General features: G+C 68.2%; 42 protein-coding genes and 1 pseudogene (1 of these 43 only partly in view). 28 read left to right on the top strand and 15 right to left on the bottom strand.

Features of this window, described 5'->3' with window-relative positions; genetic code table 11:
- Positions 1 to 137: 137 nt before the first annotated feature.
- The 5 genes and pseudogenes from ACZYZE_RS14250 to ACZYZE_RS14230 all read left to right on the top strand — a co-directional run.
- A pseudogene (locus tag ACZYZE_RS14250) lies at positions 138 to 266 on the top strand (DUF1905 domain-containing protein); the annotation flags it as partial.
- A gap of 347 nt (positions 267 to 613) precedes the next feature.
- Positions 614 to 1,252 (top strand): hypothetical protein, encoded by a 639-nt coding sequence (locus tag ACZYZE_RS14245; protein WP_459320397.1) that lies wholly within the window; start codon positions 614 to 616, stop codon positions 1,250 to 1,252.
- Between the two features lie 136 nt (positions 1,253 to 1,388).
- Positions 1,389 to 2,066, top strand: a complete 678-nt coding sequence (locus ACZYZE_RS14240) for a Maf family protein (RefSeq protein ID WP_463908330.1) — start codon at positions 1,389 to 1,391, stop codon at positions 2,064 to 2,066.
- A 157-nt stretch (positions 2,067 to 2,223) separates the two neighbouring features.
- On the top strand, positions 2,224 to 4,056 hold the full coding sequence (locus tag ACZYZE_RS14235; RefSeq protein ID WP_463908346.1) for an acetyl/propionyl/methylcrotonyl-CoA carboxylase subunit alpha: 1,833 nt from the start codon (positions 2,224 to 2,226) through the stop codon (positions 4,054 to 4,056).
- Positions 4,057 to 4,140: 84 nt separating this feature from the next.
- Positions 4,141 to 4,872 (top strand): glutamine amidotransferase, encoded by a 732-nt coding sequence (locus ACZYZE_RS14230; protein WP_463908328.1) that lies wholly within the window; start codon positions 4,141 to 4,143, stop codon positions 4,870 to 4,872.
- Between the two features lie 167 nt (positions 4,873 to 5,039).
- Here ACZYZE_RS14230 and ACZYZE_RS14225 read toward each other — a convergent pair whose 3' ends face one another.
- Positions 5,040 to 6,452: an MFS transporter gene (locus ACZYZE_RS14225; protein ID WP_459319775.1), complete on the bottom strand. Its 1,413-nt coding sequence runs from the start codon at positions 6,450 to 6,452 to the stop codon at positions 5,040 to 5,042.
- 291 nt (positions 6,453 to 6,743) lie between these two features.
- Between ACZYZE_RS14225 and ACZYZE_RS14220 the strand changes: the two genes are divergently transcribed.
- The 5 genes from ACZYZE_RS14220 to ACZYZE_RS14200 all read left to right on the top strand — a co-directional run bounded on the left by ACZYZE_RS14220 (position 6,744) and on the right by ACZYZE_RS14200 (position 13,971).
- Complete coding sequence (locus ACZYZE_RS14220) at positions 6,744 to 8,150, top strand: MFS transporter (protein WP_463908326.1); 1,407 nt, start codon at positions 6,744 to 6,746, stop codon at positions 8,148 to 8,150.
- A 1-nt stretch (position 8,151) separates the two neighbouring features.
- Positions 8,152 to 10,401, top strand: a complete 2,250-nt coding sequence (locus tag ACZYZE_RS14215; RefSeq protein ID WP_463908324.1) for a molybdopterin oxidoreductase family protein — start codon at positions 8,152 to 8,154, stop codon at positions 10,399 to 10,401.
- Positions 10,398 to 11,960 (top strand): FAD-dependent oxidoreductase, encoded by a 1,563-nt coding sequence (locus tag ACZYZE_RS14210; RefSeq protein ID WP_463908322.1) that lies wholly within the window; start codon positions 10,398 to 10,400, stop codon positions 11,958 to 11,960. The genes ACZYZE_RS14215 and ACZYZE_RS14210 overlap by 4 nt, the downstream gene beginning before the upstream one ends.
- A 292-nt stretch (positions 11,961 to 12,252) precedes the next feature.
- Positions 12,253 to 12,810 carry a hypothetical protein gene (locus ACZYZE_RS14205; RefSeq protein ID WP_463908320.1) on the top strand — a complete coding sequence of 186 codons (558 nt, stop codon included), beginning with the start codon at positions 12,253 to 12,255 and terminating at the stop codon, positions 12,808 to 12,810.
- Between the two features lie 468 nt (positions 12,811 to 13,278).
- Positions 13,279 to 13,971 carry a hypothetical protein gene (locus ACZYZE_RS14200; RefSeq protein WP_459319770.1) on the top strand — a complete coding sequence of 231 codons (693 nt, stop codon included), beginning with the start codon at positions 13,279 to 13,281 and terminating at the stop codon, positions 13,969 to 13,971.
- Here ACZYZE_RS14200 and ACZYZE_RS14195 read toward each other — a convergent pair.
- Positions 13,962 to 14,507: a flavodoxin domain-containing protein gene (locus tag ACZYZE_RS14195; protein ID WP_459319769.1), complete on the bottom strand. Its 546-nt coding sequence runs from the start codon at positions 14,505 to 14,507 to the stop codon at positions 13,962 to 13,964. The two genes, ACZYZE_RS14200 and ACZYZE_RS14195, sit on opposite strands and share 10 nt — an antisense overlap.
- A 192-nt stretch (positions 14,508 to 14,699) precedes the next feature.
- Positions 14,700 to 16,115 carry an NAD(P)H-quinone dehydrogenase gene (locus tag ACZYZE_RS14190; protein WP_459319768.1) on the bottom strand — a complete coding sequence of 472 codons (1,416 nt, stop codon included), beginning with the start codon at positions 16,113 to 16,115 and terminating at the stop codon, positions 14,700 to 14,702.
- A gap of 106 nt (positions 16,116 to 16,221) precedes the next feature.
- Here ACZYZE_RS14190 and ACZYZE_RS14185 point away from each other — a divergent pair, with 106 nt between their 5' ends.
- Positions 16,222 to 17,040 (top strand): purine-nucleoside phosphorylase, encoded by an 819-nt coding sequence (locus tag ACZYZE_RS14185; protein WP_459319767.1) that lies wholly within the window; start codon positions 16,222 to 16,224, stop codon positions 17,038 to 17,040.
- 30 nt (positions 17,041 to 17,070) lie between these two features.
- On the opposite strand, the gene ACZYZE_RS14180 is transcribed toward ACZYZE_RS14185, so the two are convergent.
- Positions 17,071 to 17,547: an RrF2 family transcriptional regulator gene (locus tag ACZYZE_RS14180; protein ID WP_463908344.1), complete on the bottom strand. Its 477-nt coding sequence runs from the start codon at positions 17,545 to 17,547 to the stop codon at positions 17,071 to 17,073.
- Positions 17,548 to 17,761: 214 nt separating this feature from the next.
- Between ACZYZE_RS14180 and ACZYZE_RS14175 the strand changes: the two genes are divergently transcribed.
- On the top strand, positions 17,762 to 19,501 hold the full coding sequence (locus ACZYZE_RS14175; protein WP_463908317.1) for a phospho-sugar mutase: 1,740 nt from the start codon (positions 17,762 to 17,764) through the stop codon (positions 19,499 to 19,501).
- On the opposite strand, the gene nirD is transcribed toward ACZYZE_RS14175, so the two are convergent.
- Complete coding sequence (gene nirD, locus ACZYZE_RS14170) at positions 19,498 to 19,875, bottom strand: nitrite reductase small subunit NirD (RefSeq protein ID WP_459319764.1); 378 nt, start codon at positions 19,873 to 19,875, stop codon at positions 19,498 to 19,500. The genes ACZYZE_RS14175 and nirD overlap by 4 nt on opposite strands.
- Before the next feature lie 269 nt (positions 19,876 to 20,144).
- Between nirD and nirB the strand changes: the two genes are divergently transcribed.
- The 6 genes from nirB to ACZYZE_RS14140 all read left to right on the top strand — a co-directional run bounded on the left by nirB (position 20,145) and on the right by ACZYZE_RS14140 (position 27,324).
- Positions 20,145 to 22,844 (top strand): nitrite reductase large subunit NirB, encoded by a 2,700-nt coding sequence (nirB, locus tag ACZYZE_RS14165; RefSeq protein ID WP_463908315.1) that lies wholly within the window; start codon positions 20,145 to 20,147, stop codon positions 22,842 to 22,844.
- Between the two features lies 1 nt (position 22,845).
- Entirely contained in the window at positions 22,846 to 23,880 is a 1,035-nt protein-coding gene (gene cobA, locus ACZYZE_RS14160; RefSeq protein ID WP_459319762.1) for a uroporphyrinogen-III C-methyltransferase, read from the top strand.
- 47 nt (positions 23,881 to 23,927) lie between these two features.
- Entirely contained in the window at positions 23,928 to 25,061 is a 1,134-nt protein-coding gene (locus ACZYZE_RS14155; protein ID WP_459319777.1) for a uroporphyrinogen-III synthase, read from the top strand.
- Positions 25,062 to 25,273: 212 nt separating this feature from the next.
- Entirely contained in the window at positions 25,274 to 26,143 is an 870-nt protein-coding gene (locus ACZYZE_RS14150; protein WP_463908313.1) for an FAD-dependent oxidoreductase, read from the top strand.
- Between the two features lie 165 nt (positions 26,144 to 26,308).
- Positions 26,309 to 27,046: a deoxyribose-phosphate aldolase gene (gene deoC, locus ACZYZE_RS14145; RefSeq protein ID WP_463908311.1), complete on the top strand. Its 738-nt coding sequence runs from the start codon at positions 26,309 to 26,311 to the stop codon at positions 27,044 to 27,046.
- A 53-nt stretch (positions 27,047 to 27,099) separates the two neighbouring features.
- Positions 27,100 to 27,324, top strand: a complete 225-nt coding sequence (locus ACZYZE_RS14140) for a hypothetical protein (RefSeq protein ID WP_459319759.1) — start codon at positions 27,100 to 27,102, stop codon at positions 27,322 to 27,324.
- Positions 27,325 to 27,433: 109 nt separating this feature from the next.
- Here the strand turns inward: ACZYZE_RS14140 and ACZYZE_RS14135 are convergent, their stop codons facing one another.
- Entirely contained in the window at positions 27,434 to 28,264 is an 831-nt protein-coding gene (locus ACZYZE_RS14135; RefSeq protein ID WP_459319776.1) for a metal-dependent hydrolase, read from the bottom strand.
- A 6-nt stretch (positions 28,265 to 28,270) separates the two neighbouring features.
- Positions 28,271 to 31,954, bottom strand: a complete 3,684-nt coding sequence (gene mfd / locus ACZYZE_RS14130; protein ID WP_463908309.1) for a transcription-repair coupling factor — start codon at positions 31,952 to 31,954, stop codon at positions 28,271 to 28,273.
- Positions 31,955 to 32,163: 209 nt separating this feature from the next.
- Between mfd and ACZYZE_RS14125 the strand changes: the two genes are divergently transcribed.
- The 6 genes from ACZYZE_RS14125 (at position 32,164) to ACZYZE_RS14100 (ending at position 37,506) form a co-directional block, all read left to right on the top strand.
- Entirely contained in the window at positions 32,164 to 33,675 is a 1,512-nt protein-coding gene (locus ACZYZE_RS14125) for an SDR family oxidoreductase (protein WP_463908307.1), read from the top strand.
- A gap of 47 nt (positions 33,676 to 33,722) precedes the next feature.
- Complete coding sequence (locus ACZYZE_RS14120) at positions 33,723 to 34,220, top strand: DUF2505 domain-containing protein (RefSeq protein ID WP_459319756.1); 498 nt, start codon at positions 33,723 to 33,725, stop codon at positions 34,218 to 34,220.
- A 3-nt stretch (positions 34,221 to 34,223) separates the two neighbouring features.
- Entirely contained in the window at positions 34,224 to 34,445 is a 222-nt protein-coding gene (locus ACZYZE_RS14115; RefSeq protein WP_463908305.1) for an SCO4848 family membrane protein, read from the top strand.
- A gap of 170 nt (positions 34,446 to 34,615) precedes the next feature.
- The gene (locus ACZYZE_RS14110) at positions 34,616 to 35,638 is read left to right on the top strand and encodes an acyltransferase family protein (RefSeq protein WP_459319754.1); all 1,023 of its coding nucleotides are present in this window, start codon (positions 34,616 to 34,618) and stop codon (positions 35,636 to 35,638) included.
- Between the two features lie 50 nt (positions 35,639 to 35,688).
- Entirely contained in the window at positions 35,689 to 36,144 is a 456-nt protein-coding gene (locus ACZYZE_RS14105) for a VanZ family protein (protein ID WP_459319753.1), read from the top strand.
- Positions 36,145 to 36,192: 48 nt separating this feature from the next.
- Positions 36,193 to 37,506 (top strand): UDP-glucose dehydrogenase family protein, encoded by a 1,314-nt coding sequence (locus ACZYZE_RS14100; protein WP_463908303.1) that lies wholly within the window; start codon positions 36,193 to 36,195, stop codon positions 37,504 to 37,506.
- Between the two features lie 37 nt (positions 37,507 to 37,543).
- Here ACZYZE_RS14100 and sufU read toward each other — a convergent pair whose 3' ends face one another.
- The 5 genes from sufU to ACZYZE_RS14075 all read right to left on the bottom strand — a co-directional run bounded on the left by sufU (position 37,544) and on the right by ACZYZE_RS14075 (position 43,778).
- Complete coding sequence (sufU, locus tag ACZYZE_RS14095; protein ID WP_459319751.1) at positions 37,544 to 37,999, bottom strand: Fe-S cluster assembly sulfur transfer protein SufU; 456 nt, start codon at positions 37,997 to 37,999, stop codon at positions 37,544 to 37,546.
- 12 nt (positions 38,000 to 38,011) lie between these two features.
- Complete coding sequence (locus tag ACZYZE_RS14090; RefSeq protein WP_463908300.1) at positions 38,012 to 39,319, bottom strand: SufS family cysteine desulfurase; 1,308 nt, start codon at positions 39,317 to 39,319, stop codon at positions 38,012 to 38,014.
- 86 nt (positions 39,320 to 39,405) lie between these two features.
- The gene (locus tag ACZYZE_RS14085; RefSeq protein WP_463908298.1) at positions 39,406 to 40,884 is read right to left on the bottom strand and encodes a glycerophosphodiester phosphodiesterase; all 1,479 of its coding nucleotides are present in this window, start codon (positions 40,882 to 40,884) and stop codon (positions 39,406 to 39,408) included.
- A 71-nt stretch (positions 40,885 to 40,955) separates the two neighbouring features.
- Positions 40,956 to 42,290 (bottom strand): hypothetical protein, encoded by a 1,335-nt coding sequence (locus ACZYZE_RS14080; RefSeq protein WP_463908296.1) that lies wholly within the window; start codon positions 42,288 to 42,290, stop codon positions 40,956 to 40,958.
- 60 nt (positions 42,291 to 42,350) lie between these two features.
- Positions 42,351 to 43,778: a tyrosine-protein kinase domain-containing protein gene (locus ACZYZE_RS14075; protein ID WP_463908294.1), complete on the bottom strand. Its 1,428-nt coding sequence runs from the start codon at positions 43,776 to 43,778 to the stop codon at positions 42,351 to 42,353.
- Between the two features lie 310 nt (positions 43,779 to 44,088).
- Between ACZYZE_RS14075 and ACZYZE_RS14070 the strand changes: the two genes are divergently transcribed.
- The 4 genes from ACZYZE_RS14070 (at position 44,089) to ACZYZE_RS14055 (ending at position 49,675) form a co-directional block, all read left to right on the top strand.
- Entirely contained in the window at positions 44,089 to 45,252 is a 1,164-nt protein-coding gene (locus ACZYZE_RS14070; RefSeq protein WP_463908292.1) for a glycosyltransferase, read from the top strand.
- Positions 45,249 to 46,904 (top strand): lipopolysaccharide biosynthesis protein, encoded by a 1,656-nt coding sequence (locus ACZYZE_RS14065; RefSeq protein ID WP_463908290.1) that lies wholly within the window; start codon positions 45,249 to 45,251, stop codon positions 46,902 to 46,904. The genes ACZYZE_RS14070 and ACZYZE_RS14065 overlap by 4 nt, the downstream gene beginning before the upstream one ends.
- Positions 46,897 to 47,982, top strand: coding sequence for a glycosyltransferase family 2 protein (locus ACZYZE_RS14060; RefSeq protein ID WP_463908288.1), 1,086 nt, complete (start codon positions 46,897 to 46,899; stop codon positions 47,980 to 47,982). The genes ACZYZE_RS14065 and ACZYZE_RS14060 overlap by 8 nt, the downstream gene beginning before the upstream one ends.
- Before the next feature lie 397 nt (positions 47,983 to 48,379).
- Positions 48,380 to 49,675, top strand: a complete 1,296-nt coding sequence (locus tag ACZYZE_RS14055) for a right-handed parallel beta-helix repeat-containing protein (protein ID WP_463908286.1) — start codon at positions 48,380 to 48,382, stop codon at positions 49,673 to 49,675.
- Positions 49,676 to 49,829: 154 nt separating this feature from the next.
- Here the strand turns inward: ACZYZE_RS14055 and ACZYZE_RS14050 are convergent, their stop codons facing one another.
- The 3 genes from ACZYZE_RS14050 to ACZYZE_RS14040 all read right to left on the bottom strand — a co-directional run.
- Positions 49,830 to 51,521, bottom strand: coding sequence for a hypothetical protein (locus ACZYZE_RS14050; RefSeq protein WP_463908284.1), 1,692 nt, complete (start codon positions 51,519 to 51,521; stop codon positions 49,830 to 49,832).
- A 267-nt stretch (positions 51,522 to 51,788) separates the two neighbouring features.
- Positions 51,789 to 54,770 (bottom strand): beta strand repeat-containing protein, encoded by a 2,982-nt coding sequence (locus tag ACZYZE_RS14045; RefSeq protein WP_463908282.1) that lies wholly within the window; start codon positions 54,768 to 54,770, stop codon positions 51,789 to 51,791.
- Positions 54,771 to 54,984: 214 nt separating this feature from the next.
- Positions 54,985 to 56,285, bottom strand: the 3' portion of a protein-coding gene (locus ACZYZE_RS14040; RefSeq protein ID WP_463908280.1) for a PKD domain-containing protein. The gene runs 3,169 nt beyond the window's last position; the window shows 1,301 of its 4,470 coding nt (coding positions 3,170-4,470); its start codon lies off the right edge, out of view — the gene reads right to left on this strand; the stop codon is at positions 54,985 to 54,987.

The following is a 56,285-nucleotide window of genomic DNA, read 5'->3' as shown; positions in this document are numbered from 1 at the left end:
GACTGGCAAAGGCAGGGCACGATGGGCGACGAGGTGGAAGCCGGCCCTGAACGCGTTCGCCATCACCTTCGAAGGAAGAATCAATTAAATGCCAGCCACGGATCCACCGTTAAACGGACACTCCCGACGGCCACGACTACGAGGCAACCATGCTGCCTGTGGGTGGCGGCACGCACATGATGCCACTCCGGGCCGCGTTCCGGAAAGTCCTGGAGAAGGACGTCGGCGACGAGGTGACTGTGCATCTAACGCGCCGCTTCGCGTGAGCGGCCGTGGCCGCGTGGGGCCCAGGGCATGTCTCCCAATAGGGTGCTCCAGATGGCGGCGGCGTGTAGGACGGTCGCTGAGCGGTAGGTGGGGGTCGGTTGGTCATAGCAGGTGGCCAGGGAGCGCCATTGTTTGAGGGTGTTGAAGCTGCGCTCGACGACGTGGCGCCGTTAGTAGGCGTCCTTGTCGTAGGCGACGGGCCGTCCGCCGGCGGGGCCTTTGCGTTTCCGGTTGGCCTTCTGGTCGTCCTTTTCGGGGATGACGCATTCGATGCCACGCCGGCAAAGGTTGCCTGCGAGCAGGCGGTCGTCGACGGTTTCGGGTCCACCCGCACTAGAATGACGACATGAGCAGCTTGCATGTATCCGTGCGGGTGTCAGCGGTCTCGCTGGCGGTGAGCGGGTTCGTCGTCGCGTCCGCATTGCCGTGGCATCCCAGTCTTTTCAACCAGCCCGTCGACGAAGTTGTGCGGGGCTTCGAGGCCTGGACCGCACTGCACGCAATCGGTGTATTCGTTTTCATCCTGGCTCTCATCGGCGCTGCCGGCCTCGTCGCCATCCACAAGAATAGGCTGGGCCGACTGGGTCAGGCCGGGCTGATCGTCACGCTCGTCGGTGTGGTCGGGGCGGCCGGGCTTGCAGCGGCCGAGGCCATCGTGTTCCCTGTGCTGGCGATCCGAGCTCCGGAGCTCTTGGCGCTGGACGGGCCGCTGCTGAGTTCCCCCCTGTTCATCGGCTCAGGCATCCTCGCGCTCGGCTGGCCTCTGGGGCTGGCGATGCTGGGCGCCGCTGCAGCACGGGCGGGTGACTTCCACCGCGCTCCCGGTCTACTGCTCGCGATCAGCGGACCGGCTTTCCTGGCCCTGGGCGGACCCTTCGTGCCTGTCGCAGGTCCGCTGTCCGCGGTGGTCTTCGGAGGAGCCCAGGTGTGGTGGGGGTGGCTGATGTGGCGCACGGCTGCCGTCCACGCACCGATCCCCGACTGACCAGCGCCGCTAGGTGGGCGGCCTGGCTGCGGCAAATGACTCAGGCAACGCGGGGTCACTTAGCGCCCATCCCGGCCCTCCGGATGGGCCGTAGGTGACCCCGCGTTGCCCTGCCGCGGTGAACTAGGCTTGAGCGGTGACCCGCCTCATTCTTGCCTCCCAGTCCCCCGCCCGCACCAAGCTGCTGACCGACGCCGGCATCCGGCACGAGATCCTCGTCTCCGACGTGGACGAGCACGCCGTCCAGGCCCGCTACGGCGTGACCGACCCGCACGACACCGCACTGCTGCTGGCCCGCGCCAAGGCCGAGGCAGTGGCCTCGCTGCCGGAGGCGGAGGGCGCCCTGGTGATCGGCTGCGATTCGGTCTTCGAGTTCGACGGCGAGGCACACGGCAAGCCGTACACGGCCGACGTCGCCAAAGAGCGGATGCTGCGGATGAGCGGCAGCAAAGGAGTGCTGCACACGGGCCACTGGCTCGTCGACTGCAGGGACACCGAGGGCACCGATGAGTCCCAGGCCGCCGGCTCCGGCGCCACCCTCGGGCACGTCACCTCCGCCGAGGTCCACTTCATGGAGATGACCCCCGAGGAAATCGACGCCTACATCGCCACCGGCGAGCCGCTGCAGTGCGCCGGTTCGTTCACCATCGACGGCTACGGCGGGGCCTTCATCCGCAAGGTCGACGGCGACCCGCACGCCGTCGTCGGGCTGTCCATTTCCACCCTCCGCGGGCTGCTGGGCCAGGCGCAGGTGGCCATCACCGAGCTGTGGACCGGCGGCGCCGCCGATCCCGCGGTACTGCGCGCTGAGTAAGCTAATTCGCAGGCCTTTGTAGCAACCCTACAAAGGTAGGGCGCTTTACGCGCGGAATCCGCCAGTAATATCGGCCGAACCCACAAAACCGCGCTAGGCTCCCTGAAGGAAAGAAGGAGACGCCTTGTCAGCAAATTCGGAGCAATCCGCAAATCCCGTGCAGCGATCAGCCCAAGAAGGCACTGCCGCAGTCACCCCGCAGGGCACACGTCCTCTGAGCAAGGTGCTGATCGCCAACCGCGGCGAAATCGCCGTGCGCATCATCCGCGCCGCACGCGATGAAGGGATCGCCTCCGTGGCGGTCTACGCGGACCCGGACAGGGACGCCCTGCACGTCAGGCTTGCCGACGAGGCGTACGCGCTCGGCGGGAACACCGCCGCCGAGTCCTACCTTGTGATGGACAAGCTGATCGAGGTCGCGCAGCGCTCCGGCGCCGACGCGATCCACCCCGGCTACGGCTTCCTCGCCGAAAACGCCGAGTTCGCCGCCAGGGTAATCGACGCCGGCATCACCTGGATCGGCCCCTCCCCGGCCGCGATCTCCGCCCTGGGCGACAAGGTCCAGGCCCGCCACATCGCCGAAAAGGTGGGTGCACCGCAGGTTCCCGGCACCGCCGACCCGGTGGAATCCGCCGAGGAAATCCTCGAGTTCGTCGACAAGTTCGGCCTGCCCGTTGCCATCAAGGCAGCCTTCGGCGGCGGCGGCCGCGGCATCAAGGTGGCCCGCACCCGCGAGGAAATCCCCGAACTCTTCGAATCCGCCGTGCGTGAAGCCGTCGCAGCCTTTGGCCGCGGCGAGTGCTTCATCGAACGCTTCCTCGACGCCCCGCGCCACGTCGAGACACAGTGCCTCGCGGACGCCTACGGCAACGTGGTGGTAGTCTCCACCCGCGACTGCTCGCTGCAGCGCCGCAACCAGAAACTCGTCGAAGAGGCCCCGGCCCCCTTCCTCACCGAAGAGCAGAACCGGCGGCTCTACGAATCCTCCAAGGCCATCCTCAAGGAAGCCGGCTACCTCGGCGCCGGCACCTGCGAATTCCTCGTGGGCCAGGACGGCACCATTTCCTTCCTGGAGGTCAATACCCGCCTCCAGGTCGAACACTGCGTTTCCGAGGAAGTCACCGGAATCGACCTCGTCCGCGAGCAGTTCCGGCTGGCCCGCGGCGAGGAACTCGGCTACGGGGACCCCGAAATCCGCGGCCACTCGATCGAATTCCGCATCACGGGCGAGGACCCGGGCCGGAACTTCATGCCCGCCCCCGGCACCATCACGCGGCTGAAGAACCCCACCGGCCCCGGCGTCCGGATCGACTCCGGCGTGGAGCAGGGCGACGTCATCAGCGGCAACTTCGACTCGATGCTCTCCAAGCTGGTCGTCACGGGCGCCACCCGGCAGCAGGCCCTGCAGCGCGCCCGCCGCGCCCTCGAGGAGATGGTGGTGGAAGGCATCCCCACCGTCATCCCGTTCGACCTGGCCGTCGTCACCAACCCCGACTTCGCCCCCGCCGAGGGCCCGTTCAAGATCCACACCCGCTGGATCGAGACCGCGTTCGTCAATGACATCCCCGCCTGGACACCCACCGGCACCGAGGCTGAAGCAGCCGACGCCGGCGAGCGCCAGCGCGTCGTCGTCGAGGTCGGCGGCAAGCGCCTGGAGGTCGTGCTCCCGGCGTCGCTGGGCACCGGTGGCGGCGCGGGCGCCGTCAAGCCAGCCAAGGCCAAGAAGCGCCCCCGCACCGGCGGCGCCGCGGCTGCGGCCAGCGGCAACGCCCTCACGTCCCCCATGCAGGGCACCATCGTCAAGGTGGCCGTCGCCGAGGGTGACCTCGTTGCCGAAGGCGACCTGGTGGTTGTGCTCGAGGCCATGAAGATGGAACAGCCGCTCACCGCACACCGGGCCGGCATCGTGATCGGGCTGTCCGCATCCGCCGGCGAGACCGTCTCCGCGGGCGCCATCATCGCCCTGATAGAGGACGCCGCGGCCGAGTAGCCGCGGAGGGGCCCCGGGCCCGCCCGCCGCGGGAGACGGGCGCGCCTCTGGCGCCCCCGGGTCCCGCCCGTGCAGACTTGGTCTGTGAAGCCATTTCTACTCCTCGCCTCCCGTGCCGAGGACGACGCCGCCGAGGACGAATACCGGGCCTACCTGCGCTATGCCGGGCTGACCGCGGAGCAGCTGCACCGGATCCGGATGGAAGCCGCTCCCCTGCCCTGGCTGGAGCTCTCCGAGTACTCGGGCGTGATCGTCGGCGGTAGCCCGTTCACATCCAGCGACCCCGCCGGGCAAAAGACCGCCGTCCAGCACAGGGTGGAGCGCGAGCTCGCCGCGCTGCTGGACCGGATCGTGGCCGAGGATTTCCCCTTCCTCGGCGCCTGCTACGGGGTGGGGACGCTGGGCCTGCACCAGGGCGCCGTGATCGACCGGACCTACGGCGAAGGGCTCGGCGGCGTGACCGTGAGCGTGACGGAAGAGGGCCTGGTGGACCCCCTGCTCAAGGGCCTGCCTCAGTCATTCACCGCCTTCGTGGGCCACAAAGAGGCCTGCACCGTACTGCCGGGCCATGCCGTGCTGCTCGCCACCTCGGCCGACTGCCCGGTGCAGATGTTCCGGATCCGGACCAACCTCTACGCCACCCAGTTCCATCCAGAGCTCGACGTCGACGGGCTTACCACCCGGATCGAGATCTACCGCCACGCCGGCTACTTCCCGCCCGACTCCGCCGAGGAGCTCATGGACCTCGCCCGGCAGCACAGCGTGACCGAGCCGATGACCATCCTGCGGAATTTCGTGGAGCGGTACGCCAGCTAAACCGGCGCTTCCCCGTGGCCGCGCCATCTGAGCCCGTTCTGCGCTCCTGCCCGGTTGCTTCCCGGCCTACCCCGCCCGACACGGAAATGCCCGGCGTGTTCACTGAACACGTCGGGCATTTCCGTTGGCAACTGGGAAGGAGCGTCAGGCGCGCCGCATCAGGAGCGTCAGGCTACGTTGTTCTCGTAGTCCAGGTCGCGGGTTTCCTTGCTCAGGAACAGTGCCACCAGTGTCAGTACCGACATGGAGGTGAGGTAGACGCCGACCAGCACGGGGCTGCCCTTCGCCATTTCCCAGAGCCAGACGGCAATGAACGGAGCCACGGCCGCGCCCAGGATGCTGGAGACGTTGTAGCTGATTGCGGAGCCGGTGTACCGGACGTTGGTCGGGAACAGTTCCGGCAACAGCGCACCCATGGGCCCGAAGGTCAGGCCCATCAGGGAGAAACCGATGATCAGCAGGGCCATGGTGCCCACGAAGCCGCCGCTGAAGAGCGGGACGAACAGCAGGCCGAAGACGAAGATACCTCCGGTGACGACGAGGAGCATCTTGCGGCGGCCGTACTTCTCAGCCAGCGGCCCGGAGACCAGGGTGAAGATACCGAAGAACACGACGCCGGCGATCAGCATCCACAGGAAGTCGTTGCGGGTGAAGCCCAACCCCGGGACGAACGCTGCTGCGGCGGACTCTGTCATCGGCTTGCCCGCCTTCTCCGCGGCGGCCTTGGCGGCATCCAGGCTGGAGGCCCGGGTGCCGTAGGTCAGTGTGAACGTGGTCATCAGGTAGAAGAGTACGTAGGTGGCGAGCATGATGAACGTGCCCAGGATGACCTGGCGCCAGCTGGTCTTGAAGACCCGGGCGAGGGGAAGCTTCGCGACCTCCTTGGACTCGAGCACCTTGGTAAAGGCGGGAGTTTCGATCAGCTTCAGGCGGACGTAGAGGCCGATGATGACCATAACCGCGCTGAGCAGGAACGGCACACGCCAGCCCCATTCCATGAAGGCCACCGGCGACAGGGCGTAGCTGAAGACCAGGAAGATCACGTTGGCGATGATAAAACCGATGGGCGCACCCAGCTGCGGGAACGTACCGTAAATGGCACGTTTGTTTGCCGGGGCGTTCTCGGTGGCCAGCAGGGCCGCGCCGCTCCATTCGCCGCCGAGGGCCAGACCCTGGGCGAACCGCATAACGACCAGCAGCGCCGGGGCCCAGAATTCCCAGCCCGGGACGAGGGCGGTGGGCAGGCAGCCGATGAGGAAGGTGGCAATACCCATGGTCAGCAGCGAGGCGACCAGGGTGCCCTTTCGGCCGAACTTGTCACCGAAGTGGCCGAAGACAATGGACCCGAGCGGGCGGGCCACGAACGCGACACCGAAGACCGCGAAAGAGCTCAGCAGCTGGGTGGTTTCGTTTTGACCGGGGAAGAAGAGCCGGGGAAATACCAGCACGGCAGCGGTGGCGTACACGTAGAAGTCGTAGAACTCAACGGTGGTGCCGATCAGGCTGGCCACAATGACGCGGCCGCGCGAGTTCACCGGTTGGGCGGACCCCTGCTTCGAAAGGTTAACGGTGGAGGACATGTAGTAGCACTTTCATAAAGACCGGAGTGGTGGTGCTTGAGACCGTCCGGCTAGAGGATTCGTATATGTCTGATAATAGTTCCAGCTGTCCAGTCAATGGACAAATGGTCCACTATTTGGACATCTGGGATTGTCTCACGTGGTGGTCATCACACTACGCCTAACTTCGCTCCTCACGCCGTCACAAACGCGCCGATAGGCAAACGTCACAGCACGTTAACAAACCGCGACGGTCCCGGAAACGCGGCTTCCCTACCTTGGAAGGACAACATCCCTCAAAGGAGGTCACCCGTGACTGCTGAACAAACCGCAGATATCCGCATCGCCGCGGCCCCCGCCCTTAACCAGCCCGTCCTTGAGCACCGCCCCGGCCGCTGGATCGCCAACTGGGATGCCGAGAACAAGGAACAGTGGGAGTCCGCCGGACGCACCATCGCCCGCCGCAACCTGAACTGGTCCATCTTCGCCGAGTTCCTGGGCTTCGTGGTCTGGCAGCTCTGGTCGATCGTGGTGGTCCAGCTCCCCGCGGCGGGCTTCACCTTCACCACCTCGGAGATCTTCTGGCTGATTTCGATGCCCAGCCTCGTGGGCGCCACCCTCCGGATCCCCTACACCTTTATGGTCCCTCGCTTCGGCGGCCGCAACTGGACCATCGTCTCGGCCCTGCTGCTGCTGATCCCGTCGATCGGACTGGCCATGTGCGTCTCCAACCCGGAGACCCCGTTCGGCACCATGCTCTTCGTGGCGGCCCTCGCCGGCTTCGGCGGCGGCAACTTCGCCAGCTCCATGGCCAACATCACGTTCTTCTACCCGGCCCGCGAAAAGGGCTGGGCGCTGGGACTGAACGCCGCGGGCGGAAACCTCGGTGCCGCCGTCGCACAGCTCGCCGTCCCGATTGCCATCACCCTGCTGGCCGCCGGCACCGTGAACCTGCCCATGGCCGGCTGGATGTGGGTCCCCTTCATCCTTCTCGCCGCGTTCGGCGCCTGGAAGTACATGGACAACCTGACCAGCGCCAAGGGCGACGTCGCCGGCTCGCTGGCCGCGCTCAAGGAACCGCACCTGTGGATCATGGCACTGCTGTACATCGGCACCTTCGGCTCGTTCATCGGCTTTGCCGGCGTGTTCCCCAAGCTCATCAAGGACTACTTCCCGGCCTTCTCCTCGATCGGCGTCGGCACCGTGGCCCTGTCCCTCGCGTTCCTGGGCCCGCTGGTGGGCTCGCTGGCCCGCCCCTACGGCGGACGGATGGCGGACCGCATGGGCGGCGCCCGGATGACCGTCGCCGCGTTCGCCGCGATGGCCGTCATCACCCTCACCATGATCTGGACCCTGCCGCTGAAGAACTTCTGGCTCTTCCTGGGCCTGTTCCTGCTGCTCTTCACCGCCAGCGGCTTCGGCAACGGTGCAACATACCGGATGATCCCCATCATCTTCGCCACCTCCAGCCGGGCAGCCAAGGCGGGCGCCAGCACCGTAGCCACCCAGCGCCTCGCCTCCTCGGCGCTTGGCCTGATTTCGGCCATCGGCGCTTACGGCGGCTTCGTTATCCCGCAGGTGCTCAACGCCTCCAACAGCGCCAGCGGCTCGTATACCCCCGCGTTCTACGGCTTCGTCGGGGCCTACGTCCTGATGCTGATCGTCTGCTGGGCCTGCTACATCCGCAACGCCCACCGCAACGGAAAAGGACTCGTCTAACATGACCGCCGGCGCCGCCACCCACTGCCCCTACTGCGCTCTTCAGTGCGCCATGACGCTGACGGTCCCCGCCGGCGGGCGTCCGGCCGCCGGCGCTTCGGCGGACGACGGCGGACACAGCGCAGCGGGGGCGGCAGTGGCAGCAGGGGCGGCGCCGTCGTCCGCCGTGGTCCTGGAGGCACCTCCCCTGGCCGTGACCGGCCGGGACTTTCCCACCAACCGCGGCGGCCTCTGCCGCAAGGGCTGGACCTCGGCCTCGCTGCTGAACCACCCCGGCCGCGTCACCGAACCGCTGCTCAAGGGCGCCGACGGCGTCCACCGGCCGGTCGGCTGGGACGAGGCTCTGGAGCTCATCGCCACCGCGGTCAAGGACACCCGCGCCCGGTACGGGGCGGACGCCGTCGGAGTCTTCGGCGGCGGCGGGCTCACCAATGAGAAGGCCTACCAGCTGGGCAAGTTCGCCCGGCTGGCGCTGGGCACCTCGCGGATCGACTACAACGGCCGGTTCTGCATGTCCTCCGCCGCCGCCGCCGGGATGCGCGCGTTCGGCCTGGACCGCGGCCTGCCGTTCCCGCTGGAAGACCTCGATTCCGCCAGCACCATCCTGATGCTCGGCTCCAACGTCGCCGAGACCATGCCGCCGTTCGTGCAGCACCTGCAGGGCGCCCGCGACGCCGGCGGGCTGATCGTGGTGGACCCCCGCCGCTCGGCCACCGCCGGGTTCACGTCCGACGGCGGCGGCCTGCACCTTCAGCCGCTGCCCGGCACCGACCTCGCCCTGCTGCTGGGCCTCTCCCACGTGGTGATCCACGAGGGCCTCGCCGACTCCGGCTACATCGCGGAGCGCACTTCGGGCTACGGGGCCCTGGCCCGCAGCGTCGCCTCCTATTGGCCCGAACGTGTGCAGACCCTCACCGGCGTACCCGCCGGCCTGATCCGGGACACCGCGCGCCGGCTGGCCGACGGCGTGCGGCGGGGCGGCAGCTACATCCTCACCGGCCGCGGCGTGGAACAACATGTGGACGGCACGGACACTGCCACCGCCGCCATCAACCTCTCTCTGCTGCTGGGCCTGCCCGGCTCGGCCCGCAGCGGCTACGGCACCCTCACAGGCCAGGGCAACGGCCAGGGCGGCCGCGAACACGGCCAGAAAGCGGACCAGCTCCCCGGCTACCGCAAAATCACCGACCCCGCCGCCCGCGCCCACATGGCTGCCGTGTGGGGCGTCCCGGAGGCGCTCATCCCCGGCCCCGGCGTCCCCGCCGTCGAACTGCTCAAGTCCCTGGGCCAGCCCGACGGCGTCCGCTGCCTCTTCGTGCACGGCGCCAATGTGGCGGTTTCCGCGCCGGACGCCAACGCCGTGATCGCCGGCCTGCGGAGCCTGGACTTCCTGGTGGTCTGCGACTTCTTCATCTCCGAGACGGCCGCCGAGGCTGACCTGATCCTGCCGGTCACCCAGTGGGCCGAGGAGGAAGGCACGCTGACAAACCTCGAGGGCAGGGTGCTCCGCCGCCGCCGCGCACTGGCTCCTCCACCCGGGGTGCGCAGCGAACTGTGGATCATGGCCCGGCTGGCGGATTTGTTGGACGCACCCTCGATGTTCAGCGAGGACCCGGAGACCGTGTTCGAGGAGCTCCGGCTCGCGTCCGCCGGCGGCCTGGCCGACTACTCCGGGATCGATTACGCCATGCTGGACCGTGGCGACGCGGCGTACTGGCCCTACCCCGCGGGCAGCAGCGGGACGCCGCGGCTGTTCCTGGAGTCCTTTGCCCACGCCGACGGGCGGGCCGTGTTTACCGCGGTGACGCCCCGCCGTCGTACATCTTCTGCCTCGGACGCCGCGGACCGCGCCGGCACGCCGATGACTCTGATCACCGGCAGGCTGATGGAGCACTACCAGTCCGGTGCGCAGACGCGGCGGGTGGCCGCGTTGGCCGCCGCCCAGCCCGAGGCCCGGCTGCAGATCCATCCTGCGGCCGCCGCCGCGCAGGGCATCGCGGACGGCGACTTCGTCTCCGTCTACAACGCGCGCGGCGAGGTCTCCTGCCGCGCCGAGCTGAGCACCGGCATCCGGCCCGAGACTGTGTTCCTGCCGTTCCATTTCCCGGAGCTGGAGAGCGCCAACCGTCTCACCGAGGCCGTCACGGATCCGATCTCCGGTATGCCCGAGTTCAAGTTCAGCCAAGTCTGGGTGCGGCCCGGCGCTGGTGTGTTTAAAACTGCCGAACTTCAAAAAGAGGGGGCCTCATGACTGAGCGCATTGTTGTGGTGGGCTTCGGGCCGGTGGCCGCACGGCTGGTCGATGAGCTGCTGCCGGCGGTCCGCAGCGGGCTGACGCGCCTGACGGTGATCGGCGAGGAGGCGGAGGCGGCCTACAACCGTGTGCTGGTGGCTGACCTGGGCGTCGGGCGCACCACCGCGTCGGCCCTGGCGTTGTCCGACGCCGCCGCGCTGATTGCCGACGGCGTCGACGTCCGGCTGGGCGCCCGGGTCCGCCGCGTGGACCGCGCCCGCCAGCAGCTGATCCTAAGCGACGGCACCTCCCCGGGCTACGACCGGCTGGTGTTCGCCACCGGCTCCCGTCCGGTGATCCCCAACCTCACCGGACTGAACCCGGATCCGGCCGCGCCGGTGCTGCCTGCCGGCGTGACCGCGCTGCGGGACCTGCGCGACGCCTCGGTGCTGCAGGCCGCGGTGGCCGGCGGGAAGCGCGTGGTGGTCCTGGGCGGCGGGGTGCTGGGCCTGGAGACGGCCCTCGCCGCGGCCGAGGAAGGCGCCACGGTCACCGTCGTACACAACGGCCCGCACCCGCTGGGACGGAACATCGACCGCGGCGGCGGCGCGGTGCTCGCCGCTTCGTTGCGGAATTGCGGCGTGCGGGTGGCCGGCAATGCGCGCTCCGTCGGGGTGGAACACAACGCGCCCGACGGCGGCTTCTCGGCCCTGCTGCTGGACGACGGGTCCGCGATCGACGGCGACCTGCTGCTGCTCTCCTGCGGCGTCCGGCCGCGGACGGAACTCGCGGAAGGCTGCGGGCTCCCGACAGCGGCCGGGATCCTGGTGGACCACAAGCTTCGGGCGCACCACGAGCCGCACATCTTTGCGATCGGCGACTGCGCCGAGGTCCGCTGCCCCGATCCGGAATGTATCGAGTGCCGGACCGCGCGGGGGCCGTCCGGGCTGGTGGGTCCGGGGTGGCGGCAGGCGGAGTGGCTGGCCGAGTACCTGGTATCGCTGGCCTCGGGGTCCCCTTCGGAGGCTGAGTTGCTGCCGGCGCTGCCGCCGGAACTGCCGGGGGTGGTTGTCCTCAAGGCCCGCGGCATGAACATGGCAGTGGCCGGGGACGTTTCCGCCGAGCCGTGGGACGAGGAAACCCTTTGTGCGGGGGCCGCGGACGCCCGGCCCCGGCTGCAGATCGCCCAGTGGGCCGATCCCGAGCACGGCCGCTACATCAAGATGACCACCCGGGCGGGGGTACTCGAAGGCCTCGTGGCCGTCGGCATGCCCCGCACCGCGGCGGAACTGGTGCAGCTGTTCGAACGCGGCGCCGAGCTGCCGGCGGACAGGTCGCTGCTGCTGCGGCTGGACGGTCCGGACCAAGCGGCCGCCGCTTCCCGCGCCGCGGATCCCGAACGCACCGTGTGCCGGTGCGCCGGGGTGAGCGGGACGAAGATCGCGGCTGCTGTTGCGTCCGGGTGCGGGACGGTGGCCGAGGTTTCCGGGGCCACCCGCGCCGGGACGGGCTGCGGCGGCTGCCACGAGGACATCAAGGGGATTATCGAGAAGCACTTCCAGGTGGCGGTGGCTTAGGGCGGCCGGGATCTCTGGATTTTGAATGCAAAGAGAGGGGCCACGTGTGGGTGGCCCCTTACGTCTCGTGGGACGCCACGGGCTTGGATCCGTTAAGCCGAAGCGGGCCGACCGTTGTCCCTCCGAACAGGAATCCGGCTTCACCCGACGCTAGCGGAAACTTCTTCCAAGGTTTTCACAAGGTCATGTGGCCAATCTGTAGATCTTGAGAGTTAAGCTCTCGGCCGCCTTTCGTCCGCCAATCAATGGCGATTGAACCCGATAAGAAATTCTTCTTACATTGGATGCAGACATGAAAAGCATTTCAGTCCTCCGCTGCGCCATTCCCATTCTGTTGGGAGCTGCACTATTTGCCGCACCGCAGGCAGCAACCGCCTCGCCGTCTACCAACAAACACACTGACAAGCTCTCCGTCACAGTTACCGGCCCGCCGGCCGACCAGCACTTCAACCTTCCGGCAGGTCTGGCGTGTCCGGGCTTCGACCTGCTCGTCGATCTCACTAACTCGCGGACCAGCACAAAGACCTTCACTACCAAGGATGGAGTAAAAGTTCGCAGCATCGAGGCAGGCAAAGGCTACATCCGGACCTACACAAATATGGCCACCGGGAAAAAGATCATCTTCCCGTCAAAGTTCTTCTCTGCTGACACCACCTTCGACCAGAATGGACTGGGCACTGTCACCAGCACCGGACACTTCGGCCTCATCATGTTCCCTACGGATGTACCGGCCGGGCCGTCAACTACGGAGTACGTGGGCCGCGTCGTGTACACGGCCACCCCGAACAACGACTTCACCATACTCAGCGTCCGGGCAAAGGCCATAGACGTCTGCGCGAAGCTGGCTTAGTCAGATATGACCGGCAGCGCCCTCCATGCGCCTGAGATGCACGGCGAATGGAGGGCGCCCCAGCTTCAGCCGGCGCCGTGCCGCGGCCGACCCACTCAGCATGCATGCCTTTTTGGAACGCGTTCCCCCGAGCGCCGAGTCCGCGTGGCCGTGTGGCCGTGTGCAACCCCGGCAGTCCGGAAATGAGGACGACCAACGATTCGGAAGCCCGGTATTGTCTCCTTACCCCGGTCAGAACCCTGCGCTGCGATGACCGTGACTGCCAAGGCCGGGGGGGGGCAGCAGTTGACCGTGCTGTTCGGCCTGACGCTCGGCGCGACCGTTCAGGACGCCGTCGTCAAGGGAGTTGTGTTGGCGCGCCAGAATGCCCCACAGGGGCGGGCCATCCGGCGGCTGCGGCCTAGAACGGCCGAACCCTCCGCGTCACAGGAATCGGTCAGGGAACAGCAGCCGGGTAGCATCGGGGCCATGAGCGCCGACGACGACGACATCACTGACGAACTGCTAACTGACGCCGACAAGCTGACCGGGCTGAGCCTCGAGCTGCTGGGACTCGACCCCCACCCGGATGACATGACTCCGGATCAGCGGCTCCAGTTCGATCCGGACGACCTGGACGAGATGGTTGCCGTCGCCCCGGAGGACCGTCAAGAATCCGTCCGCCAAACGCGCCTGCTGGCAGGCCTCCTATGGAACTCCTCGGGCGTCCTCATCGACCAGCTTTTCCGTGATCTGGGAACGCTGAGCAAGCTGGAGGCCGTCACGCCGTCCGACATCGCCGGGTCCTCGGTGCTGTCGTCGCTGCCGCCGCAGTTCGCCGCCAGCTACGACGCGAAGTTCACCCAGAAGTTCATCGTGGTCGCGGCGGACGTCACTGCATCCTTGGTCCGCGGCTGGACCGCGCCCGGGTGCCTCGCAGCCGAACTCGCCGTCCGTTGCCTGCTCGACCAGGCGGAAATCACCGAGGACATCTACGAACTGGATCTTCCGGATGACTGGCGGGCCGACGTCGAGGAAGTCCTTCTGGAGGACGCGGACAGTGAGGCGCTGTTCTCGGACAGGCTCGATGATCTCGAAGACGACGCCAGGGAACTGGACGTCGAGCACTGGTTCCAGCCCTTCGCCGCCGGCGACACGGTTCCGCCGTACGCCTATTCCTGAGCCGACGGAGCAGCCAAGCCTGCCAGGAAGTCCTCGGTGAAGCGCTTGACGCCGTCCCATTCGGTGTAGACGTAGTCGCGGGAGGTATCCGTGTCCGTGGAACCCTTGTCGCTGACAATCTTCTTCATCAGGTGCTTCTTGAGGAAGCCGTACTGGGTGTAGAGCAGGGCGCCGCCGAACAGGCCGACGTGGGCGGGCCGCCAGCCCGTCTCCGCCTCGAACCTCTCCACGTAGCTCTCGGCGTTCGTCTCGTCGCCGTGGGCCGCCATGCTGACCGAGACCAGCGCGGACGGCAGTCTCTCGAGCACGGCACGGTTCTTCCGGACGAAGTCCGCGACGTACCCCTCGTGTTTGCCCACATGCACAGATGCCGCCACAATCACGCCGTCGAAGCCCTCCGGAATAGTATCCGCGGCCTTCTTGAGGTCCGCGGCCTGCGCCTCGTGGCCTTGGGCCTGGATCACCCCGGACATGTACTCCGCGATCTGGGCTGTCTGTCCTTCAACGGTCCCGTACGGGATATAGATCTTGGCCATGTCCCACTGTGTCAGCGTGACGCCCTGAAGAAGTAGGGCCGAACGTCCCCGGGCCCGCCGGGCAGATGCGCCCCGTGGGCAGATCAGGGCGAATACACCACGATCATTCGCCCTGATCTGCCCACGGGATGACGGCACAGCGATCCGACGCCGGTACTGTCCCGCCCAGGGAAACCAGGCACGCCGGGGAAGTTACATATGCACGTGCAGGCGCCGGGCCGCTTCGGAGATGGAACCGCTCAGGGACGGGTACACCGTGAAGGTGCTGGCGACGTCGTCGACGTGCAGTTTCTGGGTCACCGCGAGGGAGATCGCGAAGATCAGCTCGGAGGCGTTCGGCCCCACCACAACGCCGCCGATCACGGTGCCGGAACCCTTGCGGGCGAAGATCTTCACGAAGCCGTCCCGGTGGTTGCGCATCTTGGCACGGGCGTTGCTGCGCAGCGAGAGCTTCACGACGTCGGCCTGGTACTTGCCGGACTCGATCTCGGCCTCGGAGACGCCCACGTTCGCGATCTCCGGCGAGGTGAAGATATTGGACGCGACCTGGTGCAGCTTCAGCGGCATCACGCTGTCGCCCAGGAAATGGGCAATCGCGATCCGCCCCTGCATGGCCGCCACCGAGGCCAGGGCCAGCACACCGGTGCAGTCGCCCGCGGCGTAGATGTTGGGCGCGGTGGTGCGGGAGACGCCGTCGACCTTGATGTGGCCGTCTTCGGTGAGCGCGACGCCGGCCTCCTCGAGGCCGATGCCGTCGGTGTTCGGGATGGAACCGACGCAGACGAGGCAATGGCTGCCGGTCACGGTGGAGCCGTCCCCGAGGGTGACCACGACGCCGTCCTCGGTGCGTTCCACGGTCTCGGCGCGCGAGCGGGACAGGACCTTGAGTCCGCGGCGTTCGAAGACGCCCTCGAGGACCTCGGCGGCGTCCGTGTCCGAGCCGGGAAGCACCCGGTCGCGGCTCGAAATCAGGGTCACCTTGGCGCCCAGGCCGTTGTAGGCGGAGGCGAATTCGGCGCCGGTGACGCCGGAACCGACCACGATCAGGTCCTCGGGGAGCTCTTCCAGGTTGTAGATCTGCGCCCAGTTCAGGATGCGGATACCGTCCGGCCTGGCGGTGGGCAGCTCGCGCGGATGGGCGCCGACGGCCAGCAGGATGGCGTCCGCTTCGATGGTCTCGGTGCCGTCGGAGGTCAGGACCTCGATGGTGTGGTTGTCCAGCATCTTGCCGGAGCCGATGATGATCCGGACGTCCTGGTTCTCCAGGCCCTTCCGGATGTCGGTGGACTGCTGCCTGGCCAGGCCGAGCAGGCGGTCGTTGATGTGTTTGAGGTCCGCGCGCATCGTCGGGGTGCAGTCGCCGCCGTCGACGTCGAACTTGACGCCCAGCTCGCCGGCCTCGCCGACGCGGGTCATCAGGTCCGCCGTCGCAATGAGCGTTTTCGAGGGGACGACGTCGGTCAGCACCGCGGAGCCGCCGAGCCCCGCGCGTTCAACAATGGTGACTTTTGCCCCCAGAGAGGCGGCGACCATGGCGGCTTCGTAGCCGCCGGGCCCTCCGCCGAGGATTGCGATGCGGGGTGAGCTGAAATCGGGATGCGTAGTCACAATCAGCCATTGTCCACCATCCGGACCGGCGCCACCAAGAAAGCGGACCCACACCGTGCCGCCCGCAGTGCTGGGCAGCACGCCGCCGGCACGATAACTTGTACCGGTGAGTACAACAGAATTCCTGACCACGGACCCCTTCGACGCCGCCCGCGCCGCCGCCGACTACATCGCCCAAGAGACGGGCGTGGACACCCACGACGTCGCGCTGGTGCTCGGATCGGGCTGGGGTGACGCCGCCGAACTGATCGGCGAGACCACCGCCACCCTCTCCGCGGACGAGGTCCCCGGCTTCTCCTCCCCCTCGGTGGTGGGCCACGTGGGCACCATCCGCTCGGTGCTGACCAAGGAAGGCAAGCGGGCCCTCATCCTGGGCGCCCGCACCCACTACTACGAGGGCAAGGGAGTCCGCGCCGTGGTCCACGGTGTGCGCACAGCCGCGGCGGCCGGCTGCAAGACCCTCGTGCTGACCAACGGCTGCGGCGGGCTGAACGAGGCCTGGACGCCCGGCACGCCCGTGCTGATCAGCGACCACATCAACCTCACCGCGACGTCCCCGCTTGAGGGTGCCACCTTCGTGGACCTCACCGATCTGTATTCCTCCCGGATCCGCGGCCTGGCCCGGGAAGTGGATCCTTCGCTGGACGAAGGCATCTATGCCCAGTTCACGGGCCCGCACTACGAGACCCCCGCCGAGGTGCAGTACGCCCGGCGGATCGGTGCCGATCTGGTGGGCATGTCCACCGCGCTGGAGGCCATCGCCGGCCGGCACGCCGGCATGGAGGTCTTCGGTATTTCGCTCGTGACCAACCTCGCCGCCGGCATCAGCCCGGTGCCGCTAAGCCACGGGGAAGTCCTCGAAGCCGGACAGGCCGCGGGGCCGCGCATCTCCAAACTGCTCGCCGAGATCATCGCCAAGCTCTGAGGCTGAGTCCCGCGGGCTGAGTCCCGCGGGCTACGCCCCGGCGGCGAGGTAGCCCACAGCCTTCACCCTGTCCTGCGGGAACCGCCGCTCCATCGAGTCGGCGATCCCGGCGATGGTCTGACGCGCCAGCGCCTGTCGCCAGGCAAGTTCTGCCTGGCGCATGGCCTGCGAGATAAGGCAGGTCCGGACGTAATTCAGTTCCGGGTCCGCCGCCGGGACGTTGCCCAGGATCCCTTCACAACGGAACGCCGGCTCGGGGCTTTCGAGGGCCAGGACAATATCCAGGACCGTGATGTGCTCCGGCCGGCGGGCCAGGTGGAAGCCGCCGCGGGGCCCCGAGACCGAGTCCAGGATCCCTGCCCGGACCAGCGCCTGCAACTGTTTGTTCAGGTAGGCGCTGGGAAGTTTGTAGTACTCGGCCAGCCGGGCCGAGTTGACCGCTTCTCCGGCCGGTGTCCATGCCATATTGACGCAACTGTGCACGGCCCATTCCACGCCACGGCCCATCTTCATATTCCAGACGTTACGTGTCCGGAAAATTGGGTGTCAAGGGCGGGGGTGCCCGCGGGTCCGCATTTCGCGGCCATGCCGGGCGCCACCATTGCCGCGAAGTTCACTCTCGCGGGGCACACCGTCTGCACGATGGCTGTGACGGAACTGTGAGGCGGGCTCCCGCTTGTCGGGGGAGGAATCCGCGGCGAATGGCGCTAGTTTGGTTGTTATGACGTCTTCTGATGCCGAACTGACCCGCCTCCTGAGCGATGCCCGCAACTGGGCCGCGCAGGACCCGGATCCCGCCACCGCCGCCACCCTGACCGGGCTGATCCAGCTTTCGGACGACGGCGTTGCCGCCGCCCGCCAGGAGCTCGCGGACAGCTTCAGCGGCACTCTGCAGTTCGGCACGGCTGGCCTGCGGGCGGCCCTCGGCCCGGGCCCGAACCGGATGAACCGGGTCGTGGTGCGCCGCGCCGCCGCCGGCTTCACCGCTTTCCTGACCGACGCCGTCGCCCAGGCCTCCCCCGGCACCCGGCCGCGCGCCGTCGTCGGCTACGACGCCCGCTACAACTCCGCTGTCTTTGCCGAGGAAACCGCGGCAATCCTCACCGCCGCCGGCGTCGAGACCTTCCTGCTGCCCTCTGCCCTGCCCACCCCGCTGCTCGCCTACGCGGTGCGGGCGCTGGACTGCGACGGCGGCGTGATGGTCACGGCCAGCCACAACCCGCCGCAGGACAACGGCTACAAGGTCTACCTGGGCCGGCACGCCGTCGAGGACAGCGGACGCGGGGCCCAGATCGTGGCGCCCTACGACGCCCTGATCGCGGCGAAGATCGACGCCGTCGGGGAACTCGCTGACATTGCCCTCGCCACGGCGGGCTGGACCGTGCTGGACCGCTCCATCGCCACCGGCTACGAGACCGCCGTCGCGGCCCTGGCCGTTTCCGCGCACTTCCCGGCCCGCGAGCTGAAGATCGTCCTGACCCCCATGCACGGCGTGGGTGGTGAGACGGCCGTGGCGGTGCTGCACGCCGCAGGCTTTGCCGACGTCACGCTGGTCACGGAGCAGGCCGAGCCGGACCCGGACTTCCCCACCGTGAACTTCCCGAACCCCGAAGAGCCCGGCGCCCTGGACCTGGCCCTCGAGACCGCTGCCCGGGTGGACGCGGACATCGTAATTGCCAACGACCCCGACGCCGACCGGGCCGCGGTGGCCGCGAAGGATCCGGACACCGGCGCCTGGCGGATGCTGCGCGGCGACGAGGTGGGTGCCCTGCTGGGCGCGCACGTCGTGGCCCGGCTGGCGGCCGGCGGCGAGGCACACGAGGGGGTCTTCGCCAATTCGATCGTGTCCTCGCGGCTGCTGGCCCGCATCGCGGCTGCCGCGGGCTACGCCCACGAGGAAACGCTCACCGGTTTCAAGTGGATCGCCCGTGTTCCCTGGCTGCTGTACGGCTACGAGGAGGCGCTGGGCTACTGCGTCGCGCCTTCCCTGGTCCGGGACAAGGACGGGATCTCCGCGGCGGTGCTGATCGCAGAATTCGCTGCCGCGGCGAAGGCCGAAGGAAAGACGATCTTCGACACCCTCGACGAGCTGTACCTGGTGCACGGGCTGCACGCGAGCGACCAGCTCAGCATCAGGGTGGCGGACCTGGGCCTGCTGGACGCCATGATGAACCGGCTGCGCGTGAGCCCGCCGGAATCCTTCGGCGGCTCCGCCGTCGAAACGGTCACGGACTTTGCCGACGGCAGCGGCCACCTGCCGCCGACCGACGGCCTGCTGTACCTGACGAAGGACCTCAGCCGCATCATCATCCGCCCCAGCGGCACGGAACCGAAGCTCAAGTGCTACCTGGAGGTCATCCGCAGCGTCGGCTCGGCCGCCGAACTGCCCGCGGCGCGGCACGAGGCCCGCGCCGCGCTGGACGGCGTCCTCGCGGACGTCCGCGAAGCGCTGGGGCTCTAGAGCTCGACCTCAATGTACCCGCCCACAATCCGGGTACGGAAGGTCGGGAGCCGGAGTTCCGGCGTGCCCAGGCATTCCCCTGTTCCGAGGTCGTAGACCTCCTTGTGCAGCGGCGAGGCGAGTGTCGGGCGCGAGCCGCGGGAACCGGTGATGCCGCGGGCCATCACCTGCGCTCCGGTGGCCGGATCCTCCTGGGCGACGGCGAAAACCTCACCGGACACCGTGCGGAACAACGCCACCTGGCGGCCCTCGATCAGCGCGGCCTCACCCCAGGCCGGCTCCAGGTCCTCCACTGCGCACACCCGGTGCCAGCCGGTGCCGTGGCTGGGGTGTTCAACAAAGCTCCGTGCTGCGCTCTCAAGTACGGCAGTCATTTCGGCCCCTCTCTGATACATCCGTAACGGGCTCAGCCGCTCCTGCGGCCACATACCCACGCTAGGTCCGCGGTGTTTCGCCGGCGTGCAGCAAATGTGTCCGGCGCGTAAAAGAGACCTCACGGGATCGGAAATGCGTTCGTGATGCAGAAGTTAAGATCACGAAACATAAGGGAAACTGAAGCGAAACTGCGCGTACCTAGTCTGGATGGACACTTCGATTCAGAAGGTCGCAGAGCACCGACTGCGGCCCATGCGAAAGGCCCACAGTGACCGGACAGACGTCAAGCCCCCAGAACCGGGGCGCAGAGCGCACCTCTTCACCGCGCCGCATCGTGGTTGCCGGCGGCGGTCCTGCCGCCCACCGCTTCGCCGATGCCATGCATGCACGGGGCCTCGACGGCTGGCACGTGACTGTCCTCACCGAGGAAGCGCACCTCCCCTACGACCGTGTCGCGCTGAGCAAGGCCCTCACGGACAGCAGCGTCGACCTCACCCTCGGAACCGCCGCGATGTGGGACCACGAGGCGCTCAGCCTGAAGACCGGCGAGCGCGTCACCGGCATCGACACCGCGGACAAGACCGTGACCACCGCGGCCGGCACCGTGTACCCCTATGACGAACTCGTCGTCGCCACCGGCTCCGACGCCGCCCGGCTGCCCATCGCCGGCTCTGAACTCACCCACGTCTACCGCACCCTTGAGGACGTCCGGGCCATCAGCACGGCGATCGCGGAACTGAAGCAGAAGCTGGGCCGCCAGGTCAATGCGGTCACCATCGGCGGCGGGCTGCTGGGGCTGGAATCCGCGGCCGGCACCGAACAGCTCGGCGCCGCCCCGATCGTCATCAACGGCTCCCCGTGGCTCATGAACACCCAGCTGGACGAGGGCGCCGGGCAGGCCCTCGGCCGCCTGATCGAGGCCAAGGGCTTCACCGTCCACGGCGGGGTTTTCCCCTCCGAGGTCCTCTCCGACGACGACGGCCAGGTCACCGGCGTGCTGATGGCGGACGGGCGCACCATCGATGCCGACATCGTGATCGTGGCGATCGGCGTCAAGCCGCGCGATGAGCTGTTCCGCGCGGCCAACGGCCCGGCGACGGCGGACCCGGCGTCGGAGGGCACAGCGCCGCTCTTCGACCTCGGCCCGCGCGGCGGCGTCGTGATCTCGGACGGCTGCGAAACCCAGGTCCCCGGCATCTGGGCGATCGGCGAGGTGGCCAACTTCGGCGGCATGTGCCTGGGCCTGGTGGCGCCGGCGAACACGATGGCCGAGATCGTCGCGGACCGGCTGCACGGCGGCGAAGCGACCTTCCCGGGCTTCGACACCGCCACCAAGCTCAAGCTCTCCGGCGTCGACGTCGCCAGCTTCGGTGACGCTTTCGCCAAAACCGAGCATGCCCTCGAAATCGTCTACGCGGACCCGGCCCGCGGCGTCTACCAGAAGATCGTCACCACCGACGATGCCAAGACCCTGCTGGGCGGCATCTTCGTCGGCGACGCGACCCCGTACACGTCCCTGCGGCCCATGCTGGGCCGCGAACTGGCCGCCGAACCCGGCGCCTACCTCACCGCGGCCGGCGGCGACGCCCCGGACACGGAACTCCCCGACGACGCCATCCTGTGTTCCTGCAACAACGTGGCCGCCGGCAGCATCCGCGACGCCATCAACGGCTGCGGCGCCTGCGAGGGCAACACCCCGGTCCAGGAACTCGGCGAGCTCAAGGGCTGCACCCGGGCCGGCACGCAGTGCGGCTCCTGCGTCCCGATGCTCAAGAAGCTGCTGGAAACCGAACTGACCAAGTCCGGCGTCGAGGTCTCCAAGGCACTCTGCGAGCACATCGAGCTCTCCCGGCAGGAACTCTTCGACGCCATCCGGGTCCTGGAACTGGCCTCCTTCGAGGAGATCATGGCCAGGTACGGCACCGGCACCGGCTGCGACATCTGCAAGCCCACCATCGCCAACATCTTGGCCAGCCAGAACAGCGCCTATGTCCTCGACGCCGGCCGCGGCACCCTGCAGGACACCAACGACCGCGCCCTGGCCAACATGCAGAAGGACGGCACCTACTCGGTGGTCCCCCGGATCGCGGGCGGCGAGATCACCCCGAAGAAGCTGGGCGTGATCGCCGCCGTCGCCGGGAAGTACGGCCTGTACACCAAGATCACCGGCGGCCAGCGGATCGACATGTTCGGAGCCCGGCTGGAGCAGCTGCCGGAGATCTGGAAGGAACTGGTGGATGCCGGCTTCGAATCCGGCCAGGCCTACGGCAAGTCCCTGCGCACCGTGAAGTCCTGTGTCGGCTCCACCTGGTGCCGCTTCGGTGTCCAGGATGCCGTCGCCATGGCCATCAACCTGGAGCTGCGCTACCGCGGCCTGCGCAGCCCGCACAAGATCAAGATGGGCGTTTCCGGCTGCGCCCGCGAATGCGCCGAGGCCCGCGGCAAGGACGTCGGCGTGATCGCCACGGACAAGGGCTGGAACCTCTACGTCGGCGGCAACGGCGGCTTCCAGCCGGCCCACGCCCAACTCCTCGCCCAGGACCTCGACGACGGCACCCTGCTCAAGTACATCGACCGCTACCTCATGTACTACATCCGCACCGCGGACCGCCTGCAGCGCACCGCGCGCTGGCAGGAGGACCTCGACGGCGGGCTCAAGCACGTCGAGGACGTGGTGGTGCACGATTCGCTCGGCATTGCAGGCGACCTCGAAGCCGCCATGGCCAGGCACGTTGACACTTACGTCGACGAGTGGGCCGACACCCTGAAGGATCCCGAGCGACTGCGCCGGTTCCGCTCCTTCGTCAATGCCCCCGACCAGAAGGACGATTCCATCATCTTCGTCCCCGACGAGCGCGGCCAGATGCGCCCCGCCACCGCCGAGGAAAAGGGTGCCGTGCTGATCGCCTCCAGCATCCCGGTCCGGCCGCCAGAAACCGGCATCTCAGCCACCGAAAGCACGGTCTAACATGCAGCTCAGCATCGATCTCAGCGGCCGCGAAGTCCTCGTCACCGGCTCGGACACCGCCGCCCGCCAGTCCGTCCGCCGCTACCGGGCCGCGGGCGCCGTCGTCTCCCGGCTCAGCAGCCCCGGCGGCGGCCGGCACGACGGTCCCCTGCCCGAACGGCCCTTCCTGGTCGCCGCCGTCGACGACGGCCAGCCCGGCTGGGAGGCCCTGCTGGACCGGTGCCGTGAAACCGGCATCCCCGTCGCGGTGGAACCCGCCGCCGGCGCCGCCGGGCACGTCACGCTGGTCGGCGGCGGGCCGGGAACCACCGAGCTGCTGACCGTCGCAGCGGTCAAGGCCCTGCGGGACGCCGACGTCGTCTTCTACGACCGCCTCGCCCCGTACCAGGAGCTGCCCTCCCTCAGCACGGCCGAGCTGGTGGATGTGGGCAAGCGCCCCGGCCACCACCCGGTCAGCCAGTCCGGCATCGAGGAGCTGATGGTGGAAGCCGCCCTGGCCGGGAAGAACGTGGTGCGGCTCAAGGGCGGGGACCCGTACGTGTTCGGCCGCGGCGGCGAGGAAGTGGCCGCCTGTGTGAAGGCCGGCGTGCCCGTCCGGGTGATTTCCGGTGTTACCAGTGCCATCTCCGTCCCGGCCGCGGCCGGGATCCCGGTGACGCACCGCGAGGTCAGCCACATGTTCACCGTCGTCTCCGGCCACGCCCCGCTGACCGAGAAGGAACACATGCACCTCGCCGGTCTCGGCGGGACCATCGTGGTGCTGATGGGCATCGGCACGCTGCACCAGCTCGCCGCCGGGCTGCGCCGGGCGGGGATGCGGGCGGACATGCCGATGGCCGTCGTCGAGCGAGGTTACCGCCCCGGCCAGCGGACCACCATCGCGGAGCTGGGCACCATCACGACGGCGGCCGCCGACTGCAGCAACCCGGCCGTGCTGGTGATCGGCGACGTCGTCCGCGTGGCCGAGGCCAACCGGGGCTGCGCGGAGGCGGAAGCCGAACTGGACCGCCTCGCCGCGTCCCTGATGGGGGCGTGAGAGCCGTGAGCGCGCTCAACGCCATCGCCCCGGCGGCCCGGCCGGAACTGCCGGAGCTACCGGACCGCGAAGAAGCCGCGGAGAAATCCGAGCAGCCCCTCGAGGGCTTCCGGATCGGGGTCACCTCGCACCGTCGATCCCAGGACCTGATCGATGCCCTCGAACGGCGCGGCGCCGAGGTACTGCACGCACCCGCGCTGAAGATCGCCCCGGTACAAGAGGACATGCGCCTGATCGAGGACACCCGCGCCATCATCGCCGCGCGGCCTGAACTGTGCATCGCCACCACGGCCTACGGCATGCGCCGCTGGTGCGAGGCCGCCGACACCTTCGGGATCGGCGACGAGCTGCTGGAGACCCTGTCCGCCGCCCGGATGTTCGTCCGCGGCCCGAAGGCCCGCGGCGCCGTCCGCGCAGCCGGGCTGGCCGACGTCGGGATCAGCAGCGACGAAACCACCGCCACCCTGGTGGACATGCTCCTGACCGAGGGCGTGCGGGGCAAGACCGTGGCCGTGCAGCTGCACGGCTACACCGACGTGCGCCAGCTGGAGCGGCTGCGGATGTCCGGCGCCACCGTCCTGACCGTCACGCCGTACCGCTGGGTCAAGCCCGACGGCTCCGACCGGCTGCCGCGGCTGATCGAAGCCGCGTGCAGCGGAAACCTGGACGTGCTGACCTTCACCAGTGCCCCGGCGGTGGACGCAATGTGGAGCACAGCGCACGAGATGGGCCTGTACAAACAGCTCGTCGAGAGCCTGAAGACCACTGTCACCACCGCCGTCGTCGGTCCCATTACCGCCCAGCCGCTCATCGACGCCGGGCTGCAGCCGCTGGTGCCGGAACGGTTCCGGATGGGCGCCCTGATCCGGCTCGTCGTCGAACATCTGGCCCTGAACCACGTCCGTCGGCTGGACACCGGCTCGGGAAGCGTGGAACTCCGCGGCCGTTCGCTGCGGATCGACGGCGGGGCCGTGGACCTCGCCCCCGCCCCGCTGCTGCTGATGCGGGCACTGCTGGGCGCGGGCGGGGCTGTGCTGTCCCGGGAATCCCTTTCCGAGCTGCTGGAACTGCGCGGATCAGTCCATGCCCTGGACATGACAGTGAGCCGGCTGCGCTCCGCCCTCCCGGACGGAAGCCTCGTGGAAACCGTGGTCAAGCGCGGCTACCGGATCCGCGTCTAACAGCAACGCGGGGTCACTTAGCGCCCATCCCACCGGGTTTTATGGGCGCTAAGTGACCCCGCGTTGTTTTGTTACCGGCTGGTAAACATTGGCGAACGGGCTGCGACAAAACGGCAACACAGGGGAAACACGCCGGAAAGATCGGCCGCCTACGCTGGGCTCCAACAGGCAGAACCGGCCACACCACCGGCCACCAGCGAAAGGGCCCCACCATGTCCGCCACAAACCTCACCCCGGAATTCCAGCCCCAGACCCCGCCCCGGCCCCGGATCGTCATCGCAGGGGCGGGACCGGCCGCGCAGGCCCTGGTCCGCCAGCTCACCCGGACGCCCTTCGCCGGCGAAATCACGGTGCTCAGCAACCGCGACGACGCCCCCGCCGAGCTCCTGGAGCTCGCCGCCCTCCCGCAGGTCTCCGTCCGCCTGGGCCAGCCGGCCAGCTACATCGATCCCGACAGGCGCTATGTGACCACCGCGGACGGCCTCGAATTCAGCTACGACCAGCTGGTCATCGCCACCGGATCCTCCCCCGAGGGCACGCCGCTGGAAGGCGAAGGCCGCTGCCTGAGCTACTCCACGATCGACGACGCCACCCGCCTCGGCGAAGCCGTCCGGGACGTCACCCGTGTCCTCGGCAGGCGTCCGCTCGGCATCCTGGTCGGAACCGGAACGGCGGCGGGCCAGGCGGAGGCCGTGCTGCGTTCCCGCGGCGTCCGCCCCATTCGCACGACGCTGCGGCCTGCCGCCGTCATTCCCAACCTCGCCGGTTCCATGCTGCCTGCGGCCGGAATCGTGTTTACGGACGGCTCCAGCATGGCCGGCGACCTTGTGGTCCTCGCAGAGGAACGGATTGCCCGCGACGCCCTCGCGGTGGGCGCCGGGCTGAAGACCGCACGCCGGGGCGGCATTGTGATCGGCCAGGACTTCCGCACCTCCGAGCCGGGAATCTGGGCCATCGGGGATGCAGCCGTGTACGACGGCGTCCGGCTGGGGCTGCTGGTGGCCACCGCTTCCGCGGCGTCCGTCTGCGCTTCCCAGCTGCTCCGGGCAAGCCTGGCCGAAACCGTCGCCGAGGCGGCCTAGCGGTCCGCTCCCGGACCGCCGTCGGGAGGCCCCCGGGAGGCCTGTTGTGGCAAGATGGACATCAGACAAGCCACCAATACCGCGGTGTCCGCAGGCCCACAAGGCCTCCCCGAGGGACTGCCCACAGGGACTACCAGTCCAAGGCCCGCCAGGAAAGGGACCACCATGAGCAACGAAGCCTCCACGGCTGCCGGAAGCGCCATCCCCGCTGCCCCCGAAGCGTCCTACAGCCAGGGCAATATTGCCTCCTACATTGACCACACGCTGCTCAAGCCGGAGGCGAGCGAGGCCGAGGTTCTCAAAGTCTGCGCCGAGGCCGCCGAGTACCGCTTCAAGTCGGTCTGCGTGAACCCGATCTGGGTCAAGACGGTCAAGAAGGCCCTCAAGGGCACTGGCGTACTGACGTGTTCCGTGGTCGGGTTCCCGCTGGGCGCCACGCCGAGCGACGTCAAGGCCTTCGAAGCCCGCGGTGCCGTGCTGGACGGGGCCGAAGAGGTCGACATGGTCATCAACATCGCCGCGGCCAGGGCGAACGACAAGGGCGCACTGGCCGATGACATCGCGGCCGTCGCCGATGCAGTCCACGACGGCGGCGCCATCCTGAAGGTCATCATCGAAACCGCACTGCTGGACGATGCCCAGAAGGTCCTGGCCTGCCAGGCGGCAGCCGAGGCCGGGGCGGATTTCGTCAAGACCTCCACCGGTTTCAACGGCGGCGGGGCCACGGCCGAGGACGTCGCCCTGATGCGCCGCGCTGTCGGCCCGGACCTCGGTGTCAAGGCGTCCGGCGGTGTGCGTTCACTCGCTGACGCACAGGCTATGATTGCTGCAGGTGCAACACGTATTGGCGCCAGCTCCGGAATCGCGATTGTCAAGGGTGAACAGGGTTCATCCGCGTACTGATCCGCTCCGGCAGCCGCCAAAGTTTTGAGCCCCACGGGGCCGAGGAGGAACGAATGTCCAGCAACACTGTCAAGACCCCGCAGACCGAGAACAGCCTCGCGTCCAGCATCGCCATCTTCGTCCTGATGATGGTCCTGTTCCTCGGTTCCCTCTACTCGCTGTCCTTCCTGACGCTGGGCAACCCGTGGCCGATGATCGCCTGCCTGGCACTCTTCGCCGCAGCGTTCTGGGTTCCCCAGACGCTTCTGGGCCGCTCGGATTCGGCCGGCGAGAACTAGGCGCCTGCAACAAACACACTTAAAAGACTGAGGCTCCGGTTCGCCGGAGCCTCAGTCATTTAAGTGATCAGTCGTCTACCGATCAGGCCCGGCAGCTACCGGCCGCCGGCTATGCGCCGGCCACCACCCCGAACAGGCTCTGCACCAGCGCCGCACCCAGGGCCAGGGCGGCCGGGAAATGTGTCTCAGCCAGGGCCAGCGCCGCGGCGAACATGCCGATCATGGCGTAGGCGCTGACCGGGATCAGCACGAACCATTCCCGCCGTGACCCGGCGCGGCCCAGCAGCGGGATGGAGAACGCCCCGTTGGCCTTCCAGACGTCCTTGATCAGCGGCAGTTTGCGCAGGAACTTCGGCGGCTTGATCACGAGCGGCCACAGCAGCGGCACTCCCCCGGTGGTGATCATGTCCCCCACGATGTGGACAAGCACGCCGGTAAGCATCGAGACGGGCAGCCAAGTCCACTGATGCGGCGCAAACCACATCACGAGCCCGGCCATCGCGACCGCGAAGATCCAGTTGCTGATCCAGCCGTACTTCGGAAACAGCTTCAGGGCCTTGGCTGCGATGTTGATCATGAACATACACAGCAGGCCCGCGCCGACGGACAGCAGGCCCCAATCGGTCTGCAGCTGGAGCTGAGCCGCCATCGCGGCCAGCAGGACGAAGAACCCGGCGCCCAGCACCGAGTGGGTGCCCTGCCGGTGCCCGCCGGAGACGTTTTCGATGCCGACGGCGATCAGGTTCGACAGCGGCGGCAGCGAGTGCGCCACCGTGCTGGAGCGGTGGTCCCAGTCGCAGACCAGGGCCGTTCCCGCCGTCGCCATCCCGCCGATCACGATCCCGGTGGCGTCCAGCGGGTACCAGCCCAGCGCATACGGCCCGGTGGAGGCGATAGCCACCCACGCCGCGGCTCCTGACGCGGCGTGGTGTCCTCCCATCACCTGCTAGTTCCCCGTCTGCTGGAGCGGCACGGCGGCGTCGGCGAAGATGTTGCGGATGACGCCGTTGGCCCATTCGAGGATCTCGGCGTCCTGCAGGTCCCGGCCGCCGATCCGGGCGGTCTTGGGCTTCGGGATGAGCACCGCATCCAGGGCGGGCTTAGACTGCGCGCCGGGGTATATCCGGGTGAGCCGCATGAGTTTGGACTCCGGCAGCTGCGCCGGGGAGAACTTGATGAAGTTGCCCTGCAGGGCCACGTCGCTGAGTCCGGCTTCGCGGGCGCCCACCCGGAAGCGGGCGACGTCGATCAGGTTCATCGCGGGCAGCGGCAGTTCGCCGTAGCGGTCCACCAGCTCCGCGAGGACCTCGTCGATCGCCTCGTAGGTGATGGCCCCGGCGAGCTTGCGGTACGCCTCGAGGCGCAGCCGTTCGCCCGGCACATAGTCGTGCGGAAGGTGCGCGTTGACCGGCAGCTCGATCTTCATTTCGGCGGCCTTCTCCTCGGCCTCGCCGCGGTACTCCGCCACGGCCTCGCCGACCAGCCGGATGTAGAGGTCGAAGCCCACACCCTGGATATGGCCGGACTGCTCGCCGCCGAGCAGGTTGCCGGCGCCGCGGATTTCGAGGTCCTTCATGGCCAGCTGCATGCCGGCACCGAGTTCGTTGTGCGTCGCGACGGCCTTGAGCCGTTCCAGTGCCACCTCGCCCAGCGGCTTCTCGGACGGGTACAGGAAGTAGGCGTAAGCGCGTTCCCGGCCGCGGCCCACGCGCCCGCGCAACTGGTGCAGCTGGGAGAGACCGTACTTGTCCGCGCCGTCCACAATCAAGGTGTTGGCGTTGGAGATGTCCAGGCCGGTCTCGATGATGGTGGTGCAGACCAGGACATCGAAGCGCTTCTCCCAGAAGTCCACGATGATCTGTTCCAGCCGACTCTCGGACATCTGCCCGTGAGCCACCTCCACCCGCGCCTCCGGGACGAGCTCGCGGATCTTCGCCGCGGTGCGGTCGATCGTGGAGACCCGGTTGTGGACGAAGAACACCTGGCCTTCGCGCATCAGTTCACGGCGGATCGCGGCGGAGGTCTGCTTGTCGGTGTACGGGCCCACATAGGTCAGCACGGGGTGGCGTTCTTCCGGCGGGGTCGCCAGGGTGGAGGTTTCGCGGATGCCGGTGAGCGACATTTCCAGCGTCCGGGGAATCGGGGTGGCGCTCATGGCCAGGACGTCCACGTTGGTGCGCATCTTCTTCAGCGCTTCCTTGTGCTCGACGCCGAAACGCTGCTCCTCGTCCACCACCACGAGGCCCAGGTCCTTGAACGCGAAGTCCTTGGACAGCAGGCGGTGGGTGCCGATCACGACGTCGACGGAGCCGTTCCTGACCCCTTCGACCGTCTCCTTGGTCTCCTTGGTGCTTTGGAAGCGGGACAGCGGCTTGACCACCAGCGGGAACCCGGAGAACCGTTCGGTGAAGGTCTCATAGTGTTGCTGGGCGAGCAGGGTGGTAGGCACGAGGATGGCCACCTGCTTGCCGTCCTGGACCGCCTTGAACGCGGCCCGGACCGCGATCTCGGTTTTGCCGTAACCGACGTCGCCGGAAATCAGCCGGTCCATCGGGATCTCGCGCTCCATGTCGGCCTTGACCTCGTTGATGGTGGTCAGCTGGTCCGGGGTCTCCACATAGGGGAAGGCTTCCTCGAGTTCGCGCTGCCACGGTGTGTCCGGGCCGAAGGCGTAGCCGCGGGAGGCCATCCGGGCCGAGTACAGCCGGATCAGCTCGCCGGCGATTTCCTTGACCGCCTTGCGCGCCTTGGACTTGGTGCTGGCCCAGTCCGAGCCGCCCATCTTGCTCAGGGCGGGGGTGTCGCCGCCAACGTACCGCGTGACCTGGTCCAGCTGGTCGGTGGGCACAAAGAGCCGGTCGCCCGGGGCGCCGCGCTTGGACGGCGCATACTCCAGCACGAGGTATTCGCGCACGCCGTCCCCGCCGCCTGCCACCCTGCGCTGGATCAGCTCCACAAACCGGCCGATGCCGTGTTGTTCGTGCACCACGGAGTCGCCGGCCTGCAGCTGCAGCGGGTCCACGGCGTTCCGCCGCTTGGATGGCATCCGGCGCATGTCCTTCGTGGACCCGGCGGAGGTGCGCCCCAGCAGATCGGCTTCGGTCAGCAGTGCGAGCTTGAGCGAATCCAGGACAAAGCCGCGTCCGACGGCGGCGGTGGTCACCTCGATCAGCCCGGCCTGGGGCTCGTCGTCGAGCGAGTCCACCCGGGCGCACGGGATGTCATTGTCGTGGAAGAGCTCGGCGAGGCGCTGCGCCGGGCCGGGCCCTTCGGTGACGACGACGATCCGCCACTGGTCGCGGATATTGGAGCCGATGAAGTCCATCATTTCGGCCACATCGCCCTGGTAGCCGCGGGGTTCCCTGGCGTGCAGGTTGAGCACGTCCACGTCGGGCAGCAGCTCCTCGTCGGTGGCGAGCGAGGTGATGGACCACCAGGAGACGCCGTGCGCGAGTGCCGCGGAGCGGGTCTCGGTCAACGAACGGAAGCTGGCCGAATGCAGGGCAACGGAGGCAGCCGAGGTCAAACCTGTGTCCAGCACCAAAGGTGCCGTGCCGCCGTCGGAGGCCGTGGACCAGGCCGCCGCGAGGAATTCCTCGTTGGTCGCGGCAAGGTCGTGGGCGCGGGTCCGGACCTTCTCGGGCTCGATCACGACGGCGATGGAGCCGGCCGGGAGCTGGTCAAGGAACGGGACCATGGCGTCCACCAGCACGGGGGCCAGCGACTCCATACCTTCGACGGCGATGCCGCCGGCGATCTTTTCCAGCATGTCCGCGGCGGCCGGGAGCTGGGACTTCAGCGTCGCGGCGCGGGACATCACCGAGGGGGTGATCAGTATTTCGCGGCACGGCGGGGCATGGAGTTCGGTGGGGTGGTGCACCCCGGGCGCCGTCAGCGAGCGCTGATCGGCGACGGCGAACCAGCGCATCTGGTTCACTTCGTCGCCGAAGAACTCGACCCGGATGGGGTGGTCCTCGGTGGGCGGGAAGACGTCCAGCATTCCGCCGCGGACGGCGAACTCCCCGCGGCGGGTGACCATGTCCACACGGGCGTAGGCGGCGTCGGCGAGGCTCCGCACAACACTGCTGAAAGGCGTCTCCTGGCCCACCTTCAGGGTGACGGGCACCAGATCACCGAGACCGGCGACGATCGGCTGGACGACGGCGCGAACCGGGGCCACAACGACGCGAAGGGCCCCGCTCGTGGATGTCCCAGGGTGGGCGAGCCGGCGCAGCACGGACAGCCGCCGTCCGACAGTGTCTGAGCGCGGCGAGAGCCTCTCATGCGGCAGGGTTTCCCAGCTGGGGAACTCCGCGACAGCATCTGCCGGCAGGAAGGCGCGCAGGGCCGCGGTCAGGTCTTCGGCCTCACGGCCGGTCGCCGTGACGGCGAGGACCAGCGGGGCGGGCCCGTCGTCTCCGGCAGCGCCGGCTTCATTCGCCGCGAGGGTGGTGAGGCCGTCGACCATTTCGGCGAGCAGGGCGGACCGCATTCCCGCCGGGGCGCTGATCTGGTAGTCCTCGCTGCGGGCGGCGAAACCGCGGGCAGCCGCAGCCTGGACGCGGGCGTAGTTCCGGTCTTCGGCGAGGACCCGGCGCAGACCGGTGAGAGAGGGGCCGTTGAGGCTCATGGCTGGAACTCCTGATGGGATCACGGGGACGCAGGCAACACGAATACCCGGAATTCGTGAGAATCCCGGGTCCTTTAAGCCTACCGCGGAGCCGGGGACGGTCAGGCCCGAGCGGCTAGGCTTGCAGCACGGACCGGTCCGCGGCGGCCTGCGCTCCGAATGGCCTTTATGGGCAATGACGCATTTTCGGCAATCACGAGGAGCCAACCATGAACGCCACCCCCACAGCGGCGAACCCGAAGACGGTGCTCGTCACCGGCGCCACCGGTTACATCGGCGGGCGGCTGGTCCCCCGGCTGCTGGAGGCCGGGCACACGGTCAAGGTGATCGTCCGGACGCCGGCCAAGATCGCCGGCGTCCCGTGGCTGAAGGACGTGGAGGTCGTTCGGGGCAGCCTCGACGACGGCGACGTGCTGCGGGAGGCACTTGAGGACGTCGAGGTCCTTTACTATCTGGTGCATTCGATGGCTACCGGATCGGGCTTCGAATCGAAGGAGAAGTCGATGGCCGAGACAGTTTCCTCGGCCGCCACCGAGGCCGGAGTGGCCAGAATTGTCTATCTGGGGGGCCTGCACCCGGCCAATGCTGAGCTTTCCACCCATATGAGGTCACGCGAAGCCGTGGGCAAGGTCTTCCTCGACAGCCCGGTGGACGCGATTGTATTCCAGGCCGGAGTGGTGATTGGCTCCGGCTCTGCATCCTTCGAGATGATCCGGCACCTGTCCGAGACGTTGCCTGTTATGCCGGCTCCCAGCTGGGTGCGAAACAAGATCGAGGCCATTGCCGTCCGCGATGTGCTCCATTATCTTTTGGGGGCTGCATCACTGGAAGGCAAGATCAACCGCACTTTCGACATCGGATGCCGCCAGGTGCTCAGCTATGCCGGGATGATGAACGAGTATGCCGCCGAGGCCGGGCTCCCACGCCGTCTGGTGCTCGCGCTTCCGATCCCCGCACCCAAGCTGGCCGGCATGTGGGTGGCCCTGACTACCCCGATTCCGCTGTCGATGTCCCTGCCGCTGGTCGAATCCTTGCAGCACGACGCCGTCTCCCGCGAACACGACATCGACGCCTACATCCCTCCGCCGGAAGGAGGCCTCACCCCGTACCGGCGCGCCGTGGCCCTCGCCCTGGGCAAGGAGCGCGGCGGCCAGGTAGAAACCACCTGGGCAAGCGCCGGAGCCGACGCCGATCCGCTCCCCAGCGACCCCGAGTGGTCCGGGCACCGGGTCTACCTCGACGAGCGCAGCTACTCCAGCGAGGTGGACCCCAAGCACGTCTGGACCATCATCGAAGGCATCGGCGGCCGCAACGGCTGGTACTCGCTGCCGCTGGCGTGGCGGGTGCGCGGCTGGCTCGACAAGCTCACCGGCGGGGCGGGGCTGCTGCGCGGCCGGCGCCACCCGCATCTGCTGGCCGAAGGTGAAGTGGTGGACTGGTGGCGTGTCGAGCGGATCGACCGCGGCCGGCTGCTCCGGCTGCGGGCCGAGATGCGGGCGCCGGGCCGGGCCTGGCTCGAGCTGTCCGTGGAGCCCGAGGGAACCGGCAGCTGTTACCGCCAGCGGGCCATCTTCTTCCCGAAGGGCCTCAGCGGGCGCCTGTACTGGCTTGCGGTGCTGCCCTTCCACAGCCTGATCTTCCCTGCGATGTCGCGGAATATCACGGCCGCTGCCCGGGACCTCCAGGCACTCGAATCGGAGCCGGGCGGGCACACCCCGTAGGATGTTTGGAGCCCGAAACGTCCAGTTCCACCCCACGGAGGACCCCCATGGCCCTGAGTGCATCCACCACCCTTCCGCACAGCGTTGACCGCGTTACCGCAGTTTTCGTGAACGAGGAGTTCCTGCGCCACACGAGCGAGCTCGTCGGCGGCACCCTCGAATCGTTCGCGGTGGACGGCGATCCGGCCGGTGCCTTCAGCACCACGACCGTGCGGACCGTCCCCACCACCAGGATGCCGGACATCGCCCGGAAGTTCCTCGGCGAAAGCCTCAAGGTGACCCAGCTCGAGGCCTGGGATGCGCCGGCTCCCGACGGATCCCGGCAGAGCAACATCTCGCTGAAGATCGCCGGCACTCCGCTCGATGTGAACGCCGTCCAGCGTCTGGTCGCCGACGGCGGGAGCACCCGGATCGAGCTTGAGGGCACCGTCACTTCCTCGGTGCCGTTCCTCGGTGGCAAGATCGCCGAGGCCGCGGAGCCGATGGTCGGCAAAGCCCTGAACATCCAGTCGAGCCAGGCCCAGGCCTGGCTCGAAAGCCACTAGCGCATGGCGCTGCCGGCAGTCCTGGCCGTCGTCCTGATCCTGGCCGGCGTCTGGTCCCTCGCCGTCTGGCCGCAGTTCCTGCGCCGGGTGATGAAGGATCCAAGGTCCCGCGATGCCGGCGGGAAAGCCACCCGCTTCCTGACCGTCCACATCGTCCTGGTGGGCATCTCGATGCTGTTCGGGGCGGCGACGGCGGCCATCGGAATCGCCGGCCTGCTCGGCTAACCCGCCTTGCCTGCCGGATTCCGTGCCGGCTGACCGGGGTCCGTCGCGGCCGGGACGAAAACACGTAGAGACTTCGCTAGTGACGGCCCGGAACGACTGCTAGTATCCGAACCAAGGTGCCGGTCGGAGAGGCCATTTGGCGCCCGTTTCCTCCGGACTGCGGGGCTCCGATGACTGAACATCCGATCACAGAAAAATCGAACGCGGCATCATCGACGGCCGCGGCCAAGGCCCTGAAGCAGCGGTCTGTCAGGATCGACATCGTGCGGCTGATCGGGCTGCTGGTCGTCGTCGCCGGGCATGTCTGGGTGCAGTACCCCATCGGCGGGTACGTGGCGATCTTCTTCGTCCTTTCCGGCTACCTGTGGTCCGCCAAACGGTCCGTGGCCGAGGATCTCCGCTACCAGTCGTGGAAGCTGCTGATCCCCTATTTTGCCTGGCTGGCCATCCTCGCGGTGCCGTACTTCGCCCGTGCCCTGACCGGGACCAGGGACGAGGTCAGCCTGGGCTCACGGGCCCTTGACCTGCTCTGGGGCGGGGAACGCGCCACCACTCCTTTCACGGCGTTCTGGTTCATGACCGCGATCTTCGTCGCCGCCATCTTGTTCCGGATCCTTATGCTCGCGCCGCGCTGGGTCTACTACGGCTGCCTTGCCCTGGCCCTCGTGGCCAGCATCTTCGACGAGCAGCTCCTCGGCGGCCTGCCCTTTGCCGTGGATGTCGGCGCGGTGTCCATCCTCTTTATGGCGGCCGGGCACGCGTACCGGAAGATCGAGCCCAAGGTCGGCCGCTTCTCGGCCGGCGCCGCGGCCGTCGTCGTTGTGTGCGGCGTCCTCGTCGCGACCGGAACCAGTGCCCGGATGACGCTGAAGTCAGGCGACTTCGGCACCCCGGTGCTGAGCATCGCCGTCGCCGTCCTGATGGCCCTCGCCGCCATGTCCCTGGCCCGGCCGCTGGCCGACGCCCTGCCGGAAAAGGCGGGGCACACCGTTTCCCGGATCGTCCAGATGGGCACCCCCATCATCCTGCTCCACGCGGTGCCGCTTTGGCTGCTGCCGGACAGCGTTCCCCAGATCGCCGAGTTTGTTGCGGCCTGCATCTTCCCCGTCCTTGTCGCCCTCATCCTGCTGCGGTTTCCCGGTTCCCTGGCCCGGCGGACCCTCATGCCGGACAAGGACCATCATTTGCTGTGAGCCCGGCGCTAGAATCAGGAAAACGTCAGTGCCTTCGGAAAGGGGCGCCCTTGAAACCCCATCGCATCGCCGCATGGGGACTCGCCGCCTATGTCGTGATCCTTGGCCTCATCACCCTGTGGCCAACCCCGGTGGACCGCGGCGCCGGAGGCGAGCTGGTGATGAAGGCATTGCGCAGGCTGCACCGCTTGGGTGTCCCCGAGTGGGTTGACTACGGATTCGTGGAGGCCGCCTCCAATGTGCTGCTGTTTGTGCCGCTGGGCGCCCTGGTGGTCTGGATCATGGGCCCCGGCTACTGGTGGGTCGGAGCGGCCGCAGGACTGTTGTTGTCCTGCCTCATTGAACTGGCGCAGTTCGCCTTCCTGCCGGCCCGCTACCCGACGCTTGCCGATGTTCTGGCCAACACCGCCGGCGCCGCGCTCGGCGGCCTGTTGATCCTGCTGATCCTGCATGTCATGGCGCGGCGCGAGGATGTGCGAAACCCTGCCCCTGCACGTACGCTGTGATCAGATCTTGCTCTTTTGAACACACCCCGTGGGGAGGAAATCGGAACTATGCGGATCTCGGTTATTGGTTGCGGGTATCTCGGCGCCGTCCATGCGGCCTGTATGGCGAAGCTCGGACACGATGTGGTGGGCATCGATGTTGACGAAAACAAGGTAGCCCAGCTCTCCGGCGGGCATGCGCCCTTCTACGAGCCGGTGCTGGATGATCTCCTGAGCGAACTCGAAGAATCGGGACGGCTGCGGTTCACCACCGATATGTCGGCCGCCCGGGGGTCCGAGGTCCATTTCATCTGTGTGGGGACCCCGCAGAAACGTGGCGAAAACGGTGCTGACCTTCGCTTCGTCGACGCGGCCGTCGAATCACTGGCCGCCTATGTCTCGCCGGGCGACGTGATCGCGGGAAAGTCCACGGTGCCGGTCGGCACCGCGGCGAGGCTCGCCGAGGTCATCGCGGAAACGGAGCCGGGCGCCACCCTGGTCTGGAACCCCGAGTTCCTGCGCGAAGGCCACGCGGTCACGGACACCCTGAACCCGGACCGGTTCGTCTATGGTGTGCCCGACGGCAGCGAAGACAATCCCGCCGTCGCCGTATTGGACCGGCTGTATGAGACTCCCCTCGCCGGCGGCACGCCGCGGCTCGTAATGGATTATGCGACGGCGGAGCTGGTCAAGACCGCAGCCAATTCCTTCCTCGCCACCAAGATCTCCTTCATCAACGCCATGGCCGAGGTCTGCGAGGCCACCGGTGCCGACGTCACCCGGCTGGCGGACGCGATCGGGCTCGATGACCGGATCGGCAGGAAGTTCCTCAACGCCGGTATCGGCTTCGGCGGCGGCTGCCTGCCCAAGGATATCCGGGCCTTCATGGCACGCGCCGGCGAGCTCGGTGCGGACCAGGCCCTGACCTTCCTGCGCGAGGTTGACGCCATCAACATGCGGCGCCGGACCCGGGTGGTTGAACTGACCCGCGAGCTCTGCGGCGGCTCACTGATGGGCCAGCGGATCGCCGTGCTGGGCGCGGCCTTCAAGCCGGAAAGCGACGACGTCCGGGATTCGCCGGCCCTGAGTGCGGCCGCGCAGCTTCAGCTCCAGGGCGCCGTCGTGACCGTCACCGATCCGCAGGCGCTCGCCAACGCATCCAAACGCTTCCCGGAGCTCCAGATGGAACCGGACCTCGAGGCCACCCTGCACAAGGCCGACGCCGTGCTGCTCCTGACCGAATGGAAAGCGTACCGGGATCTCGATCCGCATAACACCAAAGCGCTCGTGACGGCGCCGCGGATCCTCGACGGACGCAATGTCCTGGACCCGGCCAAGTGGCGGGCCGCAGGCTGGACCTACCGGGGCCTCGGCCGGCCCTGACCCGGCGTCCGCGCCAGGTGGTCCGCCCGAGAGGGCCTCAGTTCGAAAGCGCCTGCCCGAGCGCGTCCTCGGCGGCAACCCAGGAGAGCATGGCGCACTTGACCCGGGCGGCGTAGCGGGCCACGCCCTCAAACGCGGCCGCATCCCCCAGCACCTCAGGATCGGCGGCCACCTTGCCGCGGGAGCGCAGCACTTCACGGAAGCTGTCTATCACGGTCCGCAGCTCCTCGGCCGTTAGGCCTTCGGCCAGGTCGGTCAGGACAGAGGCCGACGCCATCGAGATAGAGCAGCCGTCGCCGTCCCAGCGCAGTTCGCTGACCAATCCGCCGGCCACGGAGACGCGGACGGTGATCTCGTCCCCGCAGACCGGATTGAGCTGGTGTGACTGGCCGCTGCTCGCACCTCCCGGGACGGCCGTTCCGGCCAGTCCGCTGCCGTGCCGTGCCTTGGAATGCTCCAGGATGATCTGCTGGTAGAGCTGGTCGAGACTCATGTGCTGCCGTCCTCAGGCTTGGAAGTATCCGCGGACACCGGCGACGGCGTCGAGAAACGCGTCCACATCGTCGGTGGTGTTGTACAGGTAGGTGCTGGCGCGGGTGCTCGCTGTCAGGCCGAGCCGGCGGTGCAGTGGCTGGGCGCAGTGGTGGCCCACCCGGACCGCGATGCCGCGGCTGTCCAGGAACTGCCCGACGTCGTGCGCGTGGACGCCCGCGACGTCGAAGGCCGCCAGGCCGATCCGTTCCCGCCCGGCCGCCGGACCGAGCACCCGGATCCCTGGGATGGCTTCGAGCCCCTCCACGAGCCGCTGCCCCAGCTCCGATTCCCAGGCGTGGATGCGGGAGAGCCCGGTTTCGCTCAGGTAGTTTGCGGCGGCGGCGAGGGCCACGGCCTGCGAGATCCGCTGGGTTCCGGCCTCGAAGCGCTGCGGGCTGGGCAGGAATCCGGCGCGCTCCATCGTCACGGTGGTGATCATCGAGCCGCCGGTCAGGAAGGGCGGCAGGGCGTTGAGCAGTTCGGAGCGTCCGTACAGTCCGCCGATTCCGGTCGGCGCCAGCATCTTGTGCCCCGAGAAGACGGCGAAGTCCACGTCCAGCGCCTTGACGTTTAGCGGCAGGTGCGGTGCGGACTGGCAGGCGTCGAGCACCACGAGGGCCCCGGCGGCCCGGGCCAGCCCCACGAGGGTGGCCACGGGGTTGATGGTGCCCAGGACGTTGGAGGCGTGGGTAAAGGCGAGGACGCGGGTCCGGCTGTTGATGATCCGGGCAGCGGCGTCCAGGTCCAGGGCCCCGCTGTCATCGACCGGGATGAACTTCAGGGTGGCCCCGGTCCGCTCCGCCAGCTGCTGCCAGGGAATCACGTTGGCGTGGTGCTCCATCTCCGTGACCACGAGTTCATCACCGGCGGAGAGGGCAAAGCGGGCAGCTTCGGGGGCGGCGCCGGGAAGGGAAGCGTTGAGGAACGAGTAGCTGAGCAGGTTCAGGCCCTCGGTGGCGTTGGAGGTCCAGATGAGCTCATCCGGTTCGGCCCCGATGAAGGCCGCGACCGTTTCCCGGGCGTCCTCGAAGGCTTCGGTGGCCTCCACCGCGAGGTGGTGCGCGCCCCGATGCACGGCCGAGTTCCGCTGTTCGTAGAATTCCTGCTCTGCTTCCAGCACGCTGACGGGGTTCTGCGAGGTGGCCCCGGAATCCAGGTAGACCAGCGGCTGGCCGTTGACGCTCTGGTGCAGGATCGGGAAGTCATTGCGGATCCGCAAGACTTCCTCGTTGCCCAGTGCCCGGGCTGAGCGGAGGAGATGGGCTGGGGTGGCAACCATGGCAGGACTCCTGGATCGGCTTTCGCTGCGACGCACCCGGTCCGCTGGCAAGGCACGGACTAATACGTCACACGGATTAACCCTAATTATCCCACGTTCTGGCAGTCGTTCTTAGCGGCCACCGCACGGAGCCGTACGCCGCGGAACTCAAGCGGCGGGCCGGCGTCGTAATTCTTCAGCAGGGAGAACCACCGCCCGCCGTACCGGGTGTCCCCAGCAAGGACGGTCCGTGCGGCCGCTTTGCCGCCCACCCGCCGGACGGCGACATTCCACGGCGTGACCGAAACGACGAACTTCACCCATTCCCGCGGCGCCGGCGGCGGACTTCCGGCGGACCCCAACAGGACCGGGGCCGGCCCGCCGCTGTCCTGGCGGTACAGCCTCATCGTGCCGTCTGCCCCGAAATCGAAATGGTAGCCGGCCACCGGCCCGCCGGGTCCTGCCCGGTAAGGCGCGTCCGTGTCCTGCCCGAAGCCCACCCCCGCCCCAGGCTGGCCCGGGGGCAGCGCCTCGGGCCAGCACAGCTCGAACTCAAGCTCCCAATCCGGGGAATCGACGGCTTCTGCCATGGATCCAAGCCCGTACCCGGACCGCTCCGGGCTGGCGATCCGGACGGCGCCGTCCACGAAGGCCGGCTGCTCATACCACACGCCGTCCGCCTGCCAGGGCAGGTCGCCGGTGCCGCGCAGCCCCTCGGCAAAACGGTCCTCGCCGCGCGGCGCTGCCTGGTGCAGGACGTGGCGGACATTGGAGCAGATGAACCCCCGGACCCCCAGTTCCCGCAACCGCGTATGCTCGCTTCGCCGGTGCACCTCCCACGCGATGACCGGCTTACCGGAGTCCACGAGTTCGCGGATCTTGTCCTCCGGCGCCGTGTGGTGGATCCCCAGCATATCCACGAGCGGGATGAGCTCGGCGATCCTGTTATGGTCCGCCGTGGTGAGGTAGCCCCAGGTGGTGTAGCCGCTGGCCGCAGCCTCGGCGTGGGCGGACGACGCCGCCGGCTGTTTCCACACGATGTGTTCCCGCGCCGCCGGATAGCCTTCCAGCAGCCTGAGTATCCGGTCCGCATTGGTTCCCTGTTTGTCTTCGAGGAAGATCACATGGCTGCCGGCGAACCGGCCCAGGACTTCGCTGAGAAGTGGGATCGGCGCCAGGGGCGTGGCAGGCCCGAGCCAGGCCCGCGCGTCGTTGCGCAGCGACTCCAGGGCCGCGTAGGACGCCCTGGCGATGGTCAGATCGATCCCCGTCAGCCGCTTGGTGTTCAGGTCGTGGTGGCAGACCAGCACACCGTCGCTCGTGGACGAGACGGACACCTCGATCGCCTTCAGCCCGGCCGCCGCCGACTCGGTGTAGGCGAGCATGGTGTGCTCGGGCCAGTTGTCCCCCGAGCCACGGTGGGCGATGAAGAACGACGGCGCCGAGAGCAGCTCCCCGATGCTGAAGGGGCCGGTGGCGCCGGGCGCCGCGACGGCTCCCTCGGTTACAAAGGACCGGGCTGCGGTGGCCGCCGGAAGGAATCCGGGGCTGCGCCGGGCGGTGACTCCGAAGGATCCGGGACACACCGAGCACCCGTTTACGCCAAGCAAGGCCCCGGCTGCAGCAAGCCCCAGGAACTGCCGGCGGGCGATCATTGTCAGCCTGCGGGCCCGGCCGGGGTCAGGGCATCGAGTGGTCGGGAGGCGTCCGCCGCGGCTGCCTCGTCGTGCGCCTGCCGGGCACGCTGCCCGCGGGCGCGATCCTGCACCTCGTCCCCGGCGATGATGACCATGGCGAGCACCGTCCAAACGAGGATTCCGGCCGCGGAGCGGGTGGCAAGTGAGCTGTAGGTCTGCGGGATGATGACGGCCATGATTCCGGCCAGCATCAGGCCCTTGTAGCCGTTCCTGGGACCCTTACGGATCACGATCACGGCCATCGAACCGAAATAGAGCAGGGCGAAGACGATGCCGAAGTCAATGCTGTACATCAGGATGGGGTTCTCGAAGCTGGTCTCAAGCCCCACCTGGGTGGCCAGCCGGTAGCTGGAGCCAATGCCGTCACCGGCCAATGCGTAGGCATTCCAGCGGCTGAGGAAGTACTCGAGGGCCAGGCTGCGTGCCTGCGCGGAACCGGAGTCATCGACAACCCTCGCCGCCACCCCCGCAACGAGGGGGGAGACCATGATCCCGGCGGCGGCCGCGGCGGCCCCCACCACCATCGCCACCTTGATCCAGGCGCGCATTCTGGCCAGCAGCAGCGTCGCGGCCACTGTCACGGCCAGCGAGGCCAGCCCCACGCGGGACTGCGTGATGAGGACACCGACGACCATCAGGACAAGCATCAACGCCTGGAGCCAGGCCTGCTTCAGCCCGGCCACGAGGGGCGCCGCGAGTGATATGGCGAGGGACAAGGCCAGCGGCTGGTCCAGGGTGGCCATCCAGCGGCCGGAGTCCCGGCCGAACCAGTACACGTTGCTGTAGCCAAATTCGTAGAACAGGAAGCTGTGCGTCAGCCACTGGGCGATCGCGATGAGACAGACGAGTGCCACGAGGGTCAGCACCACCGTGCGGAGCATTGACACGAGTCCCCCGGCCCTGCCGGCTTCCGCCAGCAGGAGCAGGCAGAACAGCACCGGGACCACGATCTGGTCCACCAGCAGCACGATCCCCCCGCCGGTGCTCGACATCGCCGTGGCCAGGAAGGCTGCCGTCATCACCACCCCAAGGGTGAGGAAAAGGAAGAAATGCCGGGCGAGCGCCGCCTGGACGCTCCACGGGTCGTGGAGCATCCGGATCAGAAAGATCGATAGCACAAGCCACGTTGCGGCGTGGAACGACAACGGCCCAAAGCTCACTCCGGTGATGAGCGAGGTGCCCACCGCGGGCACCAGCATCCACAGGCACAGGACGGCCCCGATCGGCACCCTGGCCCGGGTCCGGAGCAGGAAGGCGGCCAGCAGGCATAGTCCGATCCAGAGTGCCAGCTGCATTCAGACCACCATGCCCGGAGCGGGGCTTAGTTCAGCTGCGCTGTCGTGGCGGCTCACCCGTCACCGCCGGGGAGCGGCGTGCGGGACAGGAGGCTCCGAGGGCATGTCAAGCGGCGCCCAGTCGGTTGCCTGCTCCTGGGCCCGGAATCGTTCGGATGGCTGCTTGTAGGCTTCCGAGAGCCGCGCGGGTAGGGCATTGAGCACCACCCCGGCGACCTTGCTGTTGACCAGGTCGAGGTTCCGTAGGGCCGCCTTCAGCAGCACAGGTGTCACCCGCTGGTGCATGACCACGAGGACGGTGCAGTCCGCCTTGGCCGCCAGCAGTGCCGCATCGCTGTAGGGCTGCATGGCCGGTGCATCGACGATCACCCGGCTGTACTTTGCCCGCATCTCCCCCAGCGTCGCGGCCGCAGCCCGGCTTCGCAGAAGTTCCGTGGGGTTGGCCGGAACCGTGCCGGCGGCGACGATCTGGAGGCTCTCGTGTACGGTCGGCTGGATGACATTGGCCAGCGTGGTGCGGCCGGCCAGGACATCCGCGAGCCCCAGTACGTTGGCGAGGGCCAGTTCCGCCGCGAGCCGCGGGGTGCGGAGGTCACCTTCCACCAGCAGGACTCGTTCACCGGCCTCCGCCCAGGCCCGGGCCAGCACGAGCGCAACGCTGGATTTGCCTTCCCCTACCCGTGCCGAGGTGACGGCGACAACGCCGGAAGCCGGCATATCGGGAAAGTGATCGATGTTCGTCCGGAGCCGGCGGCCGGCCTCGTCCAGAAGGGAGACCTGGCGCTGTTCAAGAATCCGGGTAGCCTTTCGGGCGTCGGCACTGAGGGGGATCCGTGCGAGCAGCGGAAGTCCGGATGCCTCCTCCACCTGCTCGGCAGTCCGGAGCGTCTTGTCGATCAGCCGGCGCGAGACGGCAATCACCACGCCGGCGCCGAAGCCCAGAAGCGTCCCGAGCGCGAGGTTCAAGCCGACGCGGGGTGACACCGGCACAGTTTCCACGGTGGGCCCGCCCACCAGGTTCAGGACCGTCTGTCCGCTGCCCGACGCCGTCCGGGCGGCCTCCACCTCGCTCACCGCGGTCCCGAGGTTGTCGACAATCGTCCGGGCGACCGCCAGGGCCCTGGACTGATCCGGCAGGCTGACCACGATGGAGAGCATCAGCGTCGCCTGGTCCCCGGTGGCGCTGATGCTTTCGGAGATTTCGCTGGCCGGCAGGCCCGTGTTGCTGTTCCGGGCGAGCACCTCGGCGAACTTATCGCTCTTAGCGAGGCCGGCGAACCCGGCGATCCGTCCGCGGGAGAGTTCGAGGGCCTGGAGCGCCGACTGTCCCTGGCCCTGTGCCGAGACCACATAGAACTTGATGCTGCTCTGATAGACCGGCGGTGTCCGGGCGGTGACGAACGCCGCGGCGGCGAAACCGACCACCATACACAAGAGCACGATCCACCAGCCACGCACGATCGCGCGTCCGTATTCTGCTAGCTCCAATGGAACCCCCATGCGGCTTCCACGCCATGCCTGCACCGGCACGGTATTTCATGGTCCCCTGAAGCCCCATTATTTACTGCAAAACTTCCTTAAGGAAGCCTTTTCGCAACCCGTGTTTGCCCGCCGCCAGGATGGGACTTGCGAATCCTAGCCAAACCGGGAAGCCGGCCGTAGTCTTGCCCTAAGCCAGGGCGGATCCAAAGGTCTCAGCGACTCGTTTTAGTGGCGGGATCTAAGATTCTGCGCGCAGCAGTTCCGCTGACCCCAGCCGCTGGGTGATTTTCCGCCGCGGTCACGGATCCATGGGGGCATGATGAACAATGCTGGGCAGCACTTCTCGGTACTCGTGGCACATCCCAGTGCCGACCTCTACGGCTCAGACCGGGTCCTGCTGGAAACCATCGAGGGCCTGGTCCAGTCAGGCGCCCGCGTCCTGGTGACGCTTCCGGCGTCGGGCCCTCTCATCCCGGAACTCGAACGCCGCGGGGCGGCGGTGGTCCTCTCCCCCACACCGGTCCTGCGAAAGAGCATGTTGACAGCCCCGGGGATGCTGCGGCTGGCGGCTGGCTCCGTTCACGGCCTGCTCCGCAGCCTTGGAGTGGTCCGCGGCGCCCGGCCGGACGTCATCATGGCCAACACCATCACGGTTCCGCTTTGGACCGTCGTCGGGCGGCTGGCCGGTATTCCGGTGGTGACGCATGTGCACGAGGCCGAGGCAAATGCCTCCCGAGCCCTGCGTGCCGCCCTGGTCCTGCCCCTCCTACTGTCCAGCGGCATCCTGACCAACAGCCAGTTCAGCGCCGATACCCTGGCCGATGCGCTCCCGGCACTGCGTGGCCGGGCCACCGTCCTATACAACGGAGTCCGCGGACCCGCCAGGCCTGTGCCGCCGCGGGACGGACTCGACGGCGGGCTCCGGATTCTCTACATCGGCAGGCTCTCGCACCGCAAGGGGGTAGACGTCGCCATCGACGCACTCCTTAGGCTGCGCCGGGACGGCGTCGAGGCGCGGCTGGACGTTGTGGGGGCCGTATTCCCCGGCTATGAGGACTACGAGACCGGACTCCGCGAACAGGTGGCGGCCAACGGTGCGGAGGGGCAAGTGACCTTTCACGGCTTCCAGGACGATGTCTGGCCGTTCCTTGCCGGGTCCGACGTCGTGGTGGTGCCGTCGAGGCTCGACGAGCCGTTCGGCAACACAGCGGTGGAGGCTGTGCTGGCCTCCAGACCGGTGGTGGTCAGCAACACCTCCGGGCTCCGCGAGGCGGCCGCCGGGTACGGTTCGGCGCAATTCGTCGAACCCGGGGATAGCGCCCGGCTCGCCGCGGCGCTGGCCGGCGTCTCGGCCGGCTGGCAAGATTACCGGGCGAAGGCCCAGCTCGATTCGGCCGTGGCGGAACTCCGGCACAGCCCGGAGCACTACGGGAAGCTGATGGCCGGCCACCTGGCCGACGCTGCCGGCAGGCGGCGGTGACAGGCAACGCCGCCGGCCGTGCCGGCGAGGCGACGTCGGGAGCCGGCGGCGACGTGTCCGGGCCGAGCCATCCTGCCAAAGGCTCTTCCGGGCAGGACGGTTCCGGGCAGGACGGTTCCGGGCAGGACGGCCAGCCACCCGGCGGGACGGCCCGCAAGACGGCCCGCGGCGTCCGGTGGAGCTTCGGTGCGGTCCTGGCGCGGCAGGGATTCCAGATCGTCTGCGCGGTGGTGCTCGCCCGGATTCTGGGACCCGAGAGCTACGGAGTCATCGCCGCTGCAACCGTCTACATCAGCCTGGTCGCGCTGCTGCTTGACCAGGGCCTGTCCGCCGCGCTGATCCAGCGTGCGGACGTCACCCGCCGCATGGCCGGCGCCACTGCCGCACTGAACCTCCTGGTGGCAGGCCTGCTCGCTGCCGCCACCTGGTTTGCCGCACCGTGGGTGTCCGGTTTTTTCCGGGTGGGGGAACTCGAACCGATCCTTCGGGTGCTGGCATTCGCCATCCCGCTCAAAGCCCTTGCGATCACACCACGGGCAATGTTGTCCCGCGAGTTACAGCTGCACAAGGTGGGAGCCGCCGATATTGCGGCAGCTGCCGCGGGCAGTGCCGCCGGCATCGGCGCGGCCCTGGCCGGCGCCGGTCCCTGGTCCATGGTGTACCAGGTGGTTGCCACCGACCTCGTCTGCAGCGCCATGCTGCTGGCGGCGAGCCGGGGGCCACTGCCGAACTTCGGCTTCCGCGCGGTGGTGCCGCTATTGAAGTTCAGCATCAGCGTGTTCGCCACGGACTGCCTGGCCTATTTCTCCCGCAACGTGGACAACATCCTGGTGGGCCGTGTGCTCGGTGTCTCCGCCCTGTCCCTCTACGGCATGGCCTATCGGATTCTGGTGGTGCCGGTGCAGCTGATCGGCCAGACGGTCAACCGGGTCATGTTTCCGGCCTTTGCCCGGTCCGCTGACCGCCGCGATCTCGTGGCCGCCAATCTGGTGGCTGCCACCCGGATCCTGGCAGTCGCTTCCATCCCCTTGATGACATTTGTGGCCTGCGCAGCTCCTGAGCTCGTGAACCTGGTCCTCGGCCCCGAGTGGATGCCCGCCGCGGCGCTGGTCAGCGTCCTCGCCATCGGCGGTGCCCGCGAGACGGTCTTCTACGTGACGCCGTCCCTGATGAAGGGCCTGGGCCAGAGTTCGCTCATCATCCGGTATGAAATCCTGGCCGCCGTCGTGCAGGTCGGCGGCATCGTAGTCGGGCTGCAGTTCGGCGTGTTCGGAGTCGCTGTGGGCTACGCCGCGGCCGGCTTTGTCCTCACCCCCGTACTGCTTCGGATCCAGACCCGGCTTACCGGCGTGACGGCGAAGTCCCAGCTCTTGTCGATCCTGCCGGCCGTGCACTCGGCACTGTGGGGCGCTGCCGGCTACTGGGTGTGGTCCCTCGCGGAGGTTCACAGCCTGTGGCATTTGTTCGGCGGGCTGGCGATCTTCATCGTCCTGGCCCTCGCTGCGCTGTGGCTCTTCCACCGCAGGATGCTGCTCGGCTATGTGGACCAGGCGATGGCACTTTTCGGCCGGACGAGCCGCCGGCAACGGGACAAGCGACCGGCCGGGCAACCGGACAAGCGGGACAAGAGGGCAGAGGGAACCAATGACTGACGACGATTTCTCCTCCGGCGGACACGGGCCGGGACACGGGCAGGGACCTACACCCGGACTTGACCACGGAACGGGACCCGGCCCCGGACATGGCGTGGATCGCGGACTTGAGCGCAGGCCCGGGCCGGCAGCCGGCGGCATCGTCATCGCGGTGCTGACCTACCGGCGGCCGGAGGACATCGCCCTCGCACTGCCCCGCCTCGCTGCCCAGGCCGGAGCCCGCGACGGGGCCGGCGCCGCGGGCGCTGCTGCCATCGTCCTGGTAATCGACAACGATCCCGCGGCCAGCGCCCGGCAGGTCGTGGAGCAGTTCGCACGCACGCTGCCAGCCGGAACGGTCCGTTATGTCCACGAACCGAAACCCGGAATTGCCGCCGCGCGGAACCGCGCCTTGGCCGAGGCCGGCACCAGCGAACTGCTTGTCTTCATTGACGACGACGAAATACCCTCCGAGCGCTGGCTCGCCCGGCTGCTGGAGCTGCAGCGCTCGTCCGGCGCCGCCGCCGTCGTCGGCCCCGTCATCAGTGAGTACGAATACGAGCCGGAACCGTGGATTGAGGCGGGCCGGTTCTTCCGGCGCCGCAGGCTGCCCACCGGCTCCCGGCTGGATGTGGCGGCCACGAACAACCTACTCCTGGACCTCCGCCAGATCAGGGAGCTGCAGCTGTGCTTCGATGAGCGTTTCGGCCTCAGCGGCGGCTCGGATACGCTCTTTACCCGGCAGCTCGTGCAGCGCGGGGGAACCATGCTGTGGTGCGACGAGGCAGTGGTGGTGGACCGGGTTCCGGCGTCCCGGCTCACCCGCAGCTGGGTCCTGCGGCGCGCCCTGCGGAGCGGGAACTCAGCCACCCGGGTCAGCCTTGAGCTCAGCAACAACGCCGCCGGCCGCCTGACGGCCCGCGGCGTGTCGCTGGCGGCCGGGTCGCTCCGCCTGCTGGGCGGTTCCGCCCGGCTAGCGGCCGGTCTGGCGACTGGCTCGGAGGCGCAGAAGGCGATGGGCCTGAGGACGGCCGCGCGGGGCCTCGGTATGGCTTCCGGGGCCTTCGGTTACGTATACAGCGAGTACCGCCGAAATTAAGTTTACGAGCAGTTAAGTCCGCATTTCGCGGGGTCGAAAAATCCCTGCAATAACGCGGGATTCTCGGGCGTGTCTCAAGCGACACGCCCGAATGTTATCAAGCTGCAATGCGACATATGCTGCCGTTACCAATTTGCAACCCTCTGGGGCCTCGGATAGCGTGGGGACTCATTAGCCGGGGTCGGGGATACCCACGGAATCGTCAGCTTTGCAGCTACCACGGGTTCGCCCATGCCTAGGTCTCAGGCACCAGGTACTGCGCTGACACCGCACAATGCAACATACCGATTCGGCTTCAGTGCCGCTGGCAGACCAGGCCCCAGGCCGCACGCCACCCCGTTATGTCTCTGTGCAATTCCCTGTGCCCGGAACACGAGATTCAAAAGGTTGAGACACTATGGCCATTGGCCCCCCGAACAACAACATCCGCGCAGGCTACTTGAGCGTCGCGGCCCTCACCGTCGCAGCCCTCACGCTGACCGGCTGCGGACAGCTTGCGGCCCAGGAAGCGCCCGGCGCGACGTCGGACACCGGCGCCCAGGCCTCCACGAGCGAAGCGAAGGCTGCTGCCCCGGCTGCTGACTCCAAGGCAGCAGCCGTTGACACGCCCGGCACTGCTGCAGCCACACCGCAGGCTCCCGCTGATGCCGCCGCACCGGCTGCCCCTGCCGCACCGGCTGCCCCTGCCGCACCGGCGCCGGCCGTCCAGCCCGCCATCGCCATCCAGCCGCAGGGCAACGTCGCCGCGACGACGGCCTCCACGGCCCCCGCCGCCCGTGCAGCCCTGGCCGTCGGCACCTACCAGCCCTCCGCCGCCACCAGCGGCGTGGCTGCCGGCACCGCACTGAAGCCGCACAACACCTCCGGCGCAGACCTGGTCATCAGCCAGGACGGCACTGTCCTGGACGGCCTGGAGATCTACGGCGACATCAAGGTCCGCGCCAAGAACGTGACCATCAAGAACAGCAAACTGCACGGCGGCAAGGGAATCCCGGGGTCCAACACCGGCGTCGTCGACGCCAACAGCGCCGCGGTTGCCAACCTGGTCATCCAGGACAACACGATCATTCCGGACAGCCCGTCCTACTACCGGGACGGCATCGTGGGCCACGACTACACGGCCAAGCGGAACCACATCCAGGGCACCAACGACGGCCTCGGCATCTTCAACCGGCCCGGCGGCCCGGCCACGGCCAACGTGACGGCCGAAGGCAACTACATCCACTCGCTGACGTACTGGTCCAACGACCCGGCACATAGCAACGGCACGCACAACGATGGAATCCAGGTGCAGGGTGGCGAGAACATCCGCATCGCCGGCAACACCGTCGTCGCCAACTCCAACCCGGGTCCCGGCAGCGGTCCGAACCCGCGCGGCAACCACGCGGGCATCGGAATCATGCTCCAGCAGAATGTCGCCAAGCTCGCCAACGTCGTGGTGGAGAAGAACTGGGTGGATGACGGCCAGACATCCATCAACATCGACAACGGCAAGTACGCGAACATCACGGTGACTGTTGCGGGCAACAACCTCGGCCGCAACCAGTTCGACTTCGGCAGCGGCTCGAAGTACCCCGTCCGGATCATCAGCCGTGCGGCCAGCACGACGCCCGGCCTGGAGACCAACCGCTGGGCAGACAACCTTGCACTCCTCATCGAGGGCAAGACCGGCGGTATCCGCTACAATGGCTAGATTCTCCAGCTGACGGTAGCTCCCCGATGGAAGAGGGCCGGATCCTTGAATGGATCCGGCCCTCTTCTGTGCGCCCTTTTCCGTGCGGTCCTTTTCCGTAAACGGGTGCTGCTATCTCCTCAACCGAGTCAGCAACATCCCTCCGTGGCCAGGCCTACTTCGCCTTCAGGCCCAGGGTCGCGGAGGACCTGGTGTTGCCAAATGCATCGCTGCTCACGATCCGGTACTGGTGTGTGCTCCCGGGGGTGACCGTGTCCGTGTACTCCATCGTGGGCCTGTTCCAGAACGTTGTGGACTTGGATTGGGTGTTCACCACCACGCCGTCGCGGTACACCTTGTACGTCAGGTTGGTGTTGTCCCGGTCCCAGTTCGACTGCCAGCGGACCCGGATCTTGCCCGCCGACGGCGACGTCAGCGCCGGATTGATGGGGGACGAGGATGACACCGGCCCTTCGTTGTTCGGGGCGATGGAGCGGACCGCGAAGCGGACCAGTCCCTGCTGGCCCTTGAGGTTGACCTTCTTGAACTCGCCGCCCATCACCACGTAACTGTTGTTGCCGGTCACCGTCCACGGGCCTTGGCTCTGTCCGGTGGCCGTTCCCGTGTCCATCTCCGGGAACCACGTCAGCAGCGATGGCGCCGGCCTGCCCGTAAAGCTCGGGAACCCCTGTGTGTCCTTGGTCAAGGTCCCGGTGGCCGCCTTGCTGTAGGCCAGTGCCCGGTGCCAGGACTTGGGCGTCGTCTCGGGGAAGCCCTTCAGGTTCAGGCAGTAGTGCGAATGGCTGGCTTTGTACACCGCCGTGTTGTTGGCGAAAACGCTGTACGAGTCGCCGTGGCAGTCGTCGATCCACTTGATGCCCAGGTTGGACCAGTTCGCCGAGAACGATCCCTCGAGGTTTCCCGTTCCGCCGTTGGTACCGAGGATGTAGGCCGTGCCGTACCAGTTGCTGCCATCGCTGGACAGCGACGTGATGGCCGCGTTGCTGCCGGCATTCCGGACAACGTCGTTCACCGGGGTGGCCAGGCTGGCGCCGGTGGTGGCGTTCACGGCGCCCAGGCCGAAGCCGGGCCTGTTCTTGCCGTTCAGGGTGGTGAAGGCACCTCCGGCGACGAGCTTGCTGCTGTCCGGCGCCATGACGAGCGCATTCACGCGCCCGCCTGCGGCGTTGGGCTTCCACGCCAGCAATCCGCCGTCGGAAGCACGCACTGCCGCCAGCTTCGACCGCGAGGTGGATCCCACGGCACTGAACATTCCGCCCAGGTAGACCGTGTCGGATGTGGCCACGATCGCCCTGACGGTGGCCGACAGCTTCGGGGCCCAGCCGGAGATGGTGGCGCCGGTCCGCGGGTTGAGCGCGACGACCCGGCTGGCGGCCGTTCCGTTCACCGAGGTGAAGTCGCCGCCGACGTAGAGCCGGCTGCCGTCAGGGGATGCCGCCACGGCCAGTCCCTGGGCGTTGAGGGAGGCGTTGAACGTGGTGATCAGCTTGCCGGTGCTGAGGCTGAACGCCAGGATGTTCTTCCGCGACGCCGTCTGCGATCCGGCCGCCGCCCCGGCGGGCCGGGCGGTGTTGAACTTGCCCACCGCGTACACCGTGTCCCCGATGATCGCCTGCTGCCAGACGACGCCGTCGATCTGCACCGTGGGCAGGGCATCTGCGGTCACAGTCACGGGAGTCGCCGGATTGCCCGGGTCGACGGGCGAGGAGTCCGCGCCGGCCCCCGGGGCAGTCGTGAGGACCACGGCTGCGACGAGCGCGGCGCTGGCTCCCGCGGCTGCGATCCTGGCTCCCGCGCCGAAGCCCGACGGCGCCCGGCGCGGCGGATGGCCAATCCGAGGCGGCACTCCCTGGGGGCCAAGCCTCAGCAGGCCCCAATTCCTCCATGGAGATCTCATTGCATTCCTTTTGCTCAGTTTGAACTGCTCGATTCGAACGGCTCAGTTGGAATGGTTCGTGGAATAGCGCTGGCGGCACGGGCGCTGGGCCCGCGGCCTCGCCGGGCTTCGGCATGGACCGGGCGCCCTGAGCAACGCCTCTCATGTGAAACTGGTCGTCCTGGACCGGGTCCGGCGGCTGCCCCCGCAACCGCCGCCCCGGCGTCGTGCCGCCCGCTAGGCCGGTCCGACCACAAGGTCGTCGAATCGTGCCAGCACGGGCGCGTTCGTGGCGGAGCCTGAGAGGTAGGACAGCAGCCCGGTGGAACCGGCGGCCTGCAGGCTGGCGGTGGAATCCGTAATGGTCACGCTCCAGGCCCCCGGCTCCGCAGTCCCCGTCCGCCAGGTCTTCGCCCGCAGCGTGCTGGGGCCGGTTCCCGTGACCTCCACCCGGAGCTGCAGCTGCTGCCCGGCGGTGAGGGTGATCCCGGGGGTGAACTGGGCCAGCGTCGTTTCGACCCCGCCGGAGAGCCTGGTCAGCTGCAGTGTGGTGACGCCGGTCGACGCCACCTTCACCTTGCCGCGGTACTCGTCCGTTCCCACACGGCGACCGATCACGCCCAGATACGAGCCGCCGCCGTTTCCGATCTTGTCCAGCGAGGCCGTCACGAGCGAATTACTGGCGGTGGTCGACACCCCCGGCAGGAACGTGGACGGCCCCCTGCCAGCGATCAGGCTCATCAGGCCCAGTCCGCCGCTGACCGAGTACGAGGTGGCTGAGCCGTTCACGGACCAGGCCCCGCCGGTATCGGCTGTGCCCCAGCCGGAGGCCAGGGTACGGGCGAAGGCGTCCCGTGCGAGGGCTCCCCCGGCCGGGGCAACCGTGACGCTGCGGCTGGTGGTGCCGGTGGACCCGCCGTTGTCCGTCACTGTCAGGGTGATCGTGTACGTCCCGGCTGCAGCGTAGCTATGCGACGCCGTCGCCCCGGTGGCGGTGCCGCCGTCGCCGAAGGTCCAGGCGTAGCCGCTGATGGTGCCGTCCGGATCGGACGAGGCCGAGCCGTTGACGCCCACATCCAGCAGGTTGACGGTGTTGGTGAACGACGCCGTCGGGGCCTGGTTGCCGCCCGCTGCAACCGTGACGCTGCGGCTGGTGGTGCCGGTGGCACCGCCGTTGTCCGTCACGGTCAGGGTGATCGTGTACGTCCCGGCTGCCGCGTAGCTGTGCGACGCCGTCGCCCCGGTGGCGGTGCCGCCGTCGCCGAAGGTCCAGGCGTAGCCGCTGATGGTGCCGTCCGGATCGGACGAGGCCGAGCCGTTGACGCCCACATCCAGCAGGTTGACGGTGTTGGTGAACGACGCCGTCGGGGCCTGGTTGCCGCCCGCTGCAACCGTGACGCTGCGGCTGGTGGTGCCGGTGGCACCGCCGTTGTCCGTCACGGTCAGGGTGATCGTGTACGTCCCGGCTGCCGCGTAGCTGTGCGACGCCGTCGCCCCGGTGGCGGTGCCGCCGTCGCCGAAGGTCCAGGCGTAGCCGCTGATGGTGCCGTCCGGATCGGACGAGGCCGAGCCGTCGACGCCCACATCCAGCAGGTTGACGGTGTTGGTGAAGCTGGCCACGGGAGGACTGTTACCGGCGCCGGCAACGGTGATGCTCCGGCTATCCCCGGTGACGGTATTCCCGAAGGGATCCTTCACGACGATCCGGTAGCTGTGCGCGCCGGCGGCAAGGCCGGAATCGTTGAACGTCAGGGTGGGCCGCTGCCAGAACGTGGACAGACCTGAGACGGTATAGACCGGGGTGGGGCTGCCGTCGCGCAGCACCGTGTACGTCAGGTTCGTATTGTCGCGGTCCCAATTGGACTGCCATTGCACCCGGACCTGCCCGGCGCCGGGGCTGCTCAGTGTCGGCACGAAGTTCGTCGGGTTGACACGCGGCTGCTGAAGGTTCGGGGCGATTTCCTTGACCGCGAACCGTGACAGTCCCTGTTGGGGCTTCAGGTTGACGTTCAGGAACTCACCGACCATCACAACATAGTTGTTGTTGCCCGTGACCGCCCAGGGTCCCTGGGTCTGCCCGGTGGCCGTTCCTGTATCCATGTCCGGGAACCAGTTCAGCAGCGACGGCGCGGGCTGCCCGGTGAAGGAGGGAAAACCCTGGGTGTCCCTGGTGAGCGTTCCCGTTGCCGCTTTGCTGAAGGCGACGGCCCGGTGCCAGGACTTCGGCGTCGTCTCGGGGAACCCGCCCAGGTTCAGGCAGTAGTGCGGGTGCCCTGCGACATACACGGCGGTGTTGGAAGCAAACACTCCGTAGGAATCCCCGTGGCAGTCCTCCACCCACTTGATCCGGGCGTCGGACCAGTTGGCGGAAAATGCCCCCTCCAGGTTGCCTCCAGTGCCCTTGATGAAACCTGTTCCGTAGAAGCTCGTGCCGTCCGAGTGCAAGGAGAGGACGGCCGAATCGGTGCCCGCGTTCCGCACGACGTCGTTGGCTTGGATCGGGAAGCTGGCTCCGGTGGCGGCGTTGACCATGCCGAGCCCATAGCCTGGTCGGTTCGAGCCGTTCAGCGTCGTGAATTGACCGGCCACCACGACCTTCGTCCCGTCGGGCGAGATGGCCAAGGCATTGACCTGGCCACCGGCGGCATTCGGGGCCCAGGAGAGCAGGGCACCGTTGGAGGCGTTCACGGCCGCGAGCCGCGACCGGGCGGAAGATCCGACGGCGGTGAAGGTGCCTCCCAGCCAGACCGAACTGCCCATGGCGGAAATGGCCCGGACACTGGCGCTCATTTGCGGTGCAAAGGAGCTGATGAGGCTGCCCGTCACAGGATCCAGGGCAGCGACCCGCAGGCGCTGGACTCCATTGACTGTGGTGAAATCCCCCCCAATGTAGAGCCGGGATCCGTCCGGCGCCGCGGCGATCGAGAGTGCCTGGGCGTTCAGCACAGGAGCGAATCCCGGAATGAGGGCGCCGGTAGTCAGATTGAAGGCCAGGATGTTGCGCCGGGCCACCTGCTGTGTGCCCGCGGCGGCGTTGTAGGGCCGTGCGTTGTTGAATTTGCCGACCACGTAGACGGTGTTTCCGATGATCGCCGTTTTCCAGGCAACGCCGTCGTGTTGGGCGGTGGGCAGGCTGTCGGCCGTGACCGTTACCGGTGTCTTCGGATCGTTGGGGTCGACGGGGGCCGAATCTGCGACGCTGCCGGGAGCCCACGCCACGGCCCCCGCCGCGAAGACGAGAACCGCGAGGAGCGTAGTGGCGGCACGGCGTGCCAGCCGTAGGGGACGAGCGCGCCGCGGCCTCCCGGATCCGTTGGATCCGGTGGGTGCTGCCGTTGGTGTTGGCGCCTCGTATGCAGCGCCTGGTGTCCAGGCCATTGCAGTGTCCCTTCGCTTGTACTTCGTGAGTTCCCGCATTCCAACCGGCCCGCTCTCACCTGAGCCGTACATCCAGATCGTCAAACCTTGCCTGCACCGGGGCGTTGGTGGCGGTGCCCCAGAGGAAGGACATCAGCCCGACTGAGCCCGCGCCCTGAAGGGGTGCCGTTGCGTCGCCGGCCGTCAGCAGCCAGGTCGCCGGTTCGGCCACCCCGTCCTTCCAGACCTTCGCCTGAAGCGCGGCCGGCGATGCTCCCGTCACGGTCATCCGCAGCCGCAACTGGTCCCCTGCCGCCACGGTGAGGCCGGCCACGGCGGCCGACTGCAGGGTGGTTTCGGTGCCGCCCGCCACCCGAGTGAGGTAGAGGGTGGCACCGCCCGTGGCGGCGATCTTCAGCTTCGCCCGGTACTCGTCCGTCCCGATCCTCCGGCCGATCACCCCCAGGAACATCCCGCCGCCGTTCGCGATCTTGCTGGCCGAGACCTTCACCTGGATATCCGTGGCCTGGCTCGAGACCCCCGGAAGGAAAGCGAGCCGGGACACTCCCGCGGCGCCCAGCGCCATGGTGCCGACTTCCGAGCCCACGGCATAGTTGCCGGCGGTGCCGTTGACAGTCCAGGCGCCGCCGGTGTCAGCGGTCCCCCAGCCGGCTGTGGTGGTGCGGCCGAAGGCATCGGCCGCCAGCACGCCCACGGGCCCGGGGGCCGCGGTCACCGTGACAGGCTTGGTGACGGTGCCGGTGGTCCCGCCGCCGTCCGTGACCGTAAGCCTCACTTGGAACGTCCCGGCCGCGGAGTAACTGTGCGACGCCGTCGCTCCGGTTCCCGAGGCGCCGTCGCCGAAGTTCCAGTCGAAGGACACCACGGTGCCGTCCGGGTCAGCGGAGCCGGTGCCGTCAAAAGCCGCCTGAAGTGCGACAGCGGTGGTGGTGAACGCCGCCGTCGGAGCGGCGTTGGGCACCGGGTCCGGCACCGGTGCCCCGCCGCCGCCGGCCGTGAGGTCCAGGTTGTCGACGCGGAGCACCACCGGCGCGTTGGTCGACGAGCCGGAGACGTACCCCACGAAGCCCATGGCGCCGGCTGACTGCAGGGCCGCGGTGGCGTCGTTGACCGTCAGCTGCCATGCCGCCGGTTCCGTCGACGAGGCGCGCCACACCTTGCCGCTGAGCGCCGTCGGCCCGGTGCCGTCCAGCTTCAGCCTGATGATCAGCGGTTCGTTCGCGGCCATGGTGAGTCCCGCGATGGCCAGCGGTCCGGCAATCGTGGTTTCGGCGTTGTTGACCACCCTGGTGAGGTACAGCGAGACCGCACCGGTGCTCGCCACCTTGATCTTGGCCCGGTAGTCGTTGGCGTTGA

The organism is Pseudarthrobacter woesei (assembly GCF_055412745.1).
The sequence above is the reverse complement of the archived record's forward strand: the minus strand, read 5'-3'. Positions and strand labels throughout refer to the sequence as shown.

Bases quoted from the DNA above. Each gene is read 5' to 3' on its own strand.
- ACZYZE_RS14180 (WP_463908344.1), bottom strand. From the start codon at position 17,547: ATGGGCCGTGGCGTGGAATGGGCCGTGCACAGTTGCGTCAATATGGCA.
- ACZYZE_RS14125 (WP_463908307.1), top strand. From the start codon at position 32,164: ATGAACGCCACCCCCACAGCGGCGAACCCGAAGACGGTGCTCGTCACC.
- ACZYZE_RS14055 (WP_463908286.1), top strand. From the start codon at position 48,380: ATGGCCATTGGCCCCCCGAACAACAACATCCGCGCAGGCTACTTGAGC.
- nirD (WP_459319764.1), bottom strand. From the start codon at position 19,875: ATGACTGCCGTACTTGAGAGCGCAGCACGGAGCTTTGTTGAACACCCC.
- ACZYZE_RS14150 (WP_463908313.1), top strand. From the start codon at position 25,274: ATGTCCGCCACAAACCTCACCCCGGAATTCCAGCCCCAGACCCCGCCC.
- ACZYZE_RS14200 (WP_459319770.1), top strand. From the start codon at position 13,279: ATGAGCGCCGACGACGACGACATCACTGACGAACTGCTAACTGACGCC.
- ACZYZE_RS14175 (WP_463908317.1), top strand. From the start codon at position 17,762: ATGACGTCTTCTGATGCCGAACTGACCCGCCTCCTGAGCGATGCCCGC.
- ACZYZE_RS14115 (WP_463908305.1), top strand. From the start codon at position 34,224: ATGGCGCTGCCGGCAGTCCTGGCCGTCGTCCTGATCCTGGCCGGCGTC.
- ACZYZE_RS14140 (WP_459319759.1), top strand. From the start codon at position 27,100: ATGTCCAGCAACACTGTCAAGACCCCGCAGACCGAGAACAGCCTCGCG.
- ACZYZE_RS14090 (WP_463908300.1), bottom strand. From the start codon at position 39,319: ATGGTTGCCACCCCAGCCCATCTCCTCCGCTCAGCCCGGGCACTGGGC.
- ACZYZE_RS14205 (WP_463908320.1), top strand. From the start codon at position 12,253: ATGAAAAGCATTTCAGTCCTCCGCTGCGCCATTCCCATTCTGTTGGGA.
- cobA (WP_459319762.1), top strand. From the start codon at position 22,846: ATGCAGCTCAGCATCGATCTCAGCGGCCGCGAAGTCCTCGTCACCGGC.
- ACZYZE_RS14060 (WP_463908288.1), top strand. From the start codon at position 46,897: ATGACTGACGACGATTTCTCCTCCGGCGGACACGGGCCGGGACACGGG.
- ACZYZE_RS14215 (WP_463908324.1), top strand. From the start codon at position 8,152: ATGACCGCCGGCGCCGCCACCCACTGCCCCTACTGCGCTCTTCAGTGC.
- mfd (WP_463908309.1), bottom strand. From the start codon at position 31,954: ATGAGCCTCAACGGCCCCTCTCTCACCGGTCTGCGCCGGGTCCTCGCC.
- ACZYZE_RS14100 (WP_463908303.1), top strand. From the start codon at position 36,193: ATGCGGATCTCGGTTATTGGTTGCGGGTATCTCGGCGCCGTCCATGCG.
- ACZYZE_RS14225 (WP_459319775.1), bottom strand. From the start codon at position 6,452: ATGTCCTCCACCGTTAACCTTTCGAAGCAGGGGTCCGCCCAACCGGTG.
- ACZYZE_RS14080 (WP_463908296.1), bottom strand. From the start codon at position 42,290: ATGCAGCTGGCACTCTGGATCGGACTATGCCTGCTGGCCGCCTTCCTG.
- sufU (WP_459319751.1), bottom strand. From the start codon at position 37,999: ATGAGTCTCGACCAGCTCTACCAGCAGATCATCCTGGAGCATTCCAAG.
- ACZYZE_RS14195 (WP_459319769.1), bottom strand. From the start codon at position 14,507: ATGGCCAAGATCTATATCCCGTACGGGACCGTTGAAGGACAGACAGCC.
- ACZYZE_RS14245 (WP_459320397.1), top strand. From the start codon at position 614: ATGAGCAGCTTGCATGTATCCGTGCGGGTGTCAGCGGTCTCGCTGGCG.
- ACZYZE_RS14070 (WP_463908292.1), top strand. From the start codon at position 44,089: ATGATGAACAATGCTGGGCAGCACTTCTCGGTACTCGTGGCACATCCC.
- ACZYZE_RS14110 (WP_459319754.1), top strand. From the start codon at position 34,616: ATGACTGAACATCCGATCACAGAAAAATCGAACGCGGCATCATCGACG.
- ACZYZE_RS14210 (WP_463908322.1), top strand. From the start codon at position 10,398: ATGACTGAGCGCATTGTTGTGGTGGGCTTCGGGCCGGTGGCCGCACGG.
- ACZYZE_RS14120 (WP_459319756.1), top strand. From the start codon at position 33,723: ATGGCCCTGAGTGCATCCACCACCCTTCCGCACAGCGTTGACCGCGTT.
- ACZYZE_RS14135 (WP_459319776.1), bottom strand. From the start codon at position 28,264: ATGGGAGGACACCACGCCGCGTCAGGAGCCGCGGCGTGGGTGGCTATC.
- deoC (WP_463908311.1), top strand. From the start codon at position 26,309: ATGAGCAACGAAGCCTCCACGGCTGCCGGAAGCGCCATCCCCGCTGCC.